The organism is Candidatus Pelagibacter sp. PS_06 (assembly GCF_059418045.1).
In genome coordinates, this window is sequence record NZ_CM182078.1 from 916,298 (window position 1) to 973,592 (window position 57,295).

64 protein-coding genes and 1 tRNA gene (2 of these 65 cut by a window edge) are annotated in these 57,295 nt (G+C 29.1%); 27 read left to right on the forward strand and 38 right to left on the reverse strand.

Translation table 11 applies throughout. The features are described 5' to 3' along the window. On the reverse strand, positions 1-217 hold the 5' end (the start) of the coding sequence (gene fabD / locus AC5SLZ_RS04700) for an ACP S-malonyltransferase (RefSeq protein ID WP_494615151.1). 710 nt of this gene lie to the left of the window's left edge; only the first 217 of its 927 coding nucleotides appear in the window; its start codon is at positions 215-217; the stop codon falls past the left edge of the window. A gap of 87 nt (positions 218-304) precedes the next feature. Between fabD and rpsF the strand changes: the two genes are divergently transcribed. The 11 genes from rpsF to AC5SLZ_RS04755 all read left to right on the forward strand — a co-directional run bounded on the left by rpsF (position 305) and on the right by AC5SLZ_RS04755 (position 11,777). Beyond that, positions 305-658, forward strand: coding sequence for a 30S ribosomal protein S6 (gene rpsF / locus AC5SLZ_RS04705; RefSeq protein WP_028036674.1), 354 nt, complete (start codon positions 305-307; stop codon positions 656-658). Between the two features lie 2 nt (positions 659-660). Next, on the forward strand, positions 661-933 hold the full coding sequence (gene rpsR / locus AC5SLZ_RS04710) for a 30S ribosomal protein S18 (protein ID WP_028036673.1): 273 nt from the start codon (positions 661-663) through the stop codon (positions 931-933). Between the two features lies 1 nt (position 934). Beyond that, positions 935-1,393, forward strand: coding sequence for a 50S ribosomal protein L9 (gene rplI / locus AC5SLZ_RS04715; RefSeq protein ID WP_494615152.1), 459 nt, complete (start codon positions 935-937; stop codon positions 1,391-1,393). Positions 1,394-1,461: 68 nt separating this feature from the next. Next, positions 1,462-2,880: a replicative DNA helicase gene (locus tag AC5SLZ_RS04720; RefSeq protein ID WP_028036671.1), complete on the forward strand. Its 1,419-nt coding sequence runs from the start codon at positions 1,462-1,464 to the stop codon at positions 2,878-2,880. 20 nt (positions 2,881-2,900) lie between these two features. Next, entirely contained in the window at positions 2,901-5,291 is a 2,391-nt protein-coding gene (locus AC5SLZ_RS04725) for an efflux RND transporter permease subunit (protein ID WP_494615154.1), read from the forward strand. A gap of 5 nt (positions 5,292-5,296) precedes the next feature. Then, positions 5,297-5,842 (forward strand): CvpA family protein, encoded by a 546-nt coding sequence (locus tag AC5SLZ_RS04730; protein WP_028036669.1) that lies wholly within the window; start codon positions 5,297-5,299, stop codon positions 5,840-5,842. Further along, complete coding sequence (gene purF / locus AC5SLZ_RS04735) at positions 5,796-7,277, forward strand: amidophosphoribosyltransferase (RefSeq protein ID WP_494615156.1); 1,482 nt, start codon at positions 5,796-5,798, stop codon at positions 7,275-7,277. The genes AC5SLZ_RS04730 and purF overlap by 47 nt, the downstream gene beginning before the upstream one ends. Positions 7,278-7,343: 66 nt before the next feature. Continuing rightward, positions 7,344-8,639 carry a glutamate--cysteine ligase gene (locus AC5SLZ_RS04740; protein ID WP_494615157.1) on the forward strand — a complete coding sequence of 432 codons (1,296 nt, stop codon included), beginning with the start codon at positions 7,344-7,346 and terminating at the stop codon, positions 8,637-8,639. Further along, positions 8,629-9,555, forward strand: coding sequence for a glutathione synthase (gshB, locus tag AC5SLZ_RS04745; RefSeq protein ID WP_494615158.1), 927 nt, complete (start codon positions 8,629-8,631; stop codon positions 9,553-9,555). Before AC5SLZ_RS04740 ends, gshB begins: the two co-directional genes overlap by 11 nt. Further along, entirely contained in the window at positions 9,552-10,412 is an 861-nt protein-coding gene (locus AC5SLZ_RS04750) for a DMT family transporter (RefSeq protein WP_028036665.1), read from the forward strand. The genes gshB and AC5SLZ_RS04750 overlap by 4 nt, the downstream gene beginning before the upstream one ends. Positions 10,413-10,469: 57 nt before the next feature. After that, entirely contained in the window at positions 10,470-11,777 is a 1,308-nt protein-coding gene (locus AC5SLZ_RS04755) for an MFS transporter (protein ID WP_494615160.1), read from the forward strand. Between the two features lie 20 nt (positions 11,778-11,797). Here AC5SLZ_RS04755 and AC5SLZ_RS04760 read toward each other — a convergent pair whose 3' ends face one another. Together AC5SLZ_RS04760 and AC5SLZ_RS04765 are read right to left on the reverse strand one after the other, a co-directional pair. Continuing rightward, positions 11,798-12,166, reverse strand: coding sequence for a TlpA family protein disulfide reductase (locus tag AC5SLZ_RS04760; RefSeq protein ID WP_494615161.1), 369 nt, complete (start codon positions 12,164-12,166; stop codon positions 11,798-11,800). A gap of 63 nt (positions 12,167-12,229) precedes the next feature. Then, positions 12,230-13,249 (reverse strand): D-2-hydroxyacid dehydrogenase, encoded by a 1,020-nt coding sequence (locus AC5SLZ_RS04765; protein ID WP_494615162.1) that lies wholly within the window; start codon positions 13,247-13,249, stop codon positions 12,230-12,232. Positions 13,250-13,320: 71 nt separating this feature from the next. Here AC5SLZ_RS04765 and AC5SLZ_RS04770 point away from each other — a divergent pair, with 71 nt between their 5' ends. Next, complete coding sequence (locus AC5SLZ_RS04770; RefSeq protein ID WP_028036661.1) at positions 13,321-13,806, forward strand: YajQ family cyclic di-GMP-binding protein; 486 nt, start codon at positions 13,321-13,323, stop codon at positions 13,804-13,806. A 3-nt stretch (positions 13,807-13,809) separates the two neighbouring features. Here the strand turns inward: AC5SLZ_RS04770 and AC5SLZ_RS04775 are convergent, their stop codons facing one another. Beyond that, on the reverse strand, positions 13,810-14,577 hold the full coding sequence (locus AC5SLZ_RS04775; protein ID WP_034412288.1) for an SDR family oxidoreductase: 768 nt from the start codon (positions 14,575-14,577) through the stop codon (positions 13,810-13,812). 168 nt (positions 14,578-14,745) lie between these two features. On the opposite strand from AC5SLZ_RS04775, the gene AC5SLZ_RS04780 reads away from it, so the two are divergent. Further along, positions 14,746-15,435, forward strand: a complete 690-nt coding sequence (locus AC5SLZ_RS04780) for an ion transporter (RefSeq protein ID WP_028036659.1) — start codon at positions 14,746-14,748, stop codon at positions 15,433-15,435. A 4-nt stretch (positions 15,436-15,439) separates the two neighbouring features. On the opposite strand, the gene AC5SLZ_RS04785 is transcribed toward AC5SLZ_RS04780, so the two are convergent. From AC5SLZ_RS04785 to AC5SLZ_RS04810, 6 genes are all read right to left on the reverse strand, one after another. Further along, complete coding sequence (locus tag AC5SLZ_RS04785) at positions 15,440-15,976, reverse strand: hypothetical protein (protein ID WP_028036658.1); 537 nt, start codon at positions 15,974-15,976, stop codon at positions 15,440-15,442. Continuing rightward, a complete protein-coding gene (locus AC5SLZ_RS04790) occupies positions 15,973-16,521 on the reverse strand; it encodes a hypothetical protein (protein WP_494615165.1) in 549 nt (182 codons plus the stop codon). The genes AC5SLZ_RS04785 and AC5SLZ_RS04790 overlap by 4 nt, the downstream gene beginning before the upstream one ends. A 356-nt stretch (positions 16,522-16,877) precedes the next feature. Then, on the reverse strand, positions 16,878-17,093 hold the full coding sequence (locus AC5SLZ_RS04795) for a hypothetical protein (RefSeq protein WP_494615166.1): 216 nt from the start codon (positions 17,091-17,093) through the stop codon (positions 16,878-16,880). Between the two features lie 24 nt (positions 17,094-17,117). Continuing rightward, entirely contained in the window at positions 17,118-18,113 is a 996-nt protein-coding gene (locus tag AC5SLZ_RS04800) for an HNH endonuclease signature motif containing protein (RefSeq protein ID WP_494615167.1), read from the reverse strand. Beyond that, positions 18,110-19,603 (reverse strand): ATP-dependent DNA helicase, encoded by a 1,494-nt coding sequence (locus AC5SLZ_RS04805; RefSeq protein ID WP_494615169.1) that lies wholly within the window; start codon positions 19,601-19,603, stop codon positions 18,110-18,112. Before AC5SLZ_RS04805 ends, AC5SLZ_RS04800 begins: the two co-directional genes overlap by 4 nt. Continuing rightward, on the reverse strand, positions 19,600-22,986 hold the full coding sequence (locus AC5SLZ_RS04810; protein WP_494615171.1) for a TM0106 family RecB-like putative nuclease: 3,387 nt from the start codon (positions 22,984-22,986) through the stop codon (positions 19,600-19,602). The genes AC5SLZ_RS04805 and AC5SLZ_RS04810 overlap by 4 nt, the downstream gene beginning before the upstream one ends. Positions 22,987-23,051: 65 nt before the next feature. Between AC5SLZ_RS04810 and AC5SLZ_RS04815 the strand changes: the two genes are divergently transcribed. Continuing rightward, complete coding sequence (locus tag AC5SLZ_RS04815; RefSeq protein WP_494615172.1) at positions 23,052-23,837, forward strand: TdeIII family type II restriction endonuclease; 786 nt, start codon at positions 23,052-23,054, stop codon at positions 23,835-23,837. 10 nt (positions 23,838-23,847) lie between these two features. Here the strand turns inward: AC5SLZ_RS04815 and AC5SLZ_RS04820 are convergent, their stop codons facing one another. The 16 genes from AC5SLZ_RS04820 to AC5SLZ_RS04895 all read right to left on the reverse strand — a co-directional run bounded on the left by AC5SLZ_RS04820 (position 23,848) and on the right by AC5SLZ_RS04895 (position 35,571). After that, the gene (locus AC5SLZ_RS04820; RefSeq protein ID WP_494615174.1) at positions 23,848-25,128 is read right to left on the reverse strand and encodes a DNA cytosine methyltransferase; all 1,281 of its coding nucleotides are present in this window, start codon (positions 25,126-25,128) and stop codon (positions 23,848-23,850) included. Between the two features lie 99 nt (positions 25,129-25,227). After that, positions 25,228-25,302, reverse strand: a tRNA-Phe gene (locus tag AC5SLZ_RS04825). Positions 25,303-25,308: 6 nt separating this feature from the next. After that, positions 25,309-25,524 (reverse strand): translation initiation factor IF-1, encoded by a 216-nt coding sequence (infA, locus tag AC5SLZ_RS04830; RefSeq protein WP_494615176.1) that lies wholly within the window; start codon positions 25,522-25,524, stop codon positions 25,309-25,311. Positions 25,525-25,570: 46 nt separating this feature from the next. Beyond that, on the reverse strand, positions 25,571-26,311 hold the full coding sequence (locus AC5SLZ_RS04835) for a hypothetical protein (RefSeq protein WP_494615178.1): 741 nt from the start codon (positions 26,309-26,311) through the stop codon (positions 25,571-25,573). Beyond that, complete coding sequence (locus AC5SLZ_RS04840) at positions 26,311-26,979, reverse strand: hypothetical protein (protein WP_494615179.1); 669 nt, start codon at positions 26,977-26,979, stop codon at positions 26,311-26,313. The genes AC5SLZ_RS04835 and AC5SLZ_RS04840 overlap by 1 nt, the downstream gene beginning before the upstream one ends. Before the next feature lie 39 nt (positions 26,980-27,018). Beyond that, entirely contained in the window at positions 27,019-29,814 is a 2,796-nt protein-coding gene (locus AC5SLZ_RS04845) for a M16 family metallopeptidase (protein WP_494615181.1), read from the reverse strand. Then, a complete protein-coding gene (locus AC5SLZ_RS04850; RefSeq protein ID WP_494615182.1) occupies positions 29,801-30,067 on the reverse strand; it encodes a hypothetical protein in 267 nt (88 codons plus the stop codon). The genes AC5SLZ_RS04845 and AC5SLZ_RS04850 overlap by 14 nt, the downstream gene beginning before the upstream one ends. A gap of 44 nt (positions 30,068-30,111) precedes the next feature. Next, positions 30,112-30,270 (reverse strand): hypothetical protein, encoded by a 159-nt coding sequence (locus AC5SLZ_RS04855; RefSeq protein ID WP_494615183.1) that lies wholly within the window; start codon positions 30,268-30,270, stop codon positions 30,112-30,114. Continuing rightward, the gene (locus AC5SLZ_RS04860; protein WP_494615185.1) at positions 30,257-30,436 is read right to left on the reverse strand and encodes a hypothetical protein; all 180 of its coding nucleotides are present in this window, start codon (positions 30,434-30,436) and stop codon (positions 30,257-30,259) included. Before AC5SLZ_RS04860 ends, AC5SLZ_RS04855 begins: the two co-directional genes overlap by 14 nt. A gap of 89 nt (positions 30,437-30,525) precedes the next feature. Continuing rightward, on the reverse strand, positions 30,526-31,482 hold the full coding sequence (locus AC5SLZ_RS04865; protein WP_494615186.1) for a hypothetical protein: 957 nt from the start codon (positions 31,480-31,482) through the stop codon (positions 30,526-30,528). Between the two features lie 168 nt (positions 31,483-31,650). Then, complete coding sequence (locus AC5SLZ_RS04870; protein ID WP_494615187.1) at positions 31,651-32,328, reverse strand: hypothetical protein; 678 nt, start codon at positions 32,326-32,328, stop codon at positions 31,651-31,653. After that, the gene (locus tag AC5SLZ_RS04875) at positions 32,329-32,610 is read right to left on the reverse strand and encodes a hypothetical protein (RefSeq protein WP_494615188.1); all 282 of its coding nucleotides are present in this window, start codon (positions 32,608-32,610) and stop codon (positions 32,329-32,331) included. A gap of 57 nt (positions 32,611-32,667) precedes the next feature. Continuing rightward, positions 32,668-33,519 carry a hypothetical protein gene (locus AC5SLZ_RS04880; protein ID WP_494615190.1) on the reverse strand — a complete coding sequence of 284 codons (852 nt, stop codon included), beginning with the start codon at positions 33,517-33,519 and terminating at the stop codon, positions 32,668-32,670. After that, entirely contained in the window at positions 33,520-34,338 is an 819-nt protein-coding gene (locus AC5SLZ_RS04885) for a PrsW family intramembrane metalloprotease (protein WP_494615191.1), read from the reverse strand. Positions 34,339-34,346: 8 nt separating this feature from the next. Beyond that, complete coding sequence (locus AC5SLZ_RS04890) at positions 34,347-35,234, reverse strand: DUF2167 domain-containing protein (RefSeq protein WP_494615192.1); 888 nt, start codon at positions 35,232-35,234, stop codon at positions 34,347-34,349. A gap of 88 nt (positions 35,235-35,322) precedes the next feature. Beyond that, on the reverse strand, positions 35,323-35,571 hold the full coding sequence (locus AC5SLZ_RS04895; protein WP_494615194.1) for a hypothetical protein: 249 nt from the start codon (positions 35,569-35,571) through the stop codon (positions 35,323-35,325). A 43-nt stretch (positions 35,572-35,614) separates the two neighbouring features. On the opposite strand from AC5SLZ_RS04895, the gene AC5SLZ_RS04900 reads away from it, so the two are divergent. After that, complete coding sequence (locus AC5SLZ_RS04900; RefSeq protein WP_494615195.1) at positions 35,615-36,013, forward strand: hypothetical protein; 399 nt, start codon at positions 35,615-35,617, stop codon at positions 36,011-36,013. Between the two features lie 152 nt (positions 36,014-36,165). On the opposite strand, the gene AC5SLZ_RS04905 is transcribed toward AC5SLZ_RS04900, so the two are convergent. Next, positions 36,166-36,849, reverse strand: a complete 684-nt coding sequence (locus AC5SLZ_RS04905; RefSeq protein WP_494615196.1) for a zinc metallopeptidase — start codon at positions 36,847-36,849, stop codon at positions 36,166-36,168. A 343-nt stretch (positions 36,850-37,192) separates the two neighbouring features. Here AC5SLZ_RS04905 and AC5SLZ_RS04910 point away from each other — a divergent pair, with 343 nt between their 5' ends. Both AC5SLZ_RS04910 and AC5SLZ_RS04915 read left to right on the forward strand, forming a co-directional pair. Further along, complete coding sequence (locus AC5SLZ_RS04910) at positions 37,193-37,465, forward strand: hypothetical protein (RefSeq protein ID WP_494615198.1); 273 nt, start codon at positions 37,193-37,195, stop codon at positions 37,463-37,465. Continuing rightward, positions 37,465-37,623, forward strand: coding sequence for a hypothetical protein (locus AC5SLZ_RS04915; protein WP_494615199.1), 159 nt, complete (start codon positions 37,465-37,467; stop codon positions 37,621-37,623). The genes AC5SLZ_RS04910 and AC5SLZ_RS04915 overlap by 1 nt, the downstream gene beginning before the upstream one ends. Positions 37,624-37,696: 73 nt before the next feature. Here the strand turns inward: AC5SLZ_RS04915 and AC5SLZ_RS04920 are convergent, their stop codons facing one another. Continuing rightward, positions 37,697-38,278: a hypothetical protein gene (locus tag AC5SLZ_RS04920; protein WP_494615200.1), complete on the reverse strand. Its 582-nt coding sequence runs from the start codon at positions 38,276-38,278 to the stop codon at positions 37,697-37,699. Continuing rightward, positions 38,272-40,209 (reverse strand): DUF2167 domain-containing protein, encoded by a 1,938-nt coding sequence (locus AC5SLZ_RS04925; protein WP_494615201.1) that lies wholly within the window; start codon positions 40,207-40,209, stop codon positions 38,272-38,274. The genes AC5SLZ_RS04920 and AC5SLZ_RS04925 overlap by 7 nt, the downstream gene beginning before the upstream one ends. Before the next feature lie 117 nt (positions 40,210-40,326). On the opposite strand from AC5SLZ_RS04925, the gene AC5SLZ_RS04930 reads away from it, so the two are divergent. Further along, positions 40,327-40,515 carry a hypothetical protein gene (locus AC5SLZ_RS04930; RefSeq protein WP_494615202.1) on the forward strand — a complete coding sequence of 63 codons (189 nt, stop codon included), beginning with the start codon at positions 40,327-40,329 and terminating at the stop codon, positions 40,513-40,515. Positions 40,516-40,780: 265 nt separating this feature from the next. Beyond that, positions 40,781-41,008 carry a hypothetical protein gene (locus AC5SLZ_RS04935; protein WP_494615204.1) on the forward strand — a complete coding sequence of 76 codons (228 nt, stop codon included), beginning with the start codon at positions 40,781-40,783 and terminating at the stop codon, positions 41,006-41,008. On the opposite strand, the gene AC5SLZ_RS04940 is transcribed toward AC5SLZ_RS04935, so the two are convergent. From AC5SLZ_RS04940 to mobA, 6 genes are read right to left on the reverse strand one after another with little or no spacing between them, the layout of a single operon-like run. Beyond that, positions 41,001-42,053, reverse strand: coding sequence for a threonine aldolase family protein (locus AC5SLZ_RS04940; protein ID WP_494615205.1), 1,053 nt, complete (start codon positions 42,051-42,053; stop codon positions 41,001-41,003). The two genes, AC5SLZ_RS04935 and AC5SLZ_RS04940, sit on opposite strands and share 8 nt — an antisense overlap. A 1-nt stretch (position 42,054) precedes the next feature. Next, on the reverse strand, positions 42,055-43,170 hold the full coding sequence (locus AC5SLZ_RS04945) for a serine/threonine protein kinase (RefSeq protein WP_494615206.1): 1,116 nt from the start codon (positions 43,168-43,170) through the stop codon (positions 42,055-42,057). A 5-nt stretch (positions 43,171-43,175) separates the two neighbouring features. Continuing rightward, a complete protein-coding gene (locus AC5SLZ_RS04950; RefSeq protein ID WP_494615207.1) occupies positions 43,176-44,393 on the reverse strand; it encodes an aminopeptidase P family protein in 1,218 nt (405 codons plus the stop codon). A 4-nt stretch (positions 44,394-44,397) separates the two neighbouring features. Continuing rightward, the gene (locus AC5SLZ_RS04955; protein ID WP_028036625.1) at positions 44,398-45,303 is read right to left on the reverse strand and encodes a DMT family transporter; all 906 of its coding nucleotides are present in this window, start codon (positions 45,301-45,303) and stop codon (positions 44,398-44,400) included. Positions 45,304-45,354: 51 nt separating this feature from the next. Next, complete coding sequence (locus tag AC5SLZ_RS04960) at positions 45,355-46,608, reverse strand: molybdopterin molybdotransferase MoeA (RefSeq protein ID WP_494615209.1); 1,254 nt, start codon at positions 46,606-46,608, stop codon at positions 45,355-45,357. Further along, complete coding sequence (gene mobA, locus AC5SLZ_RS04965; RefSeq protein ID WP_028036623.1) at positions 46,601-47,209, reverse strand: molybdenum cofactor guanylyltransferase; 609 nt, start codon at positions 47,207-47,209, stop codon at positions 46,601-46,603. Before mobA ends, AC5SLZ_RS04960 begins: the two co-directional genes overlap by 8 nt. Positions 47,210-47,251: 42 nt before the next feature. Here mobA and AC5SLZ_RS04970 point away from each other — a divergent pair, with 42 nt between their 5' ends. Genes AC5SLZ_RS04970 through AC5SLZ_RS04995 form a run of 6 tightly spaced genes read left to right on the forward strand, consistent with a single transcriptional unit; the run spans position 47,252 to position 54,862 of the window. Beyond that, positions 47,252-47,650, forward strand: coding sequence for an iron-sulfur cluster assembly scaffold protein (locus AC5SLZ_RS04970; RefSeq protein ID WP_028036622.1), 399 nt, complete (start codon positions 47,252-47,254; stop codon positions 47,648-47,650). After that, a complete protein-coding gene (locus AC5SLZ_RS04975) occupies positions 47,650-48,126 on the forward strand; it encodes an HPP family protein (RefSeq protein ID WP_028036621.1) in 477 nt (158 codons plus the stop codon). The genes AC5SLZ_RS04970 and AC5SLZ_RS04975 overlap by 1 nt, the downstream gene beginning before the upstream one ends. Positions 48,127-48,129: 3 nt before the next feature. Then, entirely contained in the window at positions 48,130-48,969 is an 840-nt protein-coding gene (gene fdhD / locus AC5SLZ_RS04980) for a formate dehydrogenase accessory sulfurtransferase FdhD (RefSeq protein ID WP_494615211.1), read from the forward strand. An 18-nt stretch (positions 48,970-48,987) separates the two neighbouring features. Beyond that, positions 48,988-50,643 (forward strand): NADH-ubiquinone oxidoreductase-F iron-sulfur binding region domain-containing protein, encoded by a 1,656-nt coding sequence (locus AC5SLZ_RS04985; protein WP_028036619.1) that lies wholly within the window; start codon positions 48,988-48,990, stop codon positions 50,641-50,643. Further along, positions 50,643-53,411: a formate dehydrogenase subunit alpha gene (gene fdhF, locus AC5SLZ_RS04990; protein WP_494615212.1), complete on the forward strand. Its 2,769-nt coding sequence runs from the start codon at positions 50,643-50,645 to the stop codon at positions 53,409-53,411. Before AC5SLZ_RS04985 ends, fdhF begins: the two co-directional genes overlap by 1 nt. A gap of 5 nt (positions 53,412-53,416) precedes the next feature. After that, entirely contained in the window at positions 53,417-54,862 is a 1,446-nt protein-coding gene (locus tag AC5SLZ_RS04995) for a protein adenylyltransferase SelO (RefSeq protein ID WP_494615214.1), read from the forward strand. Between the two features lies 1 nt (position 54,863). Here the strand turns inward: AC5SLZ_RS04995 and AC5SLZ_RS05000 are convergent, their stop codons facing one another. After that, a complete protein-coding gene (locus tag AC5SLZ_RS05000; protein ID WP_494615215.1) occupies positions 54,864-55,967 on the reverse strand; it encodes an NAD(P)/FAD-dependent oxidoreductase in 1,104 nt (367 codons plus the stop codon). A 2-nt stretch (positions 55,968-55,969) separates the two neighbouring features. Continuing rightward, positions 55,970-56,365, reverse strand: a complete 396-nt coding sequence (locus tag AC5SLZ_RS05005; RefSeq protein WP_494616229.1) for a TspO/MBR family protein — start codon at positions 56,363-56,365, stop codon at positions 55,970-55,972. Here AC5SLZ_RS05005 and AC5SLZ_RS05010 point away from each other — a divergent pair. Both AC5SLZ_RS05010 and AC5SLZ_RS05015 read left to right on the forward strand, forming a co-directional pair. Beyond that, on the forward strand, positions 56,271-56,507 hold the full coding sequence (locus AC5SLZ_RS05010) for a hypothetical protein (protein ID WP_494616235.1): 237 nt from the start codon (positions 56,271-56,273) through the stop codon (positions 56,505-56,507). The two genes, AC5SLZ_RS05005 and AC5SLZ_RS05010, sit on opposite strands and share 95 nt — an antisense overlap. Next, the gene (locus tag AC5SLZ_RS05015) at positions 56,459-57,220 is read left to right on the forward strand and encodes an SDR family NAD(P)-dependent oxidoreductase (protein ID WP_494615217.1); all 762 of its coding nucleotides are present in this window, start codon (positions 56,459-56,461) and stop codon (positions 57,218-57,220) included. Before AC5SLZ_RS05010 ends, AC5SLZ_RS05015 begins: the two co-directional genes overlap by 49 nt. Here AC5SLZ_RS05015 and AC5SLZ_RS05020 read toward each other — a convergent pair. After that, a protein-coding gene (locus AC5SLZ_RS05020; RefSeq protein WP_494615218.1) for a DUF3833 domain-containing protein crosses the window boundary here: on the reverse strand, positions 57,217-57,295 show its 3' portion. Its footprint extends 470 nt past the window's final position; 79 of the gene's 549 nt are visible here — the last part of the coding sequence; its start codon lies off the right edge, out of view — the gene reads right to left on this strand; it ends in the stop codon at positions 57,217-57,219. The two genes, AC5SLZ_RS05015 and AC5SLZ_RS05020, sit on opposite strands and share 4 nt — an antisense overlap.

Sequence of the window (57,295 nt, forward strand, 5' to 3'; positions counted from 1 at the left end):
GATAAATTGAGTAGCTGATTAAAAATATTGCTGGTTGAGTATTTGCAGTTAAGTCTAATTCCTCTTTAGGACCCTCCAAAATAAGCTTAGATATTGAAAAATTCAGTGTATCATCAGCCTCTTTAAAGAGGTTTTTAACAAGGTCAAACTTGTCATAGAATTCTTTTCCCATACCAATCATTTGTGAACCTTGACCTGGAAAAATTACTGAAAACATATAAAAAAAACTATTAATTTTGCTCTTTTAACTATTGTAATTGAACATTTATAATAGTATATCCTCACTTTTTATTAAAGAACTTAAATGAATTTATACGAACATACTATCATAGCTAGACAAGACACTTCACCAAGTGAAATTAAGCAATTAACAGAGAAATATTCTAAAATTGTTGAAAAAAATGAAGGTGAAATTGTTAAAACTGAAAATTGGGGTTTATTAAACTTATCTTACCTAATTAAGAAAAATAAAAAAGGTAGCTACATTCACTTTAAGATTAAAGGTAAAGGCAATGTAATTGACGAGTTAGAAAAAAATGAAGCTATAGATAAAAAATTATTAAGATACTTAACAGTTAGAGTTAAGAAATTTGATCTTGAGGCTAATTATTTTGCTAAAAGAGATGATGATGAAAAAAAAGAAAGTTATAGAAACTAATTATGCCTAAAAGACAAAGTGGAAACAAAAAAGGTAAACAAAGCAATTTTGCTAAATTAAGTATTTTTCAACCAAATAAATATAAATTTAAAAAAACCTGTCCACTATCTGGAAAAGGTGCTCCTGCAGTAGATTATAAAAATGTAAGACTTTTAAAAAAATATATGTCTGAAAATGGAAAAATTTTACCTTCAAGAATTACCAATGTTTCTCAAAAAAAACAAAGAGAGTTATCTCTATCTATTAAAAGAGCTAGAAATTTAGCTTTAATATAATATGAAAGTAATCTTACTAGAAAATGTAAAAAGAGTTGGTTCTATCGGTGAAGTGATAGAAGTTAAAAGAGGTTATGCGAGAAACTTTTTAATTGCTAACAAAAAAGCACTGTATGCTTCAAAGGAAAATATTTTAGAAGTTGAAAAAATAAAATCAGATTTATCAAAAAAAGATAGTGAAAAGAAAAAAGAAGCTGCACAAATTTCAGAACAAATTAATGGTAAAGAGTATGGTGTTCAAAAACTAAGTACTGAAAACAATGAATTATATGGTTCTGTTAAACCAACTGAGATTGCAAAATTAATTCAGGAAGAAAATAAAATTGATATCAAGCCTTCAATGATACAACCAATTGAAGAAATCAAGTCTCTTGGAAAATTTAAAGTAAAAATTTCTTTACACTCTGAAGTTGACGCTGAAATTACAGTTAACGTTACTTCAGCTGATACGATACAATAATTATACATTCTTTTCCCCAGCCTTTATTAGTAATTTTATTAAAAAGATAATTCTGTAAATTATTATTTATGGAAAACAATTTAAGCATCGTTAAAGATCAATTTAAAGAATTGCCTAATAATATTGAAGCAGAACAAGCTGTAATTGGATCCCTATTGGTGAACAACGAAATTTTTGATGAAATTAGCACAATTATTTCTGGTGTAAATTTTTATGATCCGATGCACCAAAAAATTTTTGATGCAGTGGATACTTTAATTTACAAAGGAATGCTTGCAAACCCTATTACTTTAAAAAATTATTTTGAAGATGAAAAAGATGATTTAAATGTCCCAGAATATTTAGTTAAAATTACTAAATTTTCTACATCAGTGCGTCAGGCATTAGAATATTCAAAAATCATTTATGATATGTTTGTAAGACGTGAATTAGTTAAAATATCTGAACAAACAATGGATAGTGCAAAATTAAGTGAGCTCGATACTACTGGACAAAATATTATTGAAAATACAGAAAAATCTTTATTTGATTTAGCAGAAAAAGGTTCCTTTAATTCTAATCTTGTTAAGTTTGATGCTGCTATGAAACAAACTATCGAAATGGCATCTGCTGCATATAAAAATGAAGAAGGTATTGTCGGTGTTCCAACAGGTCTAAGAGATTTAGATGATAAGCTTGGAGGCCTTCATCAGTCAGATTTAGTAATTATAGCTGGTCGTCCTTCAATGGGTAAGACATCACTTGCAACAAACATTGCGTTCAATGCAGCTCACAAATTACAAGAAAGTGGTAAAAAATCTTCTATAGCTTTCTTTTCACTTGAAATGTCATCTGAGCAATTGTCTACAAGAATTATTTCTGAACAAGCAAGAATTAGTTCAAATGATATAAGACGTGGAAGAATTTCTGATGAACAATTTGATAAATTTTTAGAAACTTCAAAAAATATAGCAGATCTCCCTCTATTTATAGACGAGACACCTGCAATTAGTATTGCAGCCATGAGTAACAGAGCAAGAAGAATTAAGAGACAGCATGGCCTAGATATGGTTGTTGTTGATTATATACAGCTGATGAGAGGAACTACATTTAATAAAGATGGAAGAGTGCAAGAGATCTCTCAAATTACTCAGGGACTAAAAGCAATTGCTAAAGAACTTGGTGTCCCTGTTTTAGCATTATCACAACTTTCTAGACAAGTTGAGCAAAGAGATGATCACAAACCACAACTATCAGATTTAAGAGAGTCTGGTTCTATTGAGCAAGATGCGGATGTTGTAATGTTTGTTTACAGAGAAGGATATTACTTATCAAGAAAAGAGCCAAGAGAAGCAACAGTTGAACATGCAGAATGGCAAGCAAAAATGAATGAAGTTGCTCACTTAGCGCAAATTATAATTGGGAAACAACGACACGGCCCAATAGGTAATGTAACTCTTGAGTTTGAAGAGAGATTTACTAAATTTAAAGATACTCAAATTAATTAAATTCCAATATAAAAGAGCTAATGTTTGCTCAATTGTATCAAAATAGTGTTCTTAAAAATTCAAAAACAGTATTTATTTTACTTATTATTGCGATATTGAGCTTTGGATATTACTCTAAAGACTTTAGGTTGGATGCTTCTTCTGAAACTTTATTAATAGAAGGCGATCCTGATTTAGCATATTTAAAAGAAGTAACAGAGAGATATGGCTCAAAAGACTTTTTAATTCTTACCTATACCCCTAATGAAGGGATGGTTACTGATAACTCTATTAATAATCTTTTAAGTTTAAAATATAAAATTCAAAGTCTAAATTGGGTTCATAGTGTAATTACGCTTTTGGATGTACCTCTTTTAAGTAATTCAGACGCGCCCCTTCAAGAAAGATTGGAAAGTTTTAAAACTCTTAAAGATGAAGGAGTTGATAAAAATCGTGGTTTTAAAGAAATTTTAAATAGTCCAGTTTTTAGAAATTTTGTAATTAGTGAAAATGGAAATACCAGCGGAATAATTGTTAACATTAAAGAGAATAAAAAATTAGAAAATATTGAAAATTTATCCAAAGAAGAGATTGAAGAATATAAAGATAAAATAAAGAAACAAAATCATGAAAATATATTAGAGATCAGACAAGTTATTCAAAGTTATGGCGATGTGGGAAAAATATATCTTGGAGGAATTCCCATGATAGCTGATGATATGATGACTTTCATTAAAAGTGATATTGTAGTTTTTGGTTTAGGCGTTCTTTTATTTATTATTGCAACTCTGTGGTTTGTTTTTAGAAAGTTAATTTGGATAATCGTTCCAATTAGTAGTTGCTTATTTTCAGTTGTAATTATGATGGGCTTACTTGGAATTCTTGGGTGGAAAGTAACAGTTATTTCTTCAAATTTTATCGCCTTAATGCTCATATTAACCATGGCCATGAACATTCATATGAGTACTCGATTTCTTCAATTAAGAAAAGATTACCCTGCTAAAAATAATTTTGAAATCATATCTCTTACTACAAATAAAATGTTTTGGCCTATTTTGTATACTGTTTTTACTACTGTATTTGCTTTTTTATCTTTAATCTTTAGCGGGATTAAACCAATTATTGACTTTGGCTGGATGATGACTTTTGGATTAATTACATCATTTATTATTACTTTTACTCTTCTTCCAACTCTTTTAAATTTTGCCCCCACAACAAATATATCCCTAAAGAAAGAACAAGACTCTAAAATCACAAATTTTTTAGGTCTACTTTCTTTGAACAACAAAACTGCAATTTTTGGTGTAACTGGAATTATTGTTATTTTAAGTGTGGTTGGAATTAGTAAGCTTGAAGTAGAAAATAGTTTCATCAATTACTTTAATAAAGATACTGAAATTTATAAAGGAATGAAACTTATTGATGAAGAATTGGGTGGCACTACTCCACTTGAGGTTATCTTAAAGTTTCCTGTAACTGAAAATAAAGAAAAAATAGCAGAGGATGATGAGTTTGATGATTGGGGTGATGATGAAGATGGAAATGATGAAAAATATTGGTTTACCAAAGATAAAATCGATAAGATAGCTTCAGTTCACAATTATCTAGATAGTCTACCTCAAGTTGGAAAAGTTATATCTTTTTCTTCAATTATAGACGTTGCGACACAATTAAATAACAACAAGCCTCTTGGTACTTTAGAAATGGGGGTTTTATATTCTAAAATTCCAGAAAGTATCAAAACTGAAATTATTGATCCATACTTATCCATTAAAGATAATGAAGCTAGAATAAGTTTAAGAATTATAGACTCTCAAGAAAATTTAAGAAGAAATGACTTAATAAATAAAATAAATTTTGACCTAAAAAATAAAATAGGATTGAAGGAAAGTGAATTCAAACTAGCCGGAGTTTTAATTTTATTTAATAATTTATTACAGAGCTTATTCAAATCACAAATTCTTACTTTAGGATTGGTTATGATAGGAATATTTACAATGTTTATTATTTTATTTAGAAATATTAAGTTATCACTCATTGGTGTAGTTCCAAATTTTATTGCAGCATTTTTTATTTTAGGAATTATTGGTCTACTTGGTATTCCTTTAGACATGATGACAATTACTATTGCAGCAATAACTATTGGAATAGCGGTAGATAATAGTATTCATTATATTTACAGATTTAAAGAAGAATTCAGCAAGATTAAAGATTACAGCAAAACTTTAAAAAAATGTCATTCTACAGTTGGGGTTGCTATATTAAATACATCCATAACTATTGTCTTCGGTTTTTCAATTTTAGTGTTATCAAAATTTATTCCTACAATTTATTTTGGGTTATTTACAGGTATAGCAATGTTGCTTGCAATGATATCTGTTTTGACTTTATTGCCTGCTTTAATCTTAACTGTAAAACCTTTTGGTAAATGATCTAGATGCTAAATACACTTCAAGACTTTTTTAATGAAACATCAGTAATTGATTTTTTGTATCTTGTATTGACAATTTTATCTTTAATACAATGTTATAGCAAAGGTTTTGTATTAAGTATTCTTTCCATGGCTAAATGGGTTTTAGCTTATGTGATTACTTTAATTTTATTTCCTAGAGTTAAACCTTATTTTAAGGATATAATTGATAGTGAATACATTCTCGACATAGGGCTTAGTATCACTATTTTTGTAGTAGTTATATTTTTAGTGCTACTAATTAATAAAGCAATCAGCAAGGCCATCAGCTACACTGGTATTGGTGGGCTTGACAAAACGTTTGGATTCTTTTTTGGATTTATTAAAGCATATATTGTTGGTGTTTGTGTCTTTGCTGGAATTCATATTGTCTATAATTATGATAAATGGCCTATAAATTTAGATCAATCATACGTCTTTCCTTACCTTGAAAAAGGTAGTAATTATCTCATAAAAGAATTTCCTAATGAAAAAACATATCAAGATTCTAAAGAAAAAATTAAAGAACTTTGATCCAAAATTAAAAGAAGAATGTGGTGTATTTGGTGTAAGTAATGCAAAAGATGCCTCTGCATTAACAGCGCTTGGTCTTCATGCGCTTCAACATCGAGGTCAAGAAGGTTGTGGAATAGTATCTTTTGATGGAGAAAAATATTATTCTGAGAAAAGATTTGGTTTAGTTGGTGATAATTTCAACAAAGAAAAGGTACTTGAAAAACTTAAAGGAAATTATGCAATTGGGCATAATAGATATAGTACAACTGGTGAAAACACTCTAAGAAACATCCAGCCATTTTTTGCAGATACGAATGCAGGTGGTATTGGAGTTGCTCATAACGGAAATTTAACTAATTCGATTTCTTTAAGAAATAAACTAGTTGAAGATGGAGCTATTTTCTACACAACATCGGACACTGAAACAATAGTTCAATTAATTGCAAAATCTAAAAGACCAAAAACAATAGACAAAGTTGTTGATGCAATATTTCAAATTCAAGGTGGTTACGCCTTAGTTATGCTGACACAAAATTCTCTAATTGGTGTTAGAGACCCCTATGGAATTAGACCGCTTGTAATTGGTAAATTAGGAAATAGTTATGTTCTTGCCTCAGAAACATGTGCATTGGATATAATTGGAGCAAAATTTATAAGAGATGTTGAAAATGGAGAAATAGTTCTAATTGAAAATAATAAGTTAGAAAGTATTAAACCATTTCCTCCAAAAAAAGTAAGACCATGTGTTTTTGAATATATATATTTTGCAAGACCAGATAGTATTCTTGATAACAAAACAGCTTATGAACATCGAAAAAATATTGGAGCAGAACTTGCTAAAGAAAATGATGTTGATGCAGATATAGTAGTTCCTGTTCCAGATAGTGGTAACGCTGCAGCTCTTGGGTTTGCTCAAAATTTAAAGATGAATTATGAACATGGTTTGATAAGAAATCATTATGTAGGTCGAACTTTTATTGAGCCTAGTCAAAAAATCAGAAGCCTTGGAGTGAAATTAAAATTAAATGCAAACCAAACAACCATTAAAAATAAAAAGATTATATTAATTGATGACTCGCTTGTGAGAGGTACAACTTCACATAAGATTGTTAAGATGCTATATGATGCTGGTGCTAAAGAAGTGCATGTTAAAATTGCATGCCCTGAAATTAGATATCCAGATTTTTATGGAGTTGATACCCCAACTAAAAAAGAATTGTTGGCTGCAAATAAAACTAATGATGAAATTTGTGAATATATTGGTGCAAAATCCTTAAAATTTTTATCTTTAGATGGACTGTATAAAGCAATTGGTTTTGACAAAAGAAATGATACCTACCCGCAGCTTACAGATCATTATTTTACAGGTGATTATCCTGTAAAACCTATTGATGAATTAGGAGATAATAAAGTAACTCAATTATCCTTATTAAGCACTGGTTCTAACAACTAAATAACAAAAAAATTAATTTTTAATAATTATCTTTAAATTATAAATTTAAATATTATCTAGATACACATGATCAAATCTAAAGAACAAATAATAGAATATTTTAAATCAGGAATTAAACAGACAAAAGATTTTAGAATCGGAATTGAGCATGAAAAATTTTTGTTCAGTAACATTGATAATAAAAGAATTAACTATTTAAAAATTAAAGAAATGTTTGCAGCTCTTTTAGAATTTGGCTGGAATCCAATTTTAGAGGGAGAAAATATCATAGGGTTAAATAAAGGTGGCAAAAATATTACTCTTGAGCCTGGAAACCAAATAGAGTTATCAGGAGATAAACTTAATCATATTCATGAAGCTTGCGCAGAGTCTCAAGATTATCTATTTGAATTAAGACAAGTTACTCAAAAATTAGATATTAATATTGTGAGTGCTGGATTTGATCCTATTTCAAAATTAGATGAAATTCCAAATAATCCTAAACAACGATATAAATTAATGACTAAGGACATGCCTTTAGGAGGTGAGCTTAGTTTGGATATGATGTATCGAACTTGCGGCACACAACTTAACATCGATTACAACTCTGAAGACGATTTCATGAAAAAATTTAAAGTTGTTAATTCTATAGTTCCAATTTCAATTGCTTTATTTGCAAACTCAGCAATTGTCGAAAAGAAAAAAAGTAATTATTTATCCTATAGATCTAAAGTTTGGCAAAGCACCTCTAGAGGAGGACTTCCTAAATTATTTTTTGAAGATTTAAACTTTGAAAAATATGCAGAATTTATAATAAATTTTCCAATTTTATTTATTCAACATGATGGAACATATATTTCTGGAAGAAAATATACCTTTAAGGACTTTATGGAGGGTAAAATTGATGAGATTGGAAACAGACTACCCACCGAAAGTGATTTGACTACTCACTTAAGTACAATTTTTACAGAAAATAGATTGAAGAAGTATATTGAACTTAGATCAATGGATACCTGTGGCTGGGATTGTCTGTGTTCAGGACCAGCTTTTAACATCGGTATGCTATATGGAAATTTAGATGAAGTTTATGAATTAATTTCGACTTGGGATAAAGATAAAATTATTAACGCATATCTTGAAGCTCCTGAAAAAGGATTTAACACACAGCTTATGGGAAAAGATCTTCTTTATTGGGCAGGTACATTATTAGATTTATCTAAAAAAGGACTAGAGGATCGAGATATTCTTAATAAACATGGAAAAAATGAAACTTTATTTTTAAATCATTTGCAAAAAGTGATTGATGAAAAAACAACTAATGCAGATCATATGATTAGCAAATTTTCTAGAACTGAAGATTTAAAAGAATTATATGACAAATAAAATCGTTGCTATTCAAGGCAATCATCCTTCAAAATTAAACCCTGAAACAGACACAAGTGTTTTTCTTGCAAATGAAATTCAAAACAAAGACTACAAGATATTTTATTATGACCCAAAAAATTTGTCAGTAATTAATTCAAAAGTAATTGCCTCAGGTTTTTTTATAAAGTTTAATTATAAAGACAAAAAATTTTTTAAAATCTTAAAAAAACAAAAGCTAGATCTTACAAAATGTAAATTTATTCTAATTCGTCAAGACCCCCCTTTTAATCTTGAATATATTTCAGCAACTTACATTCTAGATACAATTAAGGATAAAGTTAAAATTTTGAACAACCCTACTTCAATTAGAAACGTATCTGAAAAACTATATTCTGTCAGATACCAAAAATTTATGCCCAGTACTATTTTCACCCAAAATATTAATGAGATTAAAAACTTTTTTAAGGTACATAAAAAAGTTATTATAAAACCTATTCATAGTTATGGAGGAAATGATATTCATCTTTTAAATAGATTTAATTCAAAATTTATTAACCAATTTATCAAAAAGCATGATCATATAATGTGTCAAAAATTTTTACCTAAGATTAGCAAGGGAGATAAAAGGGTTTTTTTAATAAATGGTAAAGTGTGTGGTGCAATATCAAGAGTTCCAAAACAAGGTTCTTTTTTAAGTAACATGAGCAAAGGTGCAAAACCAATTAGTATTGAATTAACTAACATAGAGAAAAAAGTTTCAAAATTAATTGCTAAAGATCTTAAACAAGAAAATATTTTTTTTGCTGGAATAGATTTTATAGATCAAAAATTAAATGGTGATATCAACGTAACATCACCTACTGGATTAAAAACATTGTATGATTTATCAGGAATTAATCTTGCAAAAACTTTTTGGAATGAATTAAAAACATGAATAATCTATCAGACCAACAAAAAGGATCTTTTTTAGCATTTGTTGCAGTGATGTTTATTACCCCTGATAGTTTATTTATTAGATTATCGAATGTAGATACTTGGGGTTTGGTATTTTATCGTGGAATGATTCCATTTTTTACTGTCTTGATTGGAATGTTAATCGTTTATAAGTCCAATTTTTTTAAGATGTTATTTAATAGTGGTTACCATGGTTTAATTTTTATAACTACTTTCTCTATTACTAATATTACTTTTGTAGTCTCTATCCAGAACACTAATGTAGCTAATACTTTAGTCATGATAGCAATGGCCCCTATGTTGTCTGCAATTTTGGGCGCTATTTTCTTAAAAGAAATACCTGATAGAAAAACTTGGATTGCAATTGGAGTAACCTTTTTAGCTGCAGTTTATATTTTCTACGACTCTCTTCAATTAGGTAATGTTTATGGAGATATCTTAGGTTTTATCACAGGCCTTGGACTTGCAATTAATGCTGTAACTATTAGATCGGCTAAGAAAAAAAACTTACTACCCGCAGCAGTTGTTGGGAAATTATGTGTTGCAATCTTTGCTATGTTTTTTATCGAAACCTACTCTTTAGTTGATAGAGACTTATTTATCATTCCTTTAATGAGTATTATGTGTGTTGCTATTCCTTTTGTGCTTGTAACAATTGCTCCAAGATTTATCCCTGCCGAAGAGGTAAATTTGTTCTTTTTATTAGAGACTATCATTGGTCCTTTTTGGGTGTGGATGGTAATTAAAGAACAGCCTAGCATCGAGACTATCCAAGGTGGAATGGTCATCATCTTAACGATTGCCATTCACTCATTTTTAAAGCTTAAAAAATCATAAACTTCTAAATACATTTAACTTGATTTAGCCACAAATCAGAAATAGATACCGATTCAGATGGAAAAAGTATTAAAAAATTCATGGGCGTTATTTTTAGGAATGGGAGCACTTATGCTTGCCTATGGATTTCAAGGGTCATTACTTGGGGTTAGAGCTGTAAAAGAAGAATTTAGTTTAACAGCAACAGGATTTATGATGTCTGGTTACTTTGTTGGTTACTTTATTGGTGCCAAAACTATTCCACAAATAATTTCTCGTGTAGGACATATCAGAGTATTCGCGGCTTTTGCTTCAATAGCCTCATTAGTAGTTCTAATTCACGCAGTATATGTAAGTCCTTTTGCATGGTTTCTATTAAGGGTGCTTACAGGAATTAGTATGGTTTCTATTTATACTGTTGCTGAAAGTTGGTTAAACGATAGAGCAAGTAACAAAAATAGAGGAAGTGTTTTATCTGTTTACATGGTCATTTTATATGGTGCGATGGGACTTGGAATGTTTTTGCTTAACTTTAGTGATCCATTAAACTTTGAACCTTTTATATTAATTTCAGTCATAACATCAGCTGCACTAATTCCAATTTTACTTACCAAAAGAAAAGCTCCAACATTTAAAAAAATATCTAAAATGTCATTACAGGAAGTATTTATTTCATCTCCTTTTGGAATGGTTAGTTCATTTTTTTATGGAACTATTCAATCTGCATTATTTACTCTGCTTGCGGTATACGCAACAACAATGAACTTTTCTATTTTTCAAATCTCATTAGTTACATTTATGCTAGCAGTTTCAGGTGCAATCTCTCAATGGCCAATTGGAAAATTGTCAGATATGTATGATAGAAGAAAAGTAATCATTATAGTAACTTTTGCAGCATCATTCTTTGCCTTTTGTGCAATTTTATCTTCAAGACAAATGTATTTACCAGGTGATTTAGCAACCAGTAAATTTTGGTTTTACGTTTTTTTAATTTTATTTTCTTTTTGTAGTCTTCCAATGTTCTCTTTAATTTTAGCACATACTAATGATTTTATTCCTAAGGAAAAGTTTGTTGCAGCCGGAGCTAGTTTGCAATTTACATTTGGCATGGGTGCTATGGGTGGGCCTTTTTTGTGTTCAGTTTTTATGGGTATGGTTGGACCTAATGGATTTTTTATTTTCTTAATATTTTTTCATAGTTTGATTGGTATTTATGGTCTTTATAGATCAAAAGTTAGACCTGTTGTTGAAAATCCAGACTCTCAATTCGTTGCAATGCCTCAATCAATTACGCCAGCTGGTATTGAATTAAACCCATCAACTGAACCTATTGATGATCCAATTAAACCTGTAACTGAGCCTGTTGTTGAAGAAAACAAACCTTAAAGCCTTAAGTATTAAAATTGTTATAGTGAATTGATTTGAGAATAAATCTTTTCTTTATCTGTTTGACCAATGGTACGTGACAATTCTTTATTGTCTTTATAAACCACAATTGTAGTCCAGTAATCAATGCTTAAAAATTTAGCAATATCCTTATCTTTTGTTTGTTCGAAACTTAAAAAAATAACGTCTTTAAAATCTTGCTTAGCTTTATCTAATATTTTTACTTGTTGAGCACAAGTTACACAGGTCTTATTCCATGAATGAATTACAACAGTTTTTCCATCTAATTGAGATTTTTCAAATATCTCATTAGTAAAAGTGGTTTCTTTACTTATTGCAGTCGCACTAAGACTAAATGTTAGAAGAATAAAAAATAATATTTTTTTCATATGTTCATAATTTATATTTTTTAATGGTTAATGTAATCAAACAAATTGTCTCTATATCAATTTCTAATAACCTAATTTTCGATCAATTTGATTAATTAGTTCCTTGTTTTCTATAAAGTATTTAAGATTTTTGAAAAATATTTTTAATACCATCTCAATATAATTACCTTGGCTGTCTGATGAAATATGAGGGGTAATAATTAAATTTGGGGTATCCCAAAGACTAGAGTTTTTTGGAATGGGTTCATGAGAAAATACATCTAAAATAGCCCCTGCTATTTCATTTTTTTCTAATTTAATTCTTAAAGCTTCATAATCTAGAACAGATTGTCTACCAATATTAACAATTCCACAGGTAGATTTAAGACTATCTAATCTAGTCTTATTAATTAATCCTTTAGTTTCTTCTGTTTCAGGAACTGCAAGATATAAAAAATCAGCATTTGGCAATACTTCATCTATTTTATCAAAGGTAATTACTTTTGAGCAACCCTCAACATTTCTTCCTTTTCGATTAACCCCAATAACTTCTGCTCCAAGTTTACTTATATGTTTTATCAATGATCCACCTAAGGATCCGGTTCCAACTACAACAACTTTAAAACCTTCAATAGGTTTGCTTAACAAAGTAACAAACTCTTTATTTTTCTGGTTTGTAACTATTTTGGTCATTTGATTTTGAAGCATTAAAATACTCATTAAACCAAATTCTCCTGCTTTTTTAGCATGCACTCCACTACTGTTTGTTAAAACTAAATCTTCTTTCATCCAATCAAAGGGTGATAGATGGTTTACTCCAGCAGAGCTTACATGTATCCATTTAAGGTTTGGTGCAATCACTTTAATATTTTCTGTTGGAAACTGCCAACCAAGCAAAATATCTGCTTCTTTCATAGAAGTTAGATAATTATCATCATCCCAATCGACTAAATATTCTATCTTTTCTCTAATTTCTGGGTGTTGACTAAGTCCTTTTTCGAATTCTTCTTTAGTGATTGTGCTATGCTTTTCACCTTCTGGATCACAAGGTAAAAAACCCTCTTTCCAGTGGTTATTTCTTATATGAATTTTAATTTTATTCATTTGTTAATCGTTATCTTATATTTAATTTATTCAATAAAAAATATATTATCATATAGATTAATAAAAATATTATGCCTACATTCGATGTGATCAGTAAAATTAATTATCAAGAATTTGATAATGCCTTAGCTAATTGTTTAAGAGAGATTAGTAACCGATATGATTTTAAAGGACTTAATATTTCAATTGAACGAAAAGATAAAAATATCACAACAATAGCCACAGATGAATTAAAACTTAAACAAGTCAATGAACTATTAGAAACTCATCTGGTAAGAAGAAAAGTGGATCCAAGAGTATTAAGTATTAAAAATTCAGAAGGTGCAACAGGTGGAACCATTCGACAGGTTAGTGAATTAAAAGAAGGAATAAGCCAAGAAAATGCAAAAAAGATTATTGGTGATATCAAAAAGTTAAAACTTAAAATTCAGATCAAAATCCAAGGAGAAGAATTAAGGGTTGATGGAAAAAAAAGAGACGATCTTCAAGAAGCCATAGCTGCAATTAAGGCAATTGATATTGGTCTTCCTATTGAATTTATTAACTTTAGAGATTAAATATTAAGTCCACCCGCCATCAACAACAATACTTTGTGCTGTAATCATTTTGCTTTCATCTGAGGCTAAAAATAATGCTGCATTTGAAATATCGTGAGGTTGAACCTTGTCAGGTAAACATTGTCCATCTTTAATTTTTTGTTCTGTAGTATCGTCTACATATTTTTCTATTTGTTTTTTTGTCATAGTCCACCCTGGAACTAATGTATTTACTCTAATTTTATTTTTACCATATCTTCTAGCTAGACCATTAGTTAAACCATTCATTGAGGACTTAAATATTCCATATAAAATAGTTTTATCATTTTTTCTCATCCAACCAATTGAACCTAAATTAATTATAGTCCCTGAGCCCAATTCTATCATACTCTTGATCACAGCTTTCGCTGTAAAGACATGAGGCCTTAAATTGGTTTGATACTCCCAGTCAAAATATTCATGTGTCGTGTCATTAAACTCATGCCTTTCATCATTTGCAGCATTATTTAAAAGTACTCCAATATGTCCAATATGCTTTATACAATGTTCTATTGAGGCTTCTAAGGTTTTAAGATCTACAATATCGCACTTATAAAACTTAGGAACAAAACTACAATCGCTTAGCTTTTCAATAAGTGCATTCGCTAATTTTTCATTTCTTCCAACAAAGGCAACTTTTGATCCCTGTTTTGCAAAAGCTTCAACGAAGTCTGCTCCAATTCCTGAGCTTCCACCCAGTATAAATACTACTTTGTTTTTTAAAGAGGGATATAACGCAGAATTATTATTCATATTTGAAAAATAAATTTTATTTAATGATCAAAGAAAACGCAAGTGAACTCTGGAAAATCACTCAGGAAGCTGGCAATTATTTGGGGGATTAGAGTTTCAACCTATCCTAATAGGTCAACCTATTGATTTTGTTAATTTTAGAGATTAACTTAAAAATTTAGATCAAATATGAATAAAATTTTATATAATTTAAAAGAAAGTAGAATTTTTCAATTTGTTGTAATTTCAATTATCATAGTAAATGCAATAACAATTGGAGTTAATACTTACGATTTAAGTGAATTTACTACACAAGCAATAAATTATTTAGATTACTCAATTACTGTTTTTTTTGTGATTGAAATTTTAATCCGATTTATTGGAGAGCCTAAAAAATTAAATTTTTTTAAAAGTGGGTGGAATATATTTGATACTTTAATTGTATTAATTTCATTAATTCCAATACCAAATAATTCAAGTTTCTTACTGTTAAGATTATTGAGAGTATTTAGAGTGCTAAGAATTATCTCCGTTGTTCCAGAATTGAAAAAAATAATAGAAGCCTTATTGTCATCAGTGAAAAGAGTATTTTATGTAGGACTATTATTATTTATAATTCTTTATATCTACGCAACTATAGGTTCAATTTTATTTAGCAGCAATATCCCTGAAAGATGGGGAGATGTTGGGGTTTCAATGATTACATTATTCCAAGTCTTAACTTTATCGAGCTGGGAGCAAGTGATGTTACCTTTGCAAGATGTTTACTGGTGGGCTTGGATTTATTTCTTTAGCTTCATCATCATTTGTGGAATTACTATGCTCAATTTATTAATTGCAGTATTAGTTGATGTAGTGATTAACCAAAAAAAACTATAATTAATTAATAATATTTATATTTTTTCCCTCTACTTTTAAATTTATCAGAGTGAATACTCACATAATTTCCCTGTTCATAAGCATTACACCAGTGAACTAAACGTTGCTGCTTATAAAATGTCGCTTCATTATAAGCTAATCTTTGCTTTTCTTTAGTTTTCTCCTGCTGCGCTTTAAAGTCTTTTTCTTGCTTTATCTTTTTATCTTTAGCCTCTTTCTCCTCTAAAGCCTCACGATCTTTAATACTTAGTTTTGATTGAGGGGGTACAAATGCATTAACAGGTGCAATTTGAATATTTTCTTTTTTCAAATATTTTTTAGGAAGTTTTTTACCCATCATTGAATAATAAAGAGCAGGATCATCTTTTTTTAATTCTTCCGTACAAAGTTGTTCTCTAGCTTCTAAAGTAATCTTTTTTAATTCTCCTTTTAAATAAAGATTATTTGGCTTCGTTTTCGTACAGAATGTACTGTAATGATGATAGTTCACTTTAATATTTTTAAAGTTACTCACTTTACTTTTATCAATATCTTTTTTCATGAAGTTCTCCCTGCTGATTTTGCATGATCTTGATAATCTTTAATGGCTGTTCTTAATCTTGCAAAAGATCTTCCATTAATGGTGTTGATCTTTAAAAAAGCATTCCCACCATTAGCATCTCTCATAAAAGCAATACTTGGAAGCTCTGTTGATCTAACTAATATTTTTTGTTCATTACTTCCAAGTTCTGAACTATCTAGATAATAAGATTTCTCTGATATATTTTCACTTTGATTATAATCTAAGCTTTCTCTTGAAAAAGAGCCTGTTTCAATAGTTTGATAACGTCTAATAGACCATTCAAAGCTAATAATTTTTCGAACATAAAGTTCACTGATTAGATCAAATATTGGAAATTGCTTTAACACATCCTTCTTTAAATCTTCAAACTCTTGCTTGTTTTCTCCAATTGCAACATTCTTTTCACAAGTTAATCCATGTTTAATAGAATTTAAACTCGATCTTCTTTTACCAGCTTCAGACTTTGGTCCTGTTGATTTTTTTGAATTAAGTCTATTTGCTTTAATCTTCTTTTCTGATGACATATTTTCCTCCATATTGTTAAGCGTCATTAATTTTTAAGATTACGTTTGTAGTTGCGATCTCTACGATGTGCGCTTCACACTGGAGGAACCAGCTTTAATTAAGTGAGCAGGATTTACGATCCAGAACGATCTTTTTTGAAAGATTAATCATTTTAACACAACCAAGACTCTTCAGTCAACACCACACCAATAAAAGAATAAAAAAAAGTTAAATTCTTTTAAAAATCTCTAAAATTTTATAGGACACCATAGGACATCATAGGACTTAGTAGGATTCCATGGGATTAAGTAGGATTTTTTTTATAAAAATTAATTATGATTTTATAAGCCTTAGGCGTGGGTACCACTTATTCAAGCTAAGACTTTAAATCATTTTTGTTTTTTTGCTTTCTTCTTTCTAGCAACAATTTTTCAGCTTTACTTAAAGGCAGACCTTCTGCGTCTGGTTTAATTGTTTTGTATGGCCATCTATTTTTAGATTTTAATATTGATCCAATTGATACTTTTGATTTATTTTTTTTTTTGATTGTTAAAAGTGTATGACCACCAATATAAGATCCTTTTTTACTCATTAACCACTTTCTCTAAAAGTTTTTTCATTTAGCCTTTTCACTTAGCATATCAACGAAACTATCAAAAAGTCCTTTATAACCATTCTTTCTATAATATAAATTTAGATTTATATGTTTAGCATCATCATGATGATAAATACACAAAGGTATTAAATTTTTAGTGTCATTTATATTGTCATTTTTTTTTAATATTTTAGTATCTTTAACATTAATTATATGATGGATTTCTATTCTTCTTTTTTCACCACATATGAAACAAACTTTTGGATCAATGCTTTTACTGTTAAGTTTTGAAATCAAATTTTTTGTATGATCTCTTTGGCCTTTAACATTTAAATTCAAGAAATCTATCAAACTCAGCCTAAGATCTTTTGCATTTATTGTATTAAAAGTTTTGCTCCAAAATTTTCTTGATAAACCATATAATCTTAAATTTGGCTCACTAAATGTTCCAAATTTATCAATAATTAATGAATACTTTACGTCAGAGTCTAAATCTTTTTTTGTTAAATCAATGTCATTTTTTAGCTTAAAAACTTCGATCATTGCTTTCAAAAAATTATCTTTTCTATCAAAATAATGAAATGTATTTGGTTTTTGAAATTGGTATGGAAGGAAATTATTCGGAAATGCTCCACAGATTAAAAATGCTGCTGCATTAAAATTTTTCCAATACATATCTTTTTTAACTCTATCTAGAGCATATGTATAAAGTGCTGAATACTGACCTTTAAAAATCTTATGATTTTGGGAGATTTTTTTTGGGAGAAATTCGTTAATTTTATATTTTAAAACTTCTGTAATTAGATATTTTGTATATCGAAAAGCTCTTTCATCATTTAAATATGAAGAGTTAAATGAATTATTTATATCTCTTAACTTTTGAAACTTAAGACATAACCGAAAAAAATTAGAGTTAGATAAACCTAATCTCTTACCTAAAACTTTTGGAGGATAATTGTCTATATCCTTAACCGCTCTTATTAAAATTTGGTGCCAATCTAAATACCTTTTTTTCATTTTTTCATCAATAACATTATTCGCTCTCTAATTTGAGGTAGACTTTTTTTTAATATTTTAGATAAGGCAAATTCTGGGACGTTTCTTTTATATAAAGCTATTAACTTATTATCTTCACTTGTAGTCCAGTCATCTTTTTTAGAAGAATTGTCTTCTTTTTTTAAGGTCATCTTATTATTAACAATTTCTTTTATATATTTTTTTTCAAGCTTTTGCCCAATAAATTCCAAAACACGACTATCAAAAATAATGTCTTTTTTATTAATCTTTTTTAATAAAGTGATCCCTTCTAGACTTTTAGCTCTACTTAATGCTACGTAAGTTTGCCCATGTGCAAAAGATCCAGTATCTAGATCAATTGCAACTTTTTCGAATGTCTGTCCTTGCGATTTGTGGATAGTTGTTGCCCAAGCTAATTTAATTGGAAATTGTATGAAAGAACCAACGCTTAGTGCTGTAACTTTTCCTCCTGATAATTGATAAGAGTATTTGTCCCATTTAACTTTACCAATTGTAAATACTTCATCTTTAATTTTAACTTTAATTTGATTTTTTGATAATGAAGTTATTATACCTAAAGTACCATTCACCCACCTTTTAGCAGGATCTGCATCATTTTTGGTTATCATAATTTGAGCACCTACTTTTAAAATAATTTCTTTCTTCACAGGAAATTCGTTATCTTTCCATTTTCCTTTAACTATCGCTTCGTAATGTAATGTGGGAGTTTTAAGTTGATATAAATTTGTATTATTTATGTCGTCAACTTTTCTATTTGTTGGACAAAGAACAATTGTGCCTGGCTCAAATTCATTTTTAATTCTCTTATTTAATTCATCTAAATCTTCAGACTTAATTTTATTAAGTCTAATCTTATTGAGCAAATCTATAAACTTTTTATCAGATTGTCTAAAAATCTTAGTAAGTTCAACTTGTCTAAATATATTTTTATCATATGAGTTTGAGTTAAAGAAAAAAGGCCCTTTTGGATAAAATTCTTCCATAACCTTTTCATCTTTTCCGACTATTGGATCAATTTGCATCACATCACCAAATAAGATCATTTGAACTCCACCGAAAGGCTTATCATTTTTTCTATTTTTTCTTAATGAAATATCTATTGCATCAAACAGATCTGCTCTAACCATAGACACTTCATCTATTAATATTGTATCTAATTTTTGAATAGCCTCTTTATCTTTAAGTGTATCAACATCATCTTCCGAAATAAAATGAGGTGGAAATTTGAAAAAGGAATGAATAGTTTGACCTTTAGCCTTGATCGCAGCTATTCCTTGAAATGCTAATGTTGCATAGTTTTTTTTTGTATTTTGCCTAAAATATTCAAGCAGTGTTGATTTACCAGAACCTGCTTTACCCGTTATAAATAAATTAGAATCTGTATTATTTATAGTTTCAAAAATTTCTTTAAATTCTTTTGTTAAGACAAAACTTTCAGGTAATTCTGTTCCTGTATCAAGTTTAATCATTGTTTAATTTCATATTTTAACAATTTACAAAAATTGTTTATTAATCTCATCTCCTCAATTTTCTGGCAAGAGGTATTAAGAAGATTTGGATTAAATAAAATAAAGGTTACACATTCAGCTCTAGAAATACCTACGTTTAATCTATTTCTACTAAACAAAAAACCTTTGTGTCTTGGTATATTTTCTGGATCAGATGCTGTCATAGAAATGAAAACTATTTTAGCTTCTTGGCCTTGGAATTTATCAATGGTTCCGACCTTTGAATTTGCAGGCAGGTTTCTGTTTAAATTATTTACCTGCATGTTAAATGGAGCAACAATTAAAATATCATTTAAATCTAGGTTTCTTTCTTTAGTATCTCCATTATCTTTGCATTTCTTCCCTATTATTTTTCCCATCAAATCTTTGATATAATCAGACTCTTCTATAGATTTTTGAGTATTATTTTCATGAGACATAGGGATATAATTAATGCCCTCATCTTTAATATTATCTAAATTTAGTTTTACATGTCTTTCACTTGTAACTGGATGAGGTTTTAATCTAGACTCATAAAAACTTGATGAAATAAATTCACATATATTTTTATTTAATCTTCTAGTTTCATTTAAGAATATTCCTTTTTCTGGAGGAATAGTGTCATAGCCTTCTAATAAATACTCTAAAGAACTTTTACCCCCAACACCTGGGTGAGTACCTTTAATAGGTTGAGCTAATTGCATTTGGTCACCTATTAAAACTATATTCTTAGTTGCAGTACACATTGCAAGTGTGTTTGCAAGCGATACCTGTCCCGCTTCATCTATAAACAAATAATCAATTTTTTGATTAAGTTCTGGACTAGAAAACAACCATGCAGTTCCTGCAATTAGTGAATAAGGTTCATATCCTTCTTTTCCAACTTTATTAGAATCTTCAATAAATTTACCATTTAACTTATCTTCTTTTTTAGAGACCTTTTTAAATCCTCTAAATTTAAAATCTGTAATTTCTTCAACTTGTTTTAAGAGATTATTTATTGCTTTATGAGAGTTGCTAGTCACTCCAACTTTCTTGCCTGCTTTTATTAATGATACAATCATATGAGCAGATATATAAGTTTTACCAGCGCCTGGTGGCCCCTGAACTAATAAATAAGAGGAGTTTAAATTTTTAACCGTATTTTGAGCTTCCTTGATTAAATCTTTTTTCTCATCAAAAATTTTTTCACCCTTTTTAACGTTTAATACATCAGGAAAATTATTTTCTAGAATATCCAAACCACATTTATATTTAAAGTCTTTAGACTCTGCATAACTTCCTAAAAATTTATTTAATGCTTCTCTAATTGGATCTGTTGGAGGAGATCCACCAGGTTTAATAGTAAGGATTTCAGGGGGTTTACCTTTGTTATTAGAAATTATTTCAACAAAGTTTCCATCGTCTTCATCTTCTGTAATTTCTCCTACTTTTCCATAACTTGTTTCATCAAATAATTCTTTAGCGTAGTCCCCTTCTTTAATCTTGAAATTTTGAGTTTCAAATTGGTAAATATATTTTGTTTGATTAGTTTCTTTATCAATAATTTCTTCTTTAAATAAGCAATTAGCTAAACACTCACTATCATCTTCTAACATTTCTGGAGTTTTGTTTAATCTGTCATAATATCTCCAATTATCTGGTTTTGCTTCTCTTCTATGAAAGCCAACTAAATCTATTAAATTTTCTAATATAGCTTTGTCATTTTTAGATTTATTGAGTTTATCAATTAGCAAAAGCTCTTCCTCTTCAACCTCTTGTACTGTTTTTTTATTAGGATTTTTTCTTACTTTTGTTTTCTCTTCTTCGTCATCATCCTCTAATTTTGGAGTGAAAAAGGGAATATCATTTGGCTTTTTATCTAAAAGAAAATCTCTCAAATCACCTGTAGATACACAGTCTTCTTCATTATAATGAATAATGTCGTCTCTAATTTTATCATCATTAGTAGAACACCAATTATCGTATAATCTGATACTGTCTGCTGCAGTTTTAATGTTTGCTTCTCGTTCTTTTCGATAGAATTTCTCAAGACTTTTAAGGGATAAGTCTTTCTCTGAAGTTCTTAAGGTGTGTTCTACCACTCTATATAAATCAACAAATTTTTGATTTCTTAACAGAAAATCTACTAAGTTATTTCCCTCTGGAAATGCTCCACTATATTCACTGGCAAGTTCTTTAAGTGCTCGTGTTTCATAATCATTATAATGATAAATATAAGCGTCAGGATATTGTTCAAATCTTTTTTTAAGAAAAATAATTAAATCTTTAAAAATCTTAAACTCACTTTCTCTCGTGTTATCCTCTACATAAAAATATTTAAATATTTTTTTGCCTTTGTCTTTAAAATACAATCCATGCAAATATTCCAAGTTTCTTTTATTAGACTCTGGAAAACCCTCTATATCAAAAAATAAATCACCATCATTAGGTTCTGGTATTTTATAAAAACCCTGACCTTCAACTTGATCCAAAACTACATATTTACTTTTTCCAGTTAATCGTTTTTCTTCTTGTAAGTTCGCTTGATGATTGAGTCTTTCTAAAGATGCTTTATTAATTTTTGATTTAATCTTTTCAATATTTGCTTTTGCAAGTTTTTCGACTGTGTCTATTCCTTCTTTTTTTAATTTAGTAATTTGAGATTTGTTAATTCTGGCTACTTGATTAATGTAATTATCACCCTCCCAAATCTTAGTGCACTCATCTTGCCAAATACAGAAATTACAATGATTGCAACTTTCTGGGTATAATTTTTCTTTATTTTTTTCTAAAATAAAATCTCTAAACTTTGTTTTTGTAAAATCAAAATAATCTAAAAATTCAAAAACTTTATATGAATGATATTCACTTTTGCCATCTATTAAATACATCAACTTTGGTATAACACCTGTAATTTTACTAATAAGATATGAGTAAGCTGTTATTTGCAATACATGCTTAGGCTTTAAATTTTTTGTAATTTTTGTGTCATAAACTTCATAGCTATAATCACCTAGTTGAGACTTTTCTTTTGTCTTTATTAAAAAATCTGCCTCACCTCTAAATTGATCTTCAATAAAAAAAGCCTTGTAGATAAGATCAAATCCTTTTTTTATTGCATCAGTAGTTGCATTAAATCTTTCATCGTCACTTTTAGTTGGGTCAATAGTAATATTATTCGAATATTTATCTTTCAATAACTTAAGATGTTTAGCTTCATGTTCATCACCATATCGCCTCCAGAGTTTCATGTCCTCTGAAGGCTCTTTCTTTTTAAAGTTTTTTATATGTGCATTAAGATCATTAAAGGCATGGTATTTGCAACTTACAAAGTTATTAAGATCACTTGGTGATAAATAAATTTGATCTTTTTTAATTTTCATGTCTAATATCAAAAGATAACATTATCTATCAACATATACATATTATATTTTAAAAAAATGAATCAATGAAAAGCAAAAAATCGATAATAACTAAAGTTGAAAAAGGTTTAAAAGTTGCTTTAGAGAATAAGATGAATTCATATAAAAGAGAGACTACGTATATGCCGTTTATGGAAGGAATATTTGGCAAAAAAAATACTGCCATATATTCATTTGGAATTTCTATTGCAACATGGTTTGGACAAAATACAAAAGGTGGATATGAAGAAATAGCTAGAATATTAGGTGAAGCAGCTGGCAAGGAAGTTCAGACTCAATATCATATTCCATATAATATTAATAAATCTACTTCTAATAAAATTTATGATCTTTATCAAAATATACGTAAGAAAAAAATAAATCCCGATGCAGGAGATCTTTCAGAAAAAATCAAATCTTTTGCTGAAAAAGATGAAGGTCTCCATGAAGACAAGGTTGTAGATGTTTTTATAAAAGACAAGAAAAGAAATTTAATGTTTATTGATATATCATCACCCAAAAGCAATATGAAAGAAGCAGGAGCTTTAAAACTTAAATTAATGAATTGGCTTGCTTTAGGTTTTGCGAACTATGATTATAACTCCATATCGGCTATAATAGGTTTTCCCTATAATCCTTATCACCCAAAACCATATTCAAGATTTTCAACTCAAATATTTGATAAAGAAAAAGATATTTTAATTCAGGAAAATTTCTGGAATGCTATTGCAGGCTTTGATGTATACGATGATCTTATTAGAACGGTACAGAAAGTTGGTGATCAAAATCAAAAAAAAATGTTTACAAAAGTAAACAGCATAATCAAAGATTAAGAGATTTTAATTACACTATCTCTTTAGCCAAATGATAAACGACGTTAGTAGGTACAGCATTACCAAATTGTTTCTTTGCAATTTTATCATTTGAGTGGATTTTAAAACTATCTGGAAACCCTTGTAATCTAGCCGACTCCCTTCCCGTTAATAGCCTAAAATTTTTCTTTAAAAATATTTCATTGATAAATTTGGCTTTATAATCATCAGGGTTTTTGCCAGAGATTGATTTTGTGGCAATAAAATCTCTGTTTTCCGTTGCAGTGATAGTTGCGAATATATCTGATTGAGGTAAAAAAACTCTATAAACTCCATTTATGCCTGCAGAATTTTTTGTATTCATTAATTCATAACGACCATCTTCTTCTTGTGTTAAAATATTTTTTTTTATGAGACTTTTTAAATTTTTTAATGTTGTCTCTTTGACTAATTCCTTAATTGATTTAAAACTTAAAGGGTTTCCATCCCACTCACCATAGATTTTTTTTCTCCTATTTTTCAAAATAGCTAAACAAATTTTCTTTTCTAATTGTGTGGTTTTAATTAAGTCCCAAGAATGAATAGTTGTATGCCCATCTCTGGTATCGCAAAATATAAAAAAATCATTTAATTCATCATCTTTTTGAAAACGATTACGTGAAAAAGGAATTTTTTCTCCAAAAAGGTTTTTAGGAATAAACTTTTTTTTATTCAAATGGTTTGATTTAATATCTAAGTTATCAATAATTTTTGCTAATGGCTTGGAACTACCTGTTGGTATAGGAAAATTGAAATCTGATTTAATATCCTTTCTAATACCTACAATAAACAATCTATCTCTATTTTGAGGTAAACCATAATCATAAGCATTTAAAACTTTATGGTACACTTCATAATTACACTTTCTAAATTCACTAATAATTAGTTTTAAAGATGCTTTATTTCTTGGGTCGTACAATCCCTTTACGTTTTCAAATATAAAAGCCTTTGGTTTTGTTTTCTTGACCACTCTTATTGTATCCTCCCAGAGTTTACCCCTTGGATCATCAAAGCCCTGTTTTTTTCCAGCAACAGACCAGGCTTGGCATGGCACACCCCCAACTATTAAATCAGATTTTTGAACTGTTTTTACTAGAGTGATATCGTCTAAAAAAGTTTCATCAGTAGTTTTAAAGTTTTGCCTATAAACTTCTATTGCGTGCTTATCAATTTCAGAATAAGCGATGCATTTACCCCCTAATTTCTCTAATGGTATTCTAAAACCACCTACCCCAGAAAATAAATCAATAAATGTAAAACTTTTTTTAATCATAAAGAATCTTAATTGAATTTTTAATATAATATCACATTATATTCGAGTCAGATTGACTCATTTATTAGTTATATTTAAATACTTTAAGAAAGTGGATGGTGGTGCCTCGAGCATGATTCGCACATGCGACACAAGCCTTTTCAGGGCTCTGCTCTACTCCTGAGCTACCGAGGCAAAAATTTAACCTCTAAAGATTATTCTACCTTTAGTTAAATCGTACGGTGTCATTTCCACAGTAACATTGTCACCCTGTAAAACTCTAATACGATTTTTTCTTAACTTTCCAGCAGTATGAGCTGTAACCGTATGCCCATTTTCTAGCTGAACTCTAAACATTGCGTTTGGAAGGAGATCCATCACTTTTCCTTTAAACTCCAATAAATCTTGTTTAGACAATTTTATTTTCTCCTAATTCTATCATGGTTACTGTCCTTTATTATCTTTAATCAATTCTGAATTCTACCCCCATTAAATTGCTAAGTTCTTTAACAAATTTTTTAAAGTTTCTTGGAAAAGAGTCATAACCCGAACAATACTTTGCTTTATCATGATAAATCATTTTTAATTTCCAATTAGTCAGGTCAGGCATTGATTGATATTTTGGTTGTCTGTGGGGGTATTTGCTATGCCAATTCCAAACACCAAGTTCATCTATTTTTTTCCAGAAGTTTTGCTTTTTAAATTCATCTATCTTAACTTTAATAGGCTCTCCATCCATATGCTCCTCTACTAACCCCCTGTCGTTATCTAATAATATGTACTGTCCACCTCCATAATATTCAGTACTAATTTCAATAACTTCATTTTCTGTATTTAAATCTTCAATAGTCTCTATTTTTGAACCAAATAAATTATTTAAAGCCTTAATTAATTTATTAAAATTATGAGGATATTCTTCATAACCATTCACAACCTTTGCTTTTCCATCTTTATTTCTTAGACGTAGCTCCCAAACATGACCATCACAAATTTCGTCAACAGATGTATAATTTTTCTCCCAACCCCAGACATCAAGCTCATCCACCTTTTTCCAAAAGTTTTTAATCTTTCTATCAGTTAATTGAAATTCTCGCATATGACCCATTCCATGATCGATTCCTTTGTTGTCTGGTTTTAGTTCTAGAGTTCCTCCATGCGATGGAAATGCATTGCCATCATAAAAAATTACTTCTTTTTTTTTCATTATATTTTTATCTCTGAAAATTCATCCTTAATAGAATTTAATAATTTGTCTGACATCTCACTATTATTAGATTTTAAATTTTCTATTGATGAATTTAAACTATCAACAAATTTAGAATTATTTACGATATTATTATAATCATCAATTTGTACTTTAAATTTTTCATAAGTAATTTCTTTTAATTTTGTAGAAAATATTTGAGTTAATTCACCTTTAGACTCGTGACCCGAAAAAGGATCAAATAATTTTGGAATATAACCAATATTCCACGGTGCCATAAACATAAGTGCATTTTTAGTACGTCCAAAAATATGTGATACCTGATAATTGCTAATTAAATTTGAATTTTTCAATTTTCTTTTTGAAAACCCTGTTAAGTTTTCTAAAATTTTTGTTGGATGAGCATTATTTGAAGGGTCTTTTTTAATATTTGAATTACCAAAGAGACTTTTATGTACTTCAAGCATATATTTTGTACCTGTAGCATCTCTACCCATACCTCTAATGTATGCTTCTTGATTGGAATAAACTTTATTTTTTAAAATCTCCCATTCACTTATAACTTTATCATTTGGGATAAAGATTATGTCATTTAATCCATATTCAATAAAATCTTCATTAGAAATATTAAATTTTTCTAAAAAATTTAAGTAAGAGTCTCTGTTCACTTGTTCCTCAATAATATTTTCATATTTATCTTGTTTTCTTTAATCAGCAATATAACTTACATCTTCAAAATATTTATCATCAAATAGTTTTATGGCTAGCTTTGATGTTTCATTCAAAGTAATGCTATCCACTATATTTTTTAAATAAGTCACCTGCTCAATATTTTGATTATACTTTTCAGCATTTACAATAGAGGTAAGCCAGTAGTTATTTGTTTTTAAACTGGCTTCAAAGTCTTTCTTTAAAGCTAATTTTTGGTCTTTAAAAATTTGTTGGTCAAATTCTTTATTTTGAACATTCTTTATCAATTCTTCTATTCTTGTATTAATTTGATCAACATTATTAGGGTCTGCACTATAATAAATGTAAAAACTTAATAATTCTTCTGGAATTTTTTGATCAAAATACTTTGAAGCTGAAATAGAATATACAAGATTGTCTTTTTCTCTCACATTATCGAATAGCAATTTGTCTAATACTGAAAATAACAAATATGCTTTTGTTTTATCTCTTAATGAATATTTATAATCTTTGAAATACACTCTAAAAATATCTGCTTTTTTTGCATTATCTTCCCTATATTCGTTGTACTCTCTATTTCTTGTGTATCTGATACCATGATCAATAGGAGGATCTTTTCTTTCTAAATTAGGTAAACTTCCAATATATTTTTCAATTAGTGGTTCAATCATTTCATACTCAAAATCACCTACTATGACAAAATCAAAACCACCTCCATCTATAAATCTATCTTTATAAAAATCCTGGACTTCTTTTAGATTTATGGTGTTAAAGAAAACATCTGTTGCATATTCCATTCTAGGATGATTTTGGTAAAGTTTTGATCGGTAATCTAGATCTGATTGGTGTTTAGGACTTTTTTTATCAATATTGTATTGATTAATTTCAATTTCTTTAAAACGATCTACATGATTTTGTTTCACTCTTAAATCTGTAAAGTTTAAGTAAAGCATCTTAAACATATCTTCTAAATTTTTATTATTAGATGTACCGCTAACCCCTTCACTAAATCGACTAATATATGGAACGACATCTACAATATTTTCTTGAAACATATTTTCTTTTTCATTAACTGATACATCTCCTAAATCAGCACTAACTAAAATATCTTCTGTATATTTTGCAGATGCAATCTTATCTAAGCTTGCTGTTGAATAACCTCCTAAACTAAATGCTCTAAGACGTATTTTATCTTTTTGAAAATCAGTTTTTTTTAAAAAAACTTCAGCACCATTCTGTAAAGTAAGTTTTGTAATATCTGTTCGTGGAAATCTTTTTCTTTTAACAATTTTACTTCCTGTTAAATCTTTATTTATTAATTCAACTTGATTTAATTCAAATTTGTAAGGTTTAATTTCTTTTTGACTAACTTTTGTGAACAGATTCTCAAGTTCTTGTTCTGAAGGCAAATTTTTAATATAATCTGGGGCACTTATTAAAATAATCCTATTCTCTGCTTTATAAAAATTTTTGAAATAATTATTTAAATCTTCAACAGAAATAGAATTTAAAATATCTGATGAATAATCAATTTCTTTAGCAATACCTGTAATCATTTCATCATACTGAAAATGATTGACGTATTCACTAACAAAACTTTCAGAAGAACGAGTAGATTCTTCTACTAAACTTTTATTTAGATATTCTAATCTTCTCTTTTTAGCTAATGTAAGTTCACTTGATAAAAAGCCATATCTTTTAATTTGCTCAAATATAGTGAGGATATCTTCAATACCTGAGGTAACTTTATTTTGTTTTAAATAAGTAGATGACACATAATACATATCTAAATCATTAATCCTGTAATCAAAAACATAACTATTAGTAAATCCAGCTTGATTAAGTTCTTTAATTTCATCCATTCTTCTTTGGTAGATATCATCAACTAAATAGCTAATAATTGCTTGGCGATAATTTTTAAAAGTATTTATCTTTTTAAAATCATCTTTCTCCCATATAGAAATTCTTACACTTTCTTCTAAAGGATCCTGATATATAAAAAATTGATTTTTCTCAAAGTTAGGTATTTTATAATCAGGCACTATAGTTTCTTCTGAATTTTTAAACTCTCCAAAATATTGATTGATTAATTCTTTTATTTCTTCAGGCTCAATTTGTCCGACTATAAATAAACCCATTCGTTCTGGCTGATACCATTTTTTATAATAACTTATTGCATCTTCGTATTTAAAGTTTTGAATAACTTCTAATGTCCCAATTGGTTTTCGTTTTAAAAGTCGAGAGTTTTTATAAATATATTTATGAATTTCATCTACATATCTTTTATCGTTGCCAATATCTGTTCTGTATTCTTCTTCAACAATTTTACGCTCTCTCTCAAAAGCCTCTGGCGTTAAATCTAAATTTTTTGCTATATCCGCTAAAATTTGAATAGCTGTTTCAATATCTCTTTTATTTTTAGTTGGGATTTCAAAGTCATACACTGTTTCAAGAAAAGATGCGTAAGCATTATAATGAGAACCTAAATTAAGACCAATTGAAGATAAATATTCATCAATTTTTTTTTTAGGGAAATTTTTAGAACCATTATAAGCCATGTGTTCCAACAAATGTGCTAATCCTCTTTGGTGTTCCTCTTCCATAACAGAACCTGTATTCACAAATAACTTCATTACAACTTTATCTTTAGGAGTAGAGTTTTCCCGAATGTAATAAGTTAAACCATTTTCTAGTTTGCCATATGTAATTGCAGGATCTAATGGAAATTCATTTTCAGCACTAACAATTGTAATAAGTGAGATACTTAATAGTAACGATATTAGATATGATTTAAGTATATTAATATTTGTCATCAATATGCTTAACTAAAATTTTCTCCAATTTATCAACTTGTTTACCGTCTTTTGTTGCTAGTTTTAAGTGAGGTTTTTTAATTCGTTTCATGTGCAAAGTCGTATTTTGAATATCAACTCTGACATCTATTTCATGCTTATCATCTGTGTTTTTTTGAAAATCTAAAATCGTGTCATCTAATTCGTTAAGTTTCGTGCTTTTATCAAGTTCTATACTGATGCCTTTTATTTTTTTATCATCTAATTTTTTCATACCCTCAACCCTAACAATAAGGGTTAAGGGTTTCAATTTAGATATTAGTCATTCTCTTTGTTTTCCACAAATGAAACATGTACCTCTTTAGTGTTACTTTCAACCTCAATCATTTTAAGATAAGATTCTCCAAACATTCCTATATCTTCACCATCTTTTTGTTTTTGCTTTAAAAGCTCATAAACTTCCTTAAGAGTTGCCATTATCCCCTCCATTTTTATTTTTAATGAAAGTCGCACTTACCTCTTTAGTAGTTTGAGGTACATCTGCTTCATAAGTATCAACGATTGCTTGAAAAAAAGGATTTAACTCTTTTCCTTCTGCCTCTTCTTTTTTGATTAGGTCGTACAGACCTTTGACTGTTGCCATATATGCTCCTTTAGCGTTATTATTTTATGTCCGAAGCAAGTAGAGTTTTTTCTAAATCACGGACATCGTCATTCTACACTAGAACTACACTAGTTTTCAATAACATTAGCATCCCTTAAAATCTTTTGGCAATCATCCTTATAGAAATCACCAACTTCTATATCATAATCACTATTAAAAAATTCTATTGAGACATTATTTTGAATACTTTTTCTGAATAATTTTAATTTATTTAAATGAATTGAATTTTTTAATCTTGGTGCAGAAGACCGCCACTTAAATTTTAGATTATTACAATAATTGATTATATAATGTCTCAAACCTTCATTGTGTTTAAGTTTTCTTGGTTCCATAATAATTATACTTCCATAATCAACAAAAATAATTTTTTTTAGATTTTTTAATTTTTTTATGAGTTTTACTACTGCTTTTAAATCAGTCCAAATTAGATCTGCTGTTAAATAAAGAATATGATCTTTGTTATGAAAATTATATAGTATTGTTGTAATAAATACTGGTCCACAAAGTAAAGAATGTTTTTCTGTTTGAGTGTTAATTAATTTATTTGTCTCTTTTTTTGAGGTTGGAACATGATAATTCATTCCCCATCTAAATCTGTTTAATTTACAGTCAATTTTATCAACAAATTTTGAAAAAATTTTATAACAATGAATATTATCATTTTTTAAAATAACATTTTTCCTTAAATAAAGATCTCCACATTTAAAATCAATATATTGAAAATCACCTTTATTAAGAGTGCTACCTTGAATTGGTTTTTTAATTTTTCTTGTAAATAATCCAACAGTATCTGCGATATGACCTATTCCATAAGAAATATTTACCGCCCTGTCATAAAGTTTTTTATAATCTTTATTGGTTAGTTTTTTATAAGTTTTAGATTGATGATATAAATCTTGGTTTTCTGAGGATAATTGATTAAATAATTTATTCTTTTTATAAATATATTCATATTCAGTAAAAAATTCTAAATTTTGTTTTATTTTATTTGTATACGAGTTTTTAAAGTTCTCTTTTTTTGCCATAAAGTACAACTGTAAACATCAAAGCCCAAAAGAACTTAACAAATATGCTATTTGTAAATAAAATTTCATTATCCAAGACTAACAAATCTAGAACTCTTATTCAAGTTGAGTTAATTAGCTAATACTAAATAGGATTATAGAAGACTGAGTCGTGGCTATTGATAAATTTTATTCTAAAACATTGCCATGAACCCAATGACAAGTTTTTTTGTTTCCATCAGCTAAAGTCATCGTACCTAGACCATAAGGTAAATCAAAATCTATTTCTCCTTTATAATGTGATCCATCATCATAAAAAATTTCACCAAAAGTTAATTTTATATTTCCCTTAAATTCTTTATCAAATACTTCTCTAATATCTGGCTTTTGATAAATAATTTTTTTTATGCCTTCGTGATCTGAATAATTAATTAATGATGGATGCAAAATTTCACCTTCAACTAAACTACCATAATTGAATAAACCTTTCACATGTCCAATAGGTTTATTGTTTTCATAATTTTGTAAATTATCAAAATGAAGTTCAATTCCTTGGCCATGTAGTTCCCAATCCCCAGAACCGACACGTTCACAAAATTGAAATGATCCTTCGTTTAATTGAAATGATCCTTCGTTTATATATTTGTCGTTTGTATATGTGCCTTTGATAAATGCTCCATCTTCCCACTCACCATTGCATTTAGTATCTTTGTATTTTGAAGAAGTAAGTTCGCCTAAACCATGTGGCAAACCATCTGAATTACAAAAACCTATATATTTTCCTTTCTGGAAAATATTTGGAAAATTATCTAACTCTATATTATCAATCGTTCCTGGCTCAATTTTTTTTCCTTTATATTCTTCCATCTAGTTAGTCACATTATAACAAGTATGGAACTCCCCAGCTATATCAAATAATTCAATAACGCAGGATACTATTTTAGTTTTGTCTTTAATAAACGTATAAAGCATTACTCTAGGTCCTTCCTCTGAAATAGGTGTTATTGAATGCAATACATAACCATCATTCATTAAATCTTTTGGTTTGATATTGGGTAACTTGTATTCTTCTGAAAAACTTAAATTATTAAATGATATAAAACTAAGAGATAAAATTAATAGAATTTTTTTCATTACTTTTTTTTTCATAATTTATATTTTCCAGAATAACTTTATGTAACTTTATTAAATATAAAAACCCCATTCTTACTCAGTCACTTTAAATGAAACTTTTTTATTAGCATTTAATAAATTACAATGTTTTCCAATATTTGGAAAAGTTTTAAAGTTCACAAAATGGAAGTAAATATCAAAAGCACCATTAGGTACTGACTTGTATTTTGGATCAAAATAGTTTCTAAAACTTCTCATAGAGGAGTTCTTAATTTTCATTGAAAAACCTCTCTTAAATATTTTTTCCATAATTTTAATATCAATATATCTTTGCTTGTCTTCATTTATAAAAACATCCATGTCACTAAATATGTCATCTTTAAACCAGTGATCCATATCTCCGTAATCAGGAGGTGGGAGCTTCACACCAAATCTATTATAATTTATATAGTACTCCACTACTTTTTTTGAAATATCTTTTAAATTCTTACTATTATTAATTATTAAAATAGGTACAAAAATTTCATTTTCTACAGTGCCTGTGTGGCTTAAAAAATCCTCCTCTACAAAAAGAATTTTAAAATCATCTTTTATGCCTGTCGAATATCCAAAAGTTAATAGTCCACAATTTAGATAATTTACATTTTTGCCATAACCTGAACCATCTCTTATGGATAATAAGTTTTCATAAACAAATGATGTGGGAGATAACGTTTTAAAAAAATCAACTTTATTTCTATAATGAATAGATTTATATCTCTTTGGAATTTTTTTATTATCTTTTAGATTTAATGCCTTAATAATAGCTAAATCAACAATGTTCCAGTAATTTTTAATTTCTTTTTCGAAATTTACTAGTTCTTCACAAAATTTCTTAGTATTAAACTTTTTCTTTAATGCACTACTTAACAACTTTCCTGTTTTAGAATGTAAAAGCTTATTCATTTACCTATACATAGCATAATCAATAAAATAATTTGTTATAAATAAAATAATAAAAGTTAAAAAAATAACAAAAACTATATCGCTTGTTTTTGGTATTACTTTAACTCTTTTTGTCTCTAAATTCTGAGATTGTCTTTCTTTTCTAAATATGAATATTGCTCTTATCAAAAAAATAATTAATAAAATATATATATAGAAATCTGATATATTTTTTGAAAAGAGAATTAAATCGTATAATCCATGTAAACATACTGGAAAAAACAATGCTAAAAATAAAAAAAATTTTCTATTATGCTTTTGAAAAATTGCATCCATTAAGAAAAAACCCATGAATACGCCTGCTAGAGCGTGAAGAGGTACTGCAGTAAATGACCTTATTAAAGCAACATCTTTTGCAACTTCAAGGCCATCTTTGCTTGCACCCAATACGTATTCCCAATTTTCAATAACAGCAAAACCAAGAGAGGCTGCAACCCCATAAACCAATGCATCCATTGGTTCATCAAACTCATCTAAATGTAAACAATAAAATACGATTACAAAAAACTTCATCATCTCTTCTAAGAATGCAGCTCTTATAAAAGACATAAAAAAATTGCTACTCTCTATACCTAGATTCAGAGTTCCCAAAAAACCTTCAACAGCAATGATTAATATTCCTATTGGAAATGTAGTGGCTATACCTAATAAGAAAGTTATTAATACAATTCTAGGAGGTTCAGGAAATTTGTCTCTTTTATAGACGTAATAAAATATTAGCGCTACCGGAAGTATTGCATAAAACGATAAGTTTAAAAAAACTTGACCAGTTCCAAACATTTATTTTGTCATTCTTCTTTTTTACTTGAGCCTTTAAATAATTTACCCAACCAAATAAATGGTAGGAATATTATAAACCAGAATTTTTTTAATAATAATAAACCAGCTGCAATAATTCCTGGTTTTAAAGCTTTGACCCCTAACGTCGTTGCAAGAAGTGCACCTATTCCAGCTGCAGCAATTTTATCACCTGATTTCCAATCCTTGTATTCTTTGGTGGCATTAAATTTGTGTATTTTTGATAAATTTAAAAGCAACTGTTCCTGGTATCCAAGTTTACCAGCCACATAAGAACCAGTAGTATAGCCTTCTCTCCCTAAGATTATTGCTGTTCCTTCAACGGTTGAACTATTATCAGACCAAGTAATGTTAAAGGCATAATAAACAGAATTATAAGTTCCATCTAGATAAGGTTTTTTTTTCCAGTTAACATTCAATACTGTAGGTTGACCATTTTCTTGTCTGGTAATATTGCTAGCTTTATAATTTTCTCTCATTTCATTTATAAATATATCAGGATCAACATCAGTCCAATCATCAGTTTTTACATATCCTGAGTCTGTGTAAGAAAACGTATACTGTCCACTGTTTTGACTAAAAGCGAATACATCCACATAATCAAAATCTACACCATTGGCCCAATAAAGCATTTGATGAGCATCCTCACCCTCTAAAATTTCAAAATTAGATGGAATGCTTATCTTTGAGTTTGCTTGATTATAATTAACAACCAAAGGCCCTTCTTTCCAGTTAAGAGATTGCATAGCTTTATCCCATGCCTCATCTGTCTTAGGTATGTTTCTATCAATTGCTAATGCACTTAAAGAAAAAAGTACAATTAATAAATTTAAGACAAAAAAGATTTTTATCTTTGAATAATTCTTAATAATTAACATAGTAAATCGTACCTGATATTTTTTGATAAATACATTATAAATTAGTATTGAAAAATAAGGTATATAAGAACTGATTGTAAGCTATCATTCATTTATTATTCTTGAAGAAATAATAAAAAATATAAATTATTATAGATATAGTTATTACTATTAATAAACCTTGATAAAATTTTTCATTATCATGATATCTTATTACGTTAGTTATAGCTCTTAAGATATCTTGTAAATTTTCTGGTAAAACTAAAATATCATTAAAAGAAGTTGAAATAAGATCTGGAATATTTTTAAAAAATTTAAGGATATCGTTTAAAAATGGAAGTAATTTTATTAATAACATCTTTGCTTTATCAAAATTAATTATTTAATATAAATAATACAATATGGAAAAAATATTCAAGAAAACAATCCAATTTAGTATAATTGCTTTAATTGCATTGATAATAAGTGCTTTTAATGAGCCATATGAAGTTAATCAAATAAATGAAACTATTAGTTCAGGAATTATTGACAATGAAGGGTCTATCGGTCTTTTGTTTGGAATTATTGTTGCAGTTTATTTAATAGCTTATTTCGTATCTTTATATTTTGTTTATAGCTTTAAGAAATTAGGAAGAAAGCTATACACAATTACGTTTGTAGTTGGTTTGGTAATAACTCTTTTATCAGGTCCTATTGTAATGGGTCCTATTAGTGCTTTTATTCATGAGATAGCAGTGACATTTAATGGTGCAATTCTAGTTTTTTTATTTTTTACGCCCCTTCAAAAAAAGTTTAACTAATCACAGTAAGTATAAACTGTACCTTGTTCAAGTATCTCTAGTAATTTATGGTTATCTTTAATCCTAGAATACATCGCTTTCTTTGGTGTAACTTTATTAGATCCTAAAAAGTTTTTTCATAAATTTCACTTTAACCCCACTCCTCAATAAAGTTATCTTCTTAAGATGACTGCTCTTAATAAAAACCAAACGTTTTTAAGATTTAATATGCTTGTTAATGAACCAATTACATAGGTAAAGGCACAAACTCTTAAAATAGATCTGCATGATGAATGATATTCTTCTGGTATTTTTTTTTCCAATATTGGCATTGCTCTTTTAAAACTAGCATCTAATTCAACATTAAGGGTTACTAGATGGGCAATCATATTAATTAGGATAGATGCAAAAATTATTATTACACAAATTCTTATAAAGGGAATTGCACCTGTTGCTAATATTGTTGGAATACCAGCGTATAATAACAAACTTGATAACTTATTTAACCATTCTGTTTTAGAGATGATTATCTGTCTTCTGATAAGAGGAGGGTAATTTTCTTTATGTTGAATTGCATGACCTATTTCATGACAAATAACTGTAATACTCGTGATGCTTTTTTTATCTAATCTATCAGGTTTAACTCTTACAGTTTTTGAATTGGTATCATAGTGATCACCAATTTTTGTGTCTTCAATTTTAACTTCTTCTAAATGTTTCTCCTTGAGTAAATCCAAACCAAATTCCTTTGCTGTAAAAGGCATATTTGGTAAAATATCGTCATGTTTATTTAAGGTGTAATTTACCCAAGCACCAGGAACTACATAAGACAAAATTCCTATTAGATATAAAATCATTAGATAACCCTAACCTAACTCTAAAATAAATTCATCTGTTGAATTTTTATAATAAACATGTATTTTTATAAAAGGTAATGTTTAAATGTTTTATGAAGGCAAGATATATACATTAATTAATGCTGACGAATGTATATTTCCTGCCTTCAGATTACACTGCCAACCTTTTGAGAGTTAAAACAAATTTTAACATATACTTAAAAGGTATAAGTGTGAGGGATCTTTAAATGATTTTACCTATAAACTAACAACTAAGAACGAAAGTTTTTAATGGTAAATTATATAGTCAGCAAAATAGATCTATTCATTATCTTTAATGAACTTTCAGTTCATAAAGGTAAAAATGAAAAAAAAGACAAGAAAAGGAAAGATAGTTAATCTTTCTGATCATGAAAAATTAATTAACTTAATTTCAATCCACGACGAAAAAGACGTTAACTACCTACTTCGATCTGTGGATCAGGTATTTTTTGAAGTTTTCAATTTTAAAAAAAAAGATTTACCTTGGTTAGGTAATAACTCTGAAGAAGAGTGGAATAATGTCATAAGAAAAGTCCGGCTAACTATATTCAAATTGTATTTTGAGTATTCAAAAAAAGAAAGGACTTATCATTAATGAGAAATTACGTAAAAAATAAAATGATGAATAGGTTAACTTATTGTAAGGATTGGAAAAATACAGTTGAAATTTATTTAGAAGGTAAAAAAATAAAACATATTCACTTAGTTAATACTTTTATGAAGCTACTTGAATTTGAGAGGTCACCAAATTAAATTATAATTTCTTTTTTCTTTTCTTTATTTTTTTAAAGGATCTTCTCCATATTGGTAAAGTGCTCATTTAAAACTATTGTCTAACAGAAATATAGTCTGCAAACTTTCTTGTTAAAACTCCCATTTTTAGGTTATTTCTTTCAGGTTCATCTTCAAAATGATAACAAAGAACTGATGAAGTTTCTTTTTTTCGTGGATATTCAAAAATCACTGCTCGCCATTTACCAGGTCCACCCGGCCTAGGTTGAACTCCATAATCAGTAGGCTTAAGATTAAATAATTTACTATTAGTTTTCACATATTCGTCTTGTTTTTTCATACATCCCTCAAAATCATTTGGGAATTTCTCAAATAGATAAAAACCTTCAATTTTAAAGTTTTCATCCTCAGGATCAAATACTGCTAAATATAATCCTAGCTCATCTGGATAAGTAAAAGGATTTGGAACATACACTGTTGCAATATAATCTTCTCCTTTTGAAATTGGATTTAAACCTTCAATAATTTCATCAAGTGTCATTAATTCTAATAAACTCTTGCCTAATTTAATACCTCCTTTTTCATAATTTTTAATTGAGTCTGCGTGTGATAAATTAAATTGAAAAATACTAAAAAGTATTAAAAATAAAATTTTTACTAAAAATTTATTTAACAATTTATATTCTTCCTAGCATTAAAATCTAAATAATCTTTGTAGATATACTGTGTTTCTGTATTAAACCCATCTTGTATGAATTTTTCTTTTAAGATGCTACAGTAAGTTGTTTTTTTGTTATTATATATTTCAAGCAAATCATCAAGGTTTTTGACTAGCTTAAAAGTTCCTGCATACCAAAACTCATCAGTTAAGGTAGAAATTGAAAACATGGTATCAGAAGCTTCATAAGCTTTTAATTGTTTTAAGTATTCAGGTGAAGAGGAAATCATTATTTGGTCATCATCTCTTACATCAAACTTCCAAATAAAATTATCTACTTGAAAACCATCTTTCATATAACTCTCCATTTTACCATCTTTTGACATAGAGGCTGGTTGAATAAACGTTGTTGCTTTATTATCATTTCGATCATAAACAACTTTAAAATACTCATAACCACCGTAAGAAATTATTTTTCCATCTATCAATTTTCGACCTCCAAAACTTACACTTCCCCCTGTTTTATTTAAAAATAAAACTGTATCAAAATCCTCCTCTATAAATATTGAGTAAGAACTATTTGCAACTTTAGTCTCTTTAGTTTCATTGGAATTTTTAGTATTCAAATTTCTAGTTTGAATATCTTTTCCCTTTAATCCTAGTTCTTTCATCTTCTCTGCAAGTTTAAAAAAATAAGGTGGAGGCTCACCATTTGTGCCTTTTAATAAATTTGAGCTAGCGAATTTCTTAGCCTTTTGTTTTTCTGCAGCTGTATATTCTTTATCCTGACAACCTAATGTTAAATTCCATTTATTAAATGACAGTCCTGTTTGATCAATTTTAGCAAATAGAATTTTGGGTATTCCCTCTTTTATAACTAATTTATTTTTGTATTCGTATTTTACCTTATCTGTGGCTTTGTCGCCCACTAATTCAATTATATTTGTATAGCTGACATCATAAGTATTTGGATCGCTTGGAGATATATTTAATTTTTGAAAATTTTTTATATCTTGAATACCATACATTCCTGATAACACGCTCACATCGTCATCTGAAGAAATATCAATTATTTCATTTTTAACATCTGTTATATAAAAAGTAATTACTTTGCCTGCAAATCTTGGGTAGTCTACTTCGGTTATACCAGCCTTTTTTAGTGCTCCAGTGGTAACTAAACAATACGCCTCTATATTTGTAAGATCAGTAGCTACCCCTTGACCCCAACTTCCATCAATAATATTTGTTAAAGTATAAGAAGATATATAGTCTCCCTGAGCAAAATCTGAGTACCTAAATTTATCGTTGAACTTAACTGTTGATGAAATTTCCTCAATTATACTCTGATAATAATTAAAGAAATCATCATTTTCATTACCATCACCCATTAAAGTCATTTTTAATTGCAAGAAACCATTTCTACCTAGAATATTACTTAAATATACGTATGCCACATCACCCTCTGGCCAATTTACTCTATAACCATAATTTGATACTTTATTTTCAGTAAGTGTAGGTTCTAATATCCAAGTTATTTTTTTCATACTATCAGATTTTCTTTTATTGAATGTTTCAATAATATCTTTTGATGTAAAATTCTTAAATCTATCTGTTGTTACATAACCTTCGTCATAATACCGGGCCTTGATTGTATAATATTGTTCTTTATCTGAGATGATTAAGCTCTCACTAATGTCATCAATGCTAGTTTCTTCACTATATAAGTATTCCTCATAATTTTTTATATCTTCTTTTGTGTCTAAGTAAATTTCAGAGTCTACTATTTCAATCGAAGCATTTGTATTTGGGATTTCTATACTTTTATTTGTTGAATTGTTTAAATTTTTCCAACCTAATTTGAAATAAGGATCATTAAGATCAATTTCATTTGCAATCAAATTAGAGTTAAAAGTAATTTGGATTAATAGAAAAAATAAAAATATTCTCATTATATTAATATAATTTCATAAAAATTTTCTTAAACAATAATTATTGATTTAAATATTCGCGTTTAAATTGAAAAAATTCTTATTGAAATTATTGTTCTATATCAATAAAGTTTACCTATGGGACAAATAGTAGGTTACATTTTAATAGTTCTTGGAGTGGCAGATTTTTTGCTTGGAAATTTTGCACAAATAAATCTCACACATTTTTTAGGTCCATTATCAACTTTTTCGCCTTATGTATTTGGAGGACTTGGTGTTTTAATTTTAAATGGAAGTAGACCTAAAGATAAACAAGATACTGATTAATTTTTATAAATTTTAATGGTGAATATAGTTTTTAATTTTCATCACCAATTATGCTAATTTAATAAAGACATTTATTATCAACAAATACTAATTTTCATGAACTTTTTAAGAAAAAATAAAGGAGCTATAATTAAATTATTAATAGGAATATTTTTATTTTTTTTTAACTATATCACTATGGATCATTTGCCCATTGGTAAAGTTCCTGCAATTTTAGGAATTATGATTTTCGCTAAAGGGTTAATTGAATTAGAATTTAAAACATATGAACAAAGAAAACGCAAGTAAACTGTGGAAAATGATACAGGAAGCTGGCGATTATTTGGGGGGGCAGCTGCCCGATCATCCAAATCATCCCAAAGGGAGAAACCCCTATGCTCATGTTGCAATTTGTGTCAAAGATCATTTCGATGCAAGCTACAAAGATATTCCTGATGAGAAATTTGATGAAGTGGTAAAGTATATTGAATTTTTAAAACAAAACCCTAGTTAGAGTTTTTTAAAATTTCTAACAATTGATCGACATCACTATCTTGAGTATTCCAAGCTGTGACTAATCTTGTTGATTTTCCATCCAATTCGTCTTCATTCATTTTATAACCTTCTGAATTTAAATGTTCGATCATATTTCTTGGAAACTTTGCAAAAACTTCATTGGCTTCTGTTGGGTATGAAAGTTTAATATTTGAATGATTAGACAATCCTTCACTTAATTTTTTTCCCATTTTATTTGCATGTCTTGCATTTCTCAACCAGACATCATTTGAAATATAAGCATCTAATTGAGCAGAGACAAATCGCATTTTAGATAACAAGTGCCCTGCTCTTTTCATTAAAAATGCAATATCTCCTACTAAATCTTTCTTAAAGAAAATTATTGCTTCTGCTGCTAAACATCCATTTTTCGTTGCTCCAAAAGACAAAACATCAATACCTGACTTCCAAGTCATCTCAGCAGGTGATGCATTAAGGGATACTAATGCATTAGCAAATCTTGCACCATCCATATGCATTTTTAAATTATGTTTATGAGCAACATCTGAAATTTTTTTAATTTCATCTAATTGATATACCTCTCCAGTTTCACAAACTTGGGTAATGCTTACTGATGAAGGTTGTGTGTGATGCACTATTCCTTTTCCACCAATAGATTGATCTAATTCATCAGCGGTAATTTTTCCATCAATACCCTGTAAAGCAACTAATTTTCCTCCCCCTGTATAAAATTCAGGAGCACCACATTCATCCGTATTAATATGAGATAATTTGTGACAATAAATATTTCCAAATGACGGTGTCATGGTTGATAGTGCTAAAGCATTAGCAGCAGTTCCCGATGCTGTTGGAAAAACAATTACTTCTTTTTCAAATATCTCTGAAAATTTATCCTGTAATTCAGTTGAGATTTCATCATTGCCATAAGGAGTGCTATCACCATCATTCGCTTTTAAAACTGCATCTAAAACTTCAGGACAAGCACCAGCAACATTGTCTGAAGCGAATTTAACTCGCTCCCTTTTTGTTTTAATTTTAGCCATATTATTGTTTTGGAAAATAATCTTTTAGAGTGCCTTCTCTATATACATCTGCTGTACAACAATGAAGTCCTCCACCAAATGCATAAGCATCTCTTAATTCTACCGGCAAAACTTCCATGCCTAATTTATCTAATTGTTCTTGCTGATAAACTTCACTTTTTTCAACACATACTGTTTTTGGATCCAAAACTAATACATTCATTGATAACCAAGTAGATGAATAACATAAAGGAGGTGGTTCATTATGAGCAGGTTGTGCGCTATCAACAATTTCCCATCCATTATCCTCAAATAGTTTTCTTTGCTCTGGTGGTAATCTTCTTTGAGGGTTATTAATAATTAAACCTTCTTTAATTGGGGTAAATGTTGCATCGATATGGATTGGATAAGGGTCACCTGGAAAATTAACAGCATGAACTCTATGATCTTTATAATGTCTTTTTAACCAATCAATTCCTTTTAAATTTGTCGTAAAACCATGTTGAACAACTAAATCTTTTCCAAATCTAAGCACATCCGCAGCATCAAATAATGGTTCTTCTTCTGTGGTTACAAAAAATTTATCTTCTGTCCACTCTAATCTTTTTTGAATACCAATTTTATCTGACAAATAATCTTTTCTATAATCCTTATCTGTTAACCTAGGTTTTGGAGCAGACTCATGTCTCATATTTGGGTCTTGATTATAATATTCTTGAAGCAAAGGTCGGTAACAAAGATACTCAAACCATCTACAACGATAACTCATTGTGGCTTCTAAAATTTCATTTCCAACAGTAAGCAAAACATCCCTTGGTGGCATACAGCCAAACATTGTTTCAGCTTCCCAATCAGGCGTTGAAGTTTTTTGATTAAAATCAATTGGAGTAGGACGATCTACTTTAACTCCTCTTTTAATAAGCATATTAGAAAAATCATCTAAGAGTTGATTAGCTTTATCTACGGTATCTTTAATTCGTGGACCAAATTGACCTCTCATGTCACTATCTTCAGGAACTTTAGCATCTAGTGCTGGTTCTGGAGCTGGTATGCAAGTTCCATCAGCTCTACCAACAATTACATGTTTTAATGGATCCCACTCATTCCAGCTATTAACAATAGTTTTAGTATCACTCATAATTTTTAATTTTTTATAATATTATGTTCAGGCCCGAAAGGAAATTTAGTAATATTTTCTGCGCCATCTTTACCGATTACCAATATATCATGTTCTCTATACCCACCTGCTCCTGGATTTCCTTCAGGGATCATTATCATCGGCTCCATTGAGATAACCATATTTTCTTCAAGCACTGTATCTATATCTTCTCTAAGTTCTAATCCTGCTTCTCTTCCATAAAAATGAGAAAGCACTCCGAAAGAATGTCCGTATCCAAAAGTTCGGTAATGCAAATATCCTAGTTCTGCAAACAATTCATTTAACTCATGACAGATATCTGAACATTTAACACCTGGCTTTATAAGCTCCAATCCCCTTTTGTGAACTTTAACATTTGCTTCCCAAGCTTTAAGACTTTCATCATCAGCATGATCTAAAAATAATGTTCTCTCTAAAGCTGTATAGTATCCAGAAATCATTGGAAAAGTATTAAGAGATAAAATATCTCCTTTATTAAGTTTTTTGTTTGTTTTTGGATTGTGTGCGCCATCAGTATTGATACCTGATTGAAACCAAACCCAAGTATCCATGTATTCAGCATCAGGATATGATTTTACAATTTCACGTTCCATTCGATCACGACCTGCAATTGCTATCTCAATTTCTGTATTGCCTTCTTTGATGTTTTTAACAATTTCTTCTCCACCTAAATCAGCTATTCTTGCTCCGTTTTTAATAATTTCTATTTCCTCATTAGATTTAATCATTCTTAGTTGCATTAAATCTTTTGAAACATCACTAAAAACAGAAAAGGTAAATATAGAACCAATTTTTTCCTTCATATCTAAAGTGACATGATCATTTTCTAAACCAATATTTTTAGGAGGATCGTCTCGTCCAATAATAGAGACTATAGCTCTTAAAAAATTATCTCTTTTCCAATCTGTATAAATTACATTGTCAGAGTGTGATCTTCTCCAAGGTTGACTGGCGTCAATATTTGCTGAAATGGTTGAGATTTTATTTTTTGTGACCACGCATCCATAAGGTCTTCCAAATGAACAATAAATAAACCCTGTGTAATAAGCAATGTTATGCATTGAAGTTAAAATAACCATATCCAAGTTATTTTGATCCATTACTGTTCTTAAATTATTTACTCTTCTATCATATTCAGAATTTGAAAAAGGAAGTTTAACTTTCTCCCCATTTTTTAGTGAAAAAAAATCTGGTCTTTCCATAAAATTAATTTAATCCGATATATCTTTTATTCCATCTCATTACTAAACTGTAATAGGTAAGAGATATAAAAAGAAAAAAACCACCGATAATAGTATTGGTTGTTGGAATTTCATTGATACCAAATAAAGGTAACCATACCCAAAAAATTCCACCTATTACCTCTGTAAGAGACAATAAAGTTAATTCAGCAGCTGGAATTGCTTTGGATCCTATTGAATATAAAATTAAACCTAAGCAAACTAAAGTTCCATGTAGGGAAAATAAAGAACTGTTATAACTTGATGAAAAGAAAACTAAGTCTTTATTTAAAATTACTATCGCTGCAAAAACAAAACAAAACAATCCAGCAAAAGCAGTGGTTGTAAATTTAGGGGTTTCTTTACGCCATCTTAAAGTAACTGAAAATACTGCAAATCCTAATGAAGAGGTAATCCCAAAAATAAATCCTACAAATGATGTTTCCGTATTATTTCCAACAGCCATAATGCTGATACCCACAGTGGCAATTAAAATAGATACCCAAACATTTAAAGAAATTTTTTCTTGTAAAAATAAGAAAGCAAGAAGAGCTGTAAAAAATGGCATAGCAGCTAGACACAATAAAGTTATAGCGGCACTAGTATTTGTTATAGAGAACATAAAAGAGATCATTGCAACACCTAGGCCGGCCCCCCCTAATATTCCAGATAAGCCCATCTTCAAATAATTTTTATAAAAATCTTTTCCTTCTTCAAAAAATAAATAGAGATTTAGTAAGATGAATATTGTTAATCCTCTACCAAATATATACTGCCAAGGTATTAAATGTGGTTCATCCATATGCCTAACTACCAATGGTCCAAATGACCATATAAGACCAGCAAACAAAACAACAGGAACTGCTATTTTAGGGTTTTTCAGTTGAAACATATCAGGATATTTAATTCTAAATAGATTTAACTACAACAAAAATGACATTGGTTAAATTAATGAACTGTTAGAGTGATTAGGAAAAAAACACTCAACAATTTCACCTTTTTTAAACTTAGACTTGCCAGCTGGTAATAAAGCCCAAATATTGGATTTAACGAATGATTTCAGCTTATACGATTCCTGACCCTCAAGAATTTCCACTTCTACTTTTCCATTTTTAGTTGTGTTCAGTTTGCTCTTAGCAAATCTTACAAAACTTTCCTTCTTAGTAAAATTATTTTTTAAAATAGCCCTTAAAGGTTTTTCTTCATTAAGGCCCAGTATATTTTCAATATATGGGTAAACAAAAAACCTAAAACATGCAGCTGATGACATTGGGTTACCTGGTAGACCAAAAATTACTTTTTGATTTCCTTTGATTTTTGCAAATAAAATTGGTTTTCCTGGTCTTATTGCAACACCTTTAAAAAAATTTGATAATTTAAAAGATCTAATAACATCTGGCACAAAATCAAATTTACCTGCCGAAACTGCACCTGAAGTAATAATAATATCAGTACTAGATTTTAACATCTTGGTTATTTTGGTTTTAAAAACTTTTTGATGACTATCTCTTAAGATGCCCCCATTCTTAAAATTAAATAAGAAATTTTGGTCTAAATTTTTAATATAGTGACAATTAGAATTTCTAACCTTCCAATCAGGAATATTATCTTGGTTAGATATTTCATTTCCAGTTGAAAAAAATAAAATATTTATTTTTTTTTTAACACTTATGTTTTTAATTCCAAGAGTTTTAAATGTTAATATATGATTAGGTTGAATAATCGAATTTTTCTTAAGAACAATTTCATTTTTTTTATAATCAGATCCTTTAAATCTAACATGATTAAATTTATCCACTTTTTTATTAATCAAAATATATTTTCTATTTTTAATACTTGGAGAAAAAACAATTTTTTCAATTGGGACGATGGTATCAAAGCCGTTTGGAATAATACCTCCTGTCATAATTTCAACTGCATCAAATCTTTTAATAATTTTCTTAAAGGGTCTTGCTCCTGCTGCAATGGATCCTATGATTTTAAATTTTTGGTTTATTTTTTTATTTATATTTTTTGTATCTTTTGAATTAATTGCAAAACCATCAAAAGCTGCATTATTCCCTGATGGGTAATCAATGCTTGAATAAATATTTGCTGAAGCAACTCTATTTAAAGAGTTAACACTTTTAATTTTCTCATCTTTGATTTTGATGATACTTTTTTTTAAAATTTTTTTTGCTATTTGATAATTAATCATTTAATAAATTTACTTTAGCTTCTTCAAGGTCCTCTTTAGTATTTATATTAAAAAATGGATCATTTTTATCAAATTTCATATTAATTATTTCCACCCCAACACTATCCGCCCAATCTTCAACTTTTCTATTTCCTTTATTTAAATCATCCTCCAATTTATCAATTAAATCAATAGACCATAGACCAAATATATTGTGTCTCGTATTATTGGATTTAATAAAAAAAAGCTTACTTTTTTGAAGACTTACCTTGTCATAAAAATCCTTTAATATTTGTTTTTTAAAAAATGGAGTGTCAGTTGGAAAGGTAGAGATCCATTGGTAATCCTTATTATTATCTTTTATCCACTTCATTGCTGTCAAAACACCTCCTAGTGGCCCTAAATTATTTTTAAAATCTTTAATGACTGAAATCTTCTCTGATTTTTGAAATTTTATTGAATTATTGGATATAATTAACAGCTCTTTAAATTCATCTATAACTTCAGATAAAACATAATCTATTAGTGATTTATCTTTTAATTTTACTTGGGACTTGTCTTCCCCAAATCTTAGGGACTTTCCGCCTGCTAGAACTACACCTAAAATCTTGCTATGATCCATTTACAAAATATAAAACATTAAGACTTTAATTAAAGAAATATAATGGATCTTAGAATTTTAGAAATAGCATCTCATACCGATAACAATAAAATCCTAGAAAATTTTACACATAAATCAAAACACAAAAATCCTTTATGTGGTGATGAGATGGAAATTAGCCTAGTTGTTAAAGACGATGTTGTAAAAGATATGGGTTATCAATGTAAATCTTGTGTTTATTGCCAGGCCTCAGTCAGCTTACTCTCACGAAAAATAAAAGATAAAAATGTAGAAGAAATTAAGTCTTTTGCATTATCAAGTGAAAATTTATTTACGGATGTAAAGACTATTTTAGAAAAACATTGGAAAGATTTTAAAGAAATTTTTGATAAAAAGAATATTGCAAGAAAAGATTGTTTACTGCTTCCACTTAGAACAGTTTTAAAGGCTTTAAAAACTTAATGATTAAAATTACTAAACCACTTTTGCAGAAAGCATTGATTGCAGGTTTTTTTTCAGCTTTTACAATCGGTGTCTTAACTGTTCTTACTTATAAAAGTACACTGGGGTATTTTCTTGCTGGTTCATTTGGTTCTTCTATGGTTTTATTATTTGGTTTTCCAGAAAGTCCATTTGCTCAACCAAAAAATGTTTTCTTTGGCCATCTGTTAACAGCATTAGTTGGGATAATTTTTGTAAACTATATACCTTTACCAATTTATATGAACATCGCTCTTGCAGTAGGTGCCGGGGTTTCATTAATGATTTTATTAAATGTAGTTCATCCTCCCGCAGGTGGAAATCCAATCATAGTAATTATTGGAAGTGTTTCTTATGAATATTTGATTAGCCCAATAATTTTTGGTTGTATTATAATTTTATTATTAGCTATTTTGATTAATAAATTTATTCTTAAAAAAAATTATCCCTTAAAATAACTTATGAACTCTAAGTATAAAGTTTTAAAATTTAATTCTAATAAATTTGAAAATTTTGAGGATTTAGTTTCTATTGAAGAACCCTTAGAGATTTCATTAAAATTTAAAGAGAACGATCATTGGGTTACAAAAATATTATCAATTACGATGAGAACTCCTGGTGATGATAAAGATTTAGTGCGAGGTTTTCTTTTCAACGAACAATTAATAAAAGATATTAAAGATATTGATACTGTAGAAAGTTTTGGTGATAAGGTTGGTCAATACAACATTCAAAATAAAATTTTAGCGACTTTAAATAATTCAGAAAATATTGACATCACAAAGATTAAGAGAGATTTTATGTCAAACTCCTCATGCGGTGTCTGTGGTAAATCTTCATTAGATGCATTAGAGATTATAAAACAAAATAAGACAAATCCAGATCAGCCTAAAATATCTAAAGAAGTTATAATTAAATCCCCTAACATCCTTCGAGAAAATCAATCTGAATTCAGTAAAACTGGTGGTATTCATGCGAGTGGCTTGTTTAACAACAACGGTGATTTGATCTCTGTTAAAGAGGATGTGGGTCGTCACAACGCTTTAGATAAACTTATCGGTTGTACTTTAGTTAATGGGCAAATTAATCCCTTAACTCAATTCATAACTTGCTCTGGAAGGCTAAATTTTGAACTTGTTCAAAAGGTATTGATGACTGATATTGGAATTATGATAGGCGTTGGTGCGCCAACTAGTCTTGCTATAGATTTAGCGAATAAATTTGACATTACCCTTATAGGTTTCGTAAAGAGGGATAGTTTTAACATTTACACAAATAACAAAAAAGTTATTGTGAGCTAATTAAAAAAAAGGGTAATTGTGTCAAAAAACATTAGTAATTTATCAGGAAGAATAGGCTTAAAAGACAATCTTTTTAAGCAAATCTCTGAAAATACATTAAGCAATAATCCTAAAGATATTAAAGAAATTGCTAAAGAACATAATTTAGGAGTTTCAACTCTTCATGGTGCTGAGAGTTTCTACGAATTTTTAAGACCTTCACACAGAGAAAAAAAAGCATTTGTTTGTAATGGAAGTGCTTGCATGTGTGCTGGTACACAAGAAAAATTAAAAGATACTTTAAAAGAAAAATTAGGTGACGATAAAGTTGGAGAAATGTTTTGCTTAGGGCATTGCTATGAAAATAATGCATTTCATTATGATGGTGAAAACTATGCAGGAAAAGACATAGAAAAAATTGATCAAATTTTAAAAGGTGAAGAAATCAAACAAGATAAGTTTTTCTCAAAAAGTTACGCAACAACAAGTTTTTTAATGGATGATAAGTTGTCATCTACTGATCAATTTAAAGATCAATTAAATAAATTTTTAAAAACAGACAAACAAGAAATTATTAAGTCTCTATTAGAATCAAACCTTACTGGAAGAGGTGGTGCTGGGTTCCCAACAGGAATGAAATGGGATTTTTGCAGTAAAGCAAAAGGAGATAAAAAATATGTTTTATGTAATGCTGATGAAGGTGACTCAGGTGCATTTTCAGATAGATATCTATTAGAAGATCAGCCACTAAAAGTTATTTTTGGTATGGTGTTATGTGGAATGGTCATTGGAAGTGATGAAGGTGTTTTATATATAAGAGGAGAGTATCCAAAATCTATAGAAGCTATCAATGGCTGTATCAATGATCTTAAAAAATTAAATCTATTAGGTGATAATATTTTAGGAACAGATTTTTCTTTCGATCTAGGTATTTGTATTGGTCAAGGTGCTTACATTTGTGGAGAAGAAACTGCTTTGATTGCATCTATTGAAGGAAGACGTGCTGAAGTAGATGTTAGACCTCCATTTCCAGTTACAGAAGGTTTGTATAAAAAACCAACGGTTGTTAATAACGTAGAAACTTTAGCAGCAGCAACTGGTATTTTAATAAATGGTCCTGAAAAATTTTCAGCAATTGGAAATAAAAAATCTGCAGGAACTAAACTTGTTTGTCTTGATAGTTTTTTTAATAATCCTGGTGTTTATGAAATTGATATGGGAACACCAATGAAAAAAATATTTAATGAAATTGGTGGAGGGTACAAAGAACCAATTAAAGCTTTTCAAGTTGGTGGTCCATTGGGTGGTGTTGTGCCATTAAGTGAAATTGATAATTTAAATTTAGATTTTCAAGAATTTACTGCCAAAGGTTTTATGTTAGGGCACGCTAGTGTTGTTAGTATTCCAAAAGATTTTTCAATGTCTGAATATATTCATCATTTGTTTGAATTTTCAGCAGAAGAATCATGTGGAAAATGTTTCCCTGGAAGACTTGGTTCATACAGAGGTAAAGAAATGTTTGATCAAGCAAAGAAAGGAACTGCTAAAATACCCCTTAAATTACTTAACGAATTGCTTGTAACAATGCAAAAAGGCTGTTTGTGTGCTTTATGTGGGGCTATCCCTACTCCAATTATGAATATTCTTAAGTACTTTGGAGACGAAATGAAAAATGATATGGTGAAAGATAATTAATGAGTTCTGAAAAAAGAAAAATAGCTTATATCGATGGTAAACCATATGAAATTGGTGCTAACCACACGTCTATATTAAAATTTGTTAAAAGTTATGTTGGAGAAAAAAAAGTTCCAACTCTTTGTGATGATCCAAATTTAGCTCCTTATGGTGCTTGTCGTGTTTGTTCGGTTGAAGTTGCTTTAGAAAAAGATGGCCCAACAAGAATGGTTGCATCTTGTCATACTCCAGTTGCTGAAAACCAACATATCTTTACATCCAATGAAGCAATAACAAGTCTTAGAAAAAATATTGTTGAATTAGTTTTAACAGATCACCCTATGGAATGTGATAGTTGTGAAGTAAATAATAATTGTGAACTTCAAACAGTTGCTAATGATTTAGGTATTTCGGATCACAGATATAACAGTCCAAAGCAGCACAAAGGAATTCCAAGAGACACTTCTCATGATTACATGAGAATGAACTTAGATAATTGTATTAATTGTGGAAGATGCGTTAGAGCGTGTGATGAAATACAAGGTTCTTTTGTTTTAACAATGAGTGGCAGAGGATTTGAGTCTAAAATTACAACAGACAATGACATGATGTTTGGTGATAGTTCTTGTGTATCTTGTGGAGCTTGTGCACATACTTGCCCAACAGATGCAATCTCTGATGTTTTTAAATCAAAATCTGCTGATGTAGATGAAAAAGTTAGAACAACTTGTTCTTATTGTGGAGTTGGGTGTAATTTAGAAGCATCAATCAAAGACAACAAAGTTGTTGCTATAGATACTCCAAAAGAAACAGAAGTAAATGCAGGACATACTTGTATTAAAGGTAGATACGCTTTTAGTTTTTATGATCATCCTGACAGATTAAAAACTCCATTGATCAAAAGAAATGGAAAATTTGAAGAAGCATCGTGGGATGAAGCTTATGACTTTATCAAAAAAGAAATGAATAGAATTACAAATGATAATGGTCCTGATGCATTTGCGGGAATTTCTTCAGCAAGATGTACTAATGAAGAAAACTATGTTTTTCAAAAAATGATACGAGCTGCTGTTGGAACTAACAGTGTAGATTGTTGTGCAAGAATTTGTCATTCACCAACAGCGTGGGGTATGCAACAAACATTTGGAACAGGAGCTGCAACTAATTCTACAGAGGATATTTATTTTGCTGATTTGTTTTTAGTAATTGGCGCCAACCCTACTAACGCTCACCCAGTCACAGGTGCAAAAATTAAACAACAAGTAATGAAGGGCAAAAAATTAATTGTACTAGATCCAATTACTACAGAGCTTGCTAAGCTTGCAAATTATCACATCAAACTTAGACCTGGAACAAATGTTGCAGTTCTTAATATGATGTTACATTTCATCATTAAATCAAAACTACATAACGCAGATTTTGTAAGAGATAGAACTGAAGGTTTTGATAATTTTATTAAAGAGATTGAAAGACAAGATGTTGATCATTTAGCAAAAGTTGCAGGTGTAGATAAACAACTTGTTAAAGAGGCAGCAATTGCTTACGCAACAGCACATAATTCTATGGAATTCCATGGTTTAGGGGTAACTGAACACCAACAAGGTTCAAAAACTGTAATGCTAATAGCAGATCTTGCAATGATTACTGGAAATATTGGAAGAAGAGGTGTTGGAGTGAACCCTCTTAGAGGTCAAAACAATGTGCAAGGTGCAGCTGATATGGGTTGTCAACCACACCAAGGTGCTGGTTATTTTGAGGTAGCAGATGAAAAAAATCAAAAATTCTATACAGAAAAATATGGAGTAACCCATCCGACTAAACCAGGATTAAAAATTCCACAAATGTTTGAAGCAGCAATTGATAAAGAATTAAAAGGTCTATGGATTATTGGAGAAGATATTGTTCAAACTGATCCTAATAGTGCACACGTAGTTGAAGCGATGAATTCTTTAGAGCTTTTAGTTGTTCAAGAAATTTTTATGAGTGAAACAGCAAAACTTGCAACCGTTGTTTTGCCTGGTACAACTTTCTTGGAAAAAGATGGTACATTTACAAATACTGAAAGAAGAATTCAAAGAGTAAACAGAGCTGTTGAACCTTTACCAGGAACAAAACCTGATGGATTAATTGTAACAGATATGATGCAAAAACTAGGTTTTAATCAACCCACATATAACGCTGATCAAGTTTTATCGGAAATTGCAGATGTTGTTCCTTTCTTTAAAGGAGTGACAAGAGAAAGACTTGGTAAATTAGGATTACAATGGCCAGTTCAAGAAGATGGAACAGATACTCAAATTCTTCATACTGAAACATTTAAATTAGGAAAAGGACAGCTTAAGAATTTTGACTGGAAAGAGTCGACAGAAATTGAGGAAAACAAAAAAGATTATCCTTTAATTTTAACAACAAGCAGAGTTCTTCAGCACTATAATGCTGCTACCATGACAAGAAGAACTAAAAATATTAATATTGTTGATGAAGATGTTCTTTTAATTCATCCTAAAGATGCTGCACATCGAGATATTAGTACTGGTGATATTGGAAGACTATATTCTGGAAGAGGTGAAGTAGCTTTAAAGGTAGAAGTAACAGATAAGGTCAAAGAAGGAATTGTGTTTACAACATTTCATTTTCCAGAACATATGGTCAATATGGTTACAGGTCATGGTAAAGATGAAGAGACTATGTGTGCTGAATATAAAGTTTCTTCTGTTGAAGTTCAAAAAATTTCAAACCAATTTAAAACTGAAGTTAAACCTAAAGAAAATCAAGCAGAAGTTAGTTAATCAAAATGACCATTGGTTGGCATTTTGATAACACATATTCAAAATTATCTAACACCTTTAGGGAAGAAGTTAAACCTACCCCCGTCCATAATCCTGAGTTAGTAGTTTTAAATGATCAATTAGCTAAAGATTTAAACCTAGATTTTTCTAAAATAGAAAAAAAAGATTTATCTCAAATATTTTCTGGAAATACTTTACCAAAAGGATCTACTACTATAGCTCAAGCGTATGCAGGTCATCAATTTGGACATTTTACTATGCTTGGAGATGGTAGAGCTGTTTTGTTAGGAGAGCATTTAGTAAATAATACCAATAGATACGATGTTCAATTTAAGGGCTCTGGTAGAACGTCTTTCTCAAGAAGTGGTGATGGTCGTGCAGTTTTAGGCCCCATGTTAAGAGAATATATAATTAGTGAAGCCATACATGCTTTAAAAATACCAACTACTAGAAGCCTTGCTGTAGTCAAAACTGGTGAAAAAGTTGTTAGAGAAAATTTATTACCAGGAGCTATCTTAACACGTGTTGCTTCAAGTCATATAAGAGTTGGAACTTTTCAATATATTGCAGCAAAGCAAAATATTGATGACTTAAATACATTGGTTGATTACACAATCAACAGACATTATCCAGAAATTCAATCCTCTAAAAATAAAGCACTAGATTTACTTAATCTTGTAATGGAAAGACAATGTAAATTAGTAGTTAACTGGATGCGAGTTGGTTTTATTCATGGTGTTATGAATACAGATAACATGTCAATCTCAGGTGAAACTATTGATTACGGCCCATGTGCCTTTATGGATCACTATAATCCTAAAACAGTTTTTAGCTCTATAGACCAACTTGGAAGATATTCTTTTTCAAATCAACCCCCAATAACGAAATGGAATTTATCAAGATTTGCTGAATGTCTAATTCCACTTATTGATAAAAATGAAGATAAAGCCATTCAGTTAGCTACTGAAATAATTGATAACTTTCAAAATATTTATGAAGAAAAATGGCTTAATATGATGAGGGATAAACTTGGTATATTTGGAAAAAGTAAAGATGATAAAAAGCTTATTGATGATTTGTTAACTTGGATGGAAAAAAACAAAGCAGATTACACAAATACCTTTTGTTATTTGATGAACATTAAGATTGCTAACAACAGCTTATATAATGATAAAGACTTTATTAATTGGTCAAATGAATGGCAAAATAGAATTTCTATAAATGATAATTCAAAAGAGAAATCCTTAGAGCTAATGAAAGAAACAAACCCAGTTATTATACCAAGAAATCACAAAGTAGAAGAGGCTTTGAAAGCAGCTAATGAAGATAACTTAGAGGTAATGAATAAAATGTTATCTAAATTTGATAACCCATACAATGAGCAAAAAGATATTGAAGATTATCAGTTACCCTCACTTGATGACAACTATCAAACATTTTGTGGAACTTAATTTATAGAACGTAAGGTTCTGGTCGTGCATTATTTCCAAGCACTCTTTCAACAGCAAAATCACTAATATCAATTGTTTGATAAGATCCAGTAGTAATTAGTTCTGTTAAGGCTCTTCCAATCCCTGGAGCTTGCATAAGACCCCTACCAGTAAATCCTGAGGCCATATAAACATTATCAAATTTTGGATGTTTACCAACAACCGCGTTGTTATCTAATTTGTTACAATCATAATAACCAGCCCATCCACCAGTTAGTTTTAATTCTTCAAATGCCGGTATCCTTTGTGCTAAAGCTGGCCATACTAATTCTTCAAAATCATTCCATGCTGGTTCTAAATCAGTTGCATCAAAAACAGAGTTTGGAGATCCAGCTAGATACTCTCCCCCTTCAGGTCTCCAATAAACACCTGTAGTTAAATCACCAGTAAGAGGCATTTCCTTTATATATTTTGGACATTTAACTCTAAAAACTGTGTGTTTTTGAGGAACAACCGGAATATCTTCTAATAAATCTTTAGTCCAACAACCAGCAGCAGATATTATTGTTTTAGCTTTTATTTCAGAAATACTTTTAACTTCTCCTTTAATAAATTCAGCACCAAGTTCAATAGCTTTACTTTTTAAAGCACTATGAAACATGAATGGATCAATCCAACCTTCACTTTGGTTATCTGTATAAGTTGCTGTTTCTATACCTTCACTGTTTATATAGGGAAATACTTTTGATAATTCAGAGCCTTTAATATTTTTTGTTCCTGCTTCACAAACTTTATGATTTTCAAGAGCCTTATATTGTTCATCAGCATGTTCTGGTCCAAACATTAACAAATAACCATTAGTTACCATGCTGGCAGTTGGATTGGGATTTTTTTCAGTTTTTAAAAGATTTGGAATTTGGTAAATAAATTCTCTTGCAAATTTTCCAAGTAAGATATTTTCTTTTTGGAAAAACTGTCTTCTAAATCCACCTAAAGATAATGGAAATGAAGCTGTTTTATAAGTTGGGTCTCTTTCTATTACTTTAACTTTTCTACCTTCTTTAGATAAAAAATAAGCACTTGCAGCACCTATTATTCCACCACCAATAATTACAACATCATCCATATTTAATTTAACAGTATTAAGTTCAAATTTAAAACTAAAGCAAACGTACACCAAAGTACATAAGGAATCATTAGGTATGAGCTAACCAAGTTGACACGTCTAAACCTAAAAATAAGTATAATAATTAAAACTATTAAAATTACCAATATAACTAACGCTAATAACATATTATGTAGTACGAAAAAAACTATACTCCAAGTTGTATTAAAAACTAGATGGATGAAATAAATATAGACGGTGTTCATATCTCTTTTTTTATTGTGCCAATAAATCCATATAGCGAATGTCATCATCAAATAAAGTGTGGTCCAAACTGGAGCAAATATCCAATCTGGAGGATTAAATGAAGGTTTAATTAACAATGAATACCATGGCTCCTTAAAGCTAATTGTTGCCAAACCTCCAATGAAAGAAGCCGAAAACGTAACTAAACTTAATAGTAAGAATGATATGAATTTGTTTTTTAACACATATCTATTATACAATAAATTATGGGAGATAAAAAAGTTATTTGGATTACAGGTGCTAGTAGTGGAATAGGTAAAGCGTTAACAATTAAATTTGCAGAAAGTGGTTGGATTGTTGCTGCATCTGCTAGACGTGAAAATTTATTAAATGAACTTAACGAACTTAATAAAAATATCTACCCTTTTCCATTAGATGTAACAGAAATAGAAAATTGTAAAATAGTTGCAAAAAAAATAATTGAGCAATTTAACCAAATTGATATTTGTGTATTTGGTACTGGTATGCATGATCCAAAATCAGAAAAAAAATTTAATCTAAATAAAATAAGAGAGATTATGGAAGTAAATTATTTTGGAACAATGAATTCTATAAATTCTATTTATGATTACTTTTCTGAAAAAAAAAGTGGGCAAATATCAATAATATCTTCAGTTGCTGGTTACAGAGGATTACCTGCTGCAGGTGCATATTGTGCCTCAAAAGCAGCTCTTACCAGCTTTGCAGAAAGTTTGAATTTTGACATGATGCAAAAAAATGTAAGAGTTTCTTTAGTTAGTCCAGGTTTTATTAAAACGCCAATGACTGATCAAAATGATTTTCCAATGCCAATGATAAAATCTCCTGAATTTGCTGCTAATGAAATTTTTAAAGGACTTACTACTAAAAAATCATTTGAAATACATTTTCCAAAAGTTTTCACTTATTTTTTAAAATTTCTTCAAATACTACCTAGTAGTCTTTATTTTAAACTTGTTGCTAAAGGAATGAAGAAAATAGATTACTAGTCTTTAACAAATACGACTGTTAACTCAGCAACTTTAAAACCAAACTTAGTCATAGTAGCTCTATTAATAGCAACT

Bases quoted from the DNA above. Each gene is read 5' to 3' on its own strand.
- rpsF (WP_028036674.1), top strand. From the start codon at position 305: ATGAATTTATACGAACATACTATCATAGCTAGACAAGACACTTCACCA.
- rpsR (WP_028036673.1), top strand. From the start codon at position 661: ATGCCTAAAAGACAAAGTGGAAACAAAAAAGGTAAACAAAGCAATTTT.
- rplI (WP_494615152.1), top strand. From the start codon at position 935: ATGAAAGTAATCTTACTAGAAAATGTAAAAAGAGTTGGTTCTATCGGT.
- AC5SLZ_RS04720 (WP_028036671.1), top strand. From the start codon at position 1,462: ATGGAAAACAATTTAAGCATCGTTAAAGATCAATTTAAAGAATTGCCT.
- AC5SLZ_RS04725 (WP_494615154.1), top strand. From the start codon at position 2,901: ATGTTTGCTCAATTGTATCAAAATAGTGTTCTTAAAAATTCAAAAACA.
- AC5SLZ_RS04730 (WP_028036669.1), top strand. From the start codon at position 5,297: ATGCTAAATACACTTCAAGACTTTTTTAATGAAACATCAGTAATTGAT.
- purF (WP_494615156.1), top strand. From the start codon at position 5,796: ATGAAAAAACATATCAAGATTCTAAAGAAAAAATTAAAGAACTTTGAT.
- AC5SLZ_RS04740 (WP_494615157.1), top strand. From the start codon at position 7,344: ATGATCAAATCTAAAGAACAAATAATAGAATATTTTAAATCAGGAATT.
- gshB (WP_494615158.1), top strand. From the start codon at position 8,629: ATGACAAATAAAATCGTTGCTATTCAAGGCAATCATCCTTCAAAATTA.
- AC5SLZ_RS04750 (WP_028036665.1), top strand. From the start codon at position 9,552: ATGAATAATCTATCAGACCAACAAAAAGGATCTTTTTTAGCATTTGTT.
- AC5SLZ_RS04755 (WP_494615160.1), top strand. From the start codon at position 10,470: ATGGAAAAAGTATTAAAAAATTCATGGGCGTTATTTTTAGGAATGGGA.
- AC5SLZ_RS04760 (WP_494615161.1), bottom strand. From the start codon at position 12,166: ATGAAAAAAATATTATTTTTTATTCTTCTAACATTTAGTCTTAGTGCG.
- AC5SLZ_RS04765 (WP_494615162.1), bottom strand. From the start codon at position 13,249: ATGAATAAAATTAAAATTCATATAAGAAATAACCACTGGAAAGAGGGT.
- AC5SLZ_RS04770 (WP_028036661.1), top strand. From the start codon at position 13,321: ATGCCTACATTCGATGTGATCAGTAAAATTAATTATCAAGAATTTGAT.
- AC5SLZ_RS04775 (WP_034412288.1), bottom strand. From the start codon at position 14,577: ATGAATAATAATTCTGCGTTATATCCCTCTTTAAAAAACAAAGTAGTA.
- AC5SLZ_RS04780 (WP_028036659.1), top strand. From the start codon at position 14,746: ATGAATAAAATTTTATATAATTTAAAAGAAAGTAGAATTTTTCAATTT.
- AC5SLZ_RS04785 (WP_028036658.1), bottom strand. From the start codon at position 15,976: ATGAAAAAAGATATTGATAAAAGTAAAGTGAGTAACTTTAAAAATATT.
- AC5SLZ_RS04790 (WP_494615165.1), bottom strand. From the start codon at position 16,521: ATGTCATCAGAAAAGAAGATTAAAGCAAATAGACTTAATTCAAAAAAA.
- AC5SLZ_RS04795 (WP_494615166.1), bottom strand. From the start codon at position 17,093: ATGAGTAAAAAAGGATCTTATATTGGTGGTCATACACTTTTAACAATC.
- AC5SLZ_RS04800 (WP_494615167.1), bottom strand. From the start codon at position 18,113: ATGAAAAAAAGGTATTTAGATTGGCACCAAATTTTAATAAGAGCGGTT.
- AC5SLZ_RS04805 (WP_494615169.1), bottom strand. From the start codon at position 19,603: ATGATTAAACTTGATACAGGAACAGAATTACCTGAAAGTTTTGTCTTA.
- AC5SLZ_RS04810 (WP_494615171.1), bottom strand. From the start codon at position 22,986: ATGAAAATTAAAAAAGATCAAATTTATTTATCACCAAGTGATCTTAAT.
- AC5SLZ_RS04815 (WP_494615172.1), top strand. From the start codon at position 23,052: ATGAAAAGCAAAAAATCGATAATAACTAAAGTTGAAAAAGGTTTAAAA.
- AC5SLZ_RS04820 (WP_494615174.1), bottom strand. From the start codon at position 25,128: ATGATTAAAAAAAGTTTTACATTTATTGATTTATTTTCTGGGGTAGGT.
- AC5SLZ_RS04835 (WP_494615178.1), bottom strand. From the start codon at position 26,311: ATGAAAAAAAAAGAAGTAATTTTTTATGATGGCAATGCATTTCCATCG.
- AC5SLZ_RS04845 (WP_494615181.1), bottom strand. From the start codon at position 29,814: ATGACAAATATTAATATACTTAAATCATATCTAATATCGTTACTATTA.
- AC5SLZ_RS04850 (WP_494615182.1), bottom strand. From the start codon at position 30,067: ATGAAAAAATTAGATGATAAAAAAATAAAAGGCATCAGTATAGAACTT.
- AC5SLZ_RS04855 (WP_494615183.1), bottom strand. From the start codon at position 30,270: ATGGCAACTCTTAAGGAAGTTTATGAGCTTTTAAAGCAAAAACAAAAA.
- AC5SLZ_RS04860 (WP_494615185.1), bottom strand. From the start codon at position 30,436: ATGGCAACAGTCAAAGGTCTGTACGACCTAATCAAAAAAGAAGAGGCA.
- AC5SLZ_RS04865 (WP_494615186.1), bottom strand. From the start codon at position 31,482: ATGGCAAAAAAAGAGAACTTTAAAAACTCGTATACAAATAAAATAAAA.
- AC5SLZ_RS04870 (WP_494615187.1), bottom strand. From the start codon at position 32,328: ATGGAAGAATATAAAGGAAAAAAAATTGAGCCAGGAACGATTGATAAT.
- AC5SLZ_RS04875 (WP_494615188.1), bottom strand. From the start codon at position 32,610: ATGAAAAAAAAAGTAATGAAAAAAATTCTATTAATTTTATCTCTTAGT.
- AC5SLZ_RS04880 (WP_494615190.1), bottom strand. From the start codon at position 33,519: ATGAATAAGCTTTTACATTCTAAAACAGGAAAGTTGTTAAGTAGTGCA.
- AC5SLZ_RS04885 (WP_494615191.1), bottom strand. From the start codon at position 34,338: ATGTTTGGAACTGGTCAAGTTTTTTTAAACTTATCGTTTTATGCAATA.
- AC5SLZ_RS04890 (WP_494615192.1), bottom strand. From the start codon at position 35,234: ATGTTAATTATTAAGAATTATTCAAAGATAAAAATCTTTTTTGTCTTA.
- AC5SLZ_RS04895 (WP_494615194.1), bottom strand. From the start codon at position 35,571: ATGTTATTAATAAAATTACTTCCATTTTTAAACGATATCCTTAAATTT.
- AC5SLZ_RS04900 (WP_494615195.1), top strand. From the start codon at position 35,615: ATGGAAAAAATATTCAAGAAAACAATCCAATTTAGTATAATTGCTTTA.
- AC5SLZ_RS04905 (WP_494615196.1), bottom strand. From the start codon at position 36,849: ATGATTTTATATCTAATAGGAATTTTGTCTTATGTAGTTCCTGGTGCT.
- AC5SLZ_RS04910 (WP_494615198.1), top strand. From the start codon at position 37,193: ATGAAAAAAAAGACAAGAAAAGGAAAGATAGTTAATCTTTCTGATCAT.
- AC5SLZ_RS04915 (WP_494615199.1), top strand. From the start codon at position 37,465: ATGAGAAATTACGTAAAAAATAAAATGATGAATAGGTTAACTTATTGT.
- AC5SLZ_RS04925 (WP_494615201.1), bottom strand. From the start codon at position 40,209: ATGAGAATATTTTTATTTTTTCTATTAATCCAAATTACTTTTAACTCT.
- AC5SLZ_RS04930 (WP_494615202.1), top strand. From the start codon at position 40,327: ATGGGACAAATAGTAGGTTACATTTTAATAGTTCTTGGAGTGGCAGAT.
- AC5SLZ_RS04935 (WP_494615204.1), top strand. From the start codon at position 40,781: ATGAACAAAGAAAACGCAAGTAAACTGTGGAAAATGATACAGGAAGCT.
- AC5SLZ_RS04940 (WP_494615205.1), bottom strand. From the start codon at position 42,053: ATGGCTAAAATTAAAACAAAAAGGGAGCGAGTTAAATTCGCTTCAGAC.
- AC5SLZ_RS04945 (WP_494615206.1), bottom strand. From the start codon at position 43,170: ATGAGTGATACTAAAACTATTGTTAATAGCTGGAATGAGTGGGATCCA.
- AC5SLZ_RS04950 (WP_494615207.1), bottom strand. From the start codon at position 44,393: ATGGAAAGACCAGATTTTTTTTCACTAAAAAATGGGGAGAAAGTTAAA.
- AC5SLZ_RS04955 (WP_028036625.1), bottom strand. From the start codon at position 45,303: ATGTTTCAACTGAAAAACCCTAAAATAGCAGTTCCTGTTGTTTTGTTT.
- AC5SLZ_RS04960 (WP_494615209.1), bottom strand. From the start codon at position 46,608: ATGATTAATTATCAAATAGCAAAAAAAATTTTAAAAAAAAGTATCATC.
- mobA (WP_028036623.1), bottom strand. From the start codon at position 47,209: ATGGATCATAGCAAGATTTTAGGTGTAGTTCTAGCAGGCGGAAAGTCC.
- AC5SLZ_RS04970 (WP_028036622.1), top strand. From the start codon at position 47,252: ATGGATCTTAGAATTTTAGAAATAGCATCTCATACCGATAACAATAAA.
- AC5SLZ_RS04975 (WP_028036621.1), top strand. From the start codon at position 47,650: ATGATTAAAATTACTAAACCACTTTTGCAGAAAGCATTGATTGCAGGT.
- fdhD (WP_494615211.1), top strand. From the start codon at position 48,130: ATGAACTCTAAGTATAAAGTTTTAAAATTTAATTCTAATAAATTTGAA.
- fdhF (WP_494615212.1), top strand. From the start codon at position 50,643: ATGAGTTCTGAAAAAAGAAAAATAGCTTATATCGATGGTAAACCATAT.
- AC5SLZ_RS04995 (WP_494615214.1), top strand. From the start codon at position 53,417: ATGACCATTGGTTGGCATTTTGATAACACATATTCAAAATTATCTAAC.
- AC5SLZ_RS05000 (WP_494615215.1), bottom strand. From the start codon at position 55,967: ATGGATGATGTTGTAATTATTGGTGGTGGAATAATAGGTGCTGCAAGT.
- AC5SLZ_RS05015 (WP_494615217.1), top strand. From the start codon at position 56,459: ATGGGAGATAAAAAAGTTATTTGGATTACAGGTGCTAGTAGTGGAATA.